The 57,671-nt window shown below is 39.3% G+C and carries 53 protein-coding genes and 2 pseudogenes (1 of these 55 running past the window's edge); 36 read left to right on the plus strand and 19 right to left on the minus strand.

Features of this window, described 5'->3' with window-relative positions; genetic code table 11:
- Nucleotides 1-263 precede the first annotated feature (263 nt).
- Together RT761_RS13295 and RT761_RS13300 are read left to right on the plus strand one after the other, a co-directional pair.
- On the plus strand, nt 264-1,811 hold the full coding sequence (locus tag RT761_RS13295; RefSeq protein ID WP_218111903.1) for a DUF5050 domain-containing protein: 1,548 nt from the start codon (nt 264-266) through the stop codon (nt 1,809-1,811).
- 1 nt (nt 1,812) lies between these two features.
- Nucleotides 1,813-2,994, plus strand: a complete 1,182-nt coding sequence (locus RT761_RS13300) for a hypothetical protein (RefSeq protein WP_218111904.1) — start codon at nt 1,813-1,815, stop codon at nt 2,992-2,994.
- A 281-nt stretch (nt 2,995-3,275) separates the two neighbouring features.
- Here RT761_RS13300 and RT761_RS13305 read toward each other — a convergent pair whose 3' ends face one another.
- Entirely contained in the window at nt 3,276-3,491 is a 216-nt protein-coding gene (locus RT761_RS13305) for a hypothetical protein (protein WP_218111905.1), read from the minus strand.
- Between the two features lie 364 nt (nt 3,492-3,855).
- On the opposite strand from RT761_RS13305, the gene RT761_RS13310 reads away from it, so the two are divergent.
- From RT761_RS13310 to RT761_RS13335, 6 genes are all read left to right on the plus strand, one after another.
- Nucleotides 3,856-4,095, plus strand: a complete 240-nt coding sequence (locus tag RT761_RS13310) for a DUF433 domain-containing protein (RefSeq protein ID WP_218111906.1) — start codon at nt 3,856-3,858, stop codon at nt 4,093-4,095.
- Nucleotides 4,092-4,448, plus strand: coding sequence for a DUF5615 family PIN-like protein (locus RT761_RS13315; protein WP_281387996.1), 357 nt, complete (start codon nt 4,092-4,094; stop codon nt 4,446-4,448). Before RT761_RS13310 ends, RT761_RS13315 begins: the two co-directional genes overlap by 4 nt.
- A 320-nt stretch (nt 4,449-4,768) precedes the next feature.
- Nucleotides 4,769-5,014, plus strand: coding sequence for a hypothetical protein (locus RT761_RS13320; protein ID WP_218111908.1), 246 nt, complete (start codon nt 4,769-4,771; stop codon nt 5,012-5,014).
- A gap of 430 nt (nt 5,015-5,444) precedes the next feature.
- Nucleotides 5,445-5,693: a hypothetical protein gene (locus RT761_RS13325; RefSeq protein WP_218111909.1), complete on the plus strand. Its 249-nt coding sequence runs from the start codon at nt 5,445-5,447 to the stop codon at nt 5,691-5,693.
- Complete coding sequence (locus tag RT761_RS13330) at nt 5,683-6,036, plus strand: type II toxin-antitoxin system PemK/MazF family toxin (RefSeq protein ID WP_218111910.1); 354 nt, start codon at nt 5,683-5,685, stop codon at nt 6,034-6,036. The genes RT761_RS13325 and RT761_RS13330 overlap by 11 nt, the downstream gene beginning before the upstream one ends.
- A gap of 356 nt (nt 6,037-6,392) precedes the next feature.
- Nucleotides 6,393-9,077, plus strand: a complete 2,685-nt coding sequence (locus RT761_RS13335) for an MSCRAMM family protein (protein ID WP_218111911.1) — start codon at nt 6,393-6,395, stop codon at nt 9,075-9,077.
- A gap of 1,359 nt (nt 9,078-10,436) precedes the next feature.
- Here the strand turns inward: RT761_RS13335 and RT761_RS13340 are convergent.
- Nucleotides 10,437-10,868: pseudogene (locus tag RT761_RS13340) on the minus strand (transposase); the annotation flags it as partial.
- A 689-nt stretch (nt 10,869-11,557) separates the two neighbouring features.
- On the opposite strand from RT761_RS13340, the gene RT761_RS13345 reads away from it, so the two are divergent.
- The 14 genes and pseudogenes from RT761_RS13345 to RT761_RS13410 all read left to right on the plus strand — a co-directional run bounded on the left by RT761_RS13345 (nt 11,558) and on the right by RT761_RS13410 (nt 20,323).
- Nucleotides 11,558-11,821, plus strand: a complete 264-nt coding sequence (locus RT761_RS13345; protein ID WP_218111913.1) for a DUF4372 domain-containing protein — start codon at nt 11,558-11,560, stop codon at nt 11,819-11,821.
- A 127-nt stretch (nt 11,822-11,948) separates the two neighbouring features.
- A complete protein-coding gene (locus tag RT761_RS13350) occupies nt 11,949-12,437 on the plus strand; it encodes an IS4 family transposase (RefSeq protein WP_218111914.1) in 489 nt (162 codons plus the stop codon).
- Between the two features lie 54 nt (nt 12,438-12,491).
- A complete protein-coding gene (locus RT761_RS13355) occupies nt 12,492-12,725 on the plus strand; it encodes a hypothetical protein (protein ID WP_218111915.1) in 234 nt (77 codons plus the stop codon).
- A gap of 720 nt (nt 12,726-13,445) precedes the next feature.
- Entirely contained in the window at nt 13,446-14,192 is a 747-nt protein-coding gene (gene istA, locus RT761_RS13360; protein WP_218111916.1) for an IS21 family transposase, read from the plus strand.
- Nucleotides 14,193-14,215: 23 nt separating this feature from the next.
- On the plus strand, nt 14,216-14,743 hold the full coding sequence (locus RT761_RS13365) for a Mu transposase domain-containing protein (protein ID WP_218111917.1): 528 nt from the start codon (nt 14,216-14,218) through the stop codon (nt 14,741-14,743).
- Nucleotides 14,744-15,093: 350 nt separating this feature from the next.
- The gene (locus RT761_RS14225) at nt 15,094-15,285 is read left to right on the plus strand and encodes an ATP-binding protein (RefSeq protein ID WP_218111918.1); all 192 of its coding nucleotides are present in this window, start codon (nt 15,094-15,096) and stop codon (nt 15,283-15,285) included.
- The gene (locus tag RT761_RS14230; protein WP_218111919.1) at nt 15,260-15,514 is read left to right on the plus strand and encodes an ATP-binding protein; all 255 of its coding nucleotides are present in this window, start codon (nt 15,260-15,262) and stop codon (nt 15,512-15,514) included. Before RT761_RS14225 ends, RT761_RS14230 begins: the two co-directional genes overlap by 26 nt.
- On the plus strand, nt 15,504-15,743 hold the full coding sequence (locus tag RT761_RS14235; RefSeq protein WP_218111920.1) for an ATP-binding protein: 240 nt from the start codon (nt 15,504-15,506) through the stop codon (nt 15,741-15,743). The genes RT761_RS14230 and RT761_RS14235 overlap by 11 nt, the downstream gene beginning before the upstream one ends.
- Before the next feature lie 652 nt (nt 15,744-16,395).
- Nucleotides 16,396-16,968: a hypothetical protein gene (locus RT761_RS13385; protein ID WP_218111921.1), complete on the plus strand. Its 573-nt coding sequence runs from the start codon at nt 16,396-16,398 to the stop codon at nt 16,966-16,968.
- Nucleotides 16,946-17,803 (plus strand): hypothetical protein, encoded by an 858-nt coding sequence (locus RT761_RS13390; RefSeq protein WP_218111922.1) that lies wholly within the window; start codon nt 16,946-16,948, stop codon nt 17,801-17,803. The genes RT761_RS13385 and RT761_RS13390 overlap by 23 nt, the downstream gene beginning before the upstream one ends.
- Nucleotides 17,804-18,127: 324 nt before the next feature.
- The gene (locus tag RT761_RS13395; protein WP_218111923.1) at nt 18,128-18,529 is read left to right on the plus strand and encodes a hypothetical protein; all 402 of its coding nucleotides are present in this window, start codon (nt 18,128-18,130) and stop codon (nt 18,527-18,529) included.
- Nucleotides 18,507-18,743, plus strand: a complete 237-nt coding sequence (locus tag RT761_RS13400; protein ID WP_218111924.1) for a hypothetical protein — start codon at nt 18,507-18,509, stop codon at nt 18,741-18,743. The genes RT761_RS13395 and RT761_RS13400 overlap by 23 nt, the downstream gene beginning before the upstream one ends.
- Complete coding sequence (locus tag RT761_RS13405; RefSeq protein ID WP_218111925.1) at nt 18,706-18,906, plus strand: hypothetical protein; 201 nt, start codon at nt 18,706-18,708, stop codon at nt 18,904-18,906. Before RT761_RS13400 ends, RT761_RS13405 begins: the two co-directional genes overlap by 38 nt.
- A gap of 222 nt (nt 18,907-19,128) precedes the next feature.
- Nucleotides 19,129-20,323, plus strand: a pseudogene (locus RT761_RS13410) (IS256 family transposase).
- Nucleotides 20,324-20,738: 415 nt separating this feature from the next.
- Here RT761_RS13410 and RT761_RS13415 read toward each other — a convergent pair.
- From RT761_RS13415 to RT761_RS13430, 4 genes are all read right to left on the minus strand, one after another.
- Entirely contained in the window at nt 20,739-22,418 is a 1,680-nt protein-coding gene (locus tag RT761_RS13415; protein WP_218111926.1) for a COG1470 family protein, read from the minus strand.
- Between the two features lie 620 nt (nt 22,419-23,038).
- Nucleotides 23,039-23,671 carry a hypothetical protein gene (locus RT761_RS13420; RefSeq protein WP_218111927.1) on the minus strand — a complete coding sequence of 211 codons (633 nt, stop codon included), beginning with the start codon at nt 23,669-23,671 and terminating at the stop codon, nt 23,039-23,041.
- Nucleotides 23,672-24,184: 513 nt separating this feature from the next.
- Nucleotides 24,185-24,871, minus strand: coding sequence for a response regulator (locus tag RT761_RS13425; RefSeq protein ID WP_218111928.1), 687 nt, complete (start codon nt 24,869-24,871; stop codon nt 24,185-24,187).
- On the minus strand, nt 24,864-26,441 hold the full coding sequence (locus tag RT761_RS13430) for a GAF domain-containing sensor histidine kinase (RefSeq protein ID WP_218111929.1): 1,578 nt from the start codon (nt 26,439-26,441) through the stop codon (nt 24,864-24,866). Before RT761_RS13430 ends, RT761_RS13425 begins: the two co-directional genes overlap by 8 nt.
- Nucleotides 26,442-26,588: 147 nt before the next feature.
- Between RT761_RS13430 and RT761_RS13435 the strand changes: the two genes are divergently transcribed.
- The 4 genes from RT761_RS13435 to RT761_RS13450 all read left to right on the plus strand — a co-directional run bounded on the left by RT761_RS13435 (nt 26,589) and on the right by RT761_RS13450 (nt 29,914).
- A complete protein-coding gene (locus tag RT761_RS13435; RefSeq protein WP_218111930.1) occupies nt 26,589-26,738 on the plus strand; it encodes a hypothetical protein in 150 nt (49 codons plus the stop codon).
- 1,316 nt (nt 26,739-28,054) lie between these two features.
- The gene (locus RT761_RS13440) at nt 28,055-28,468 is read left to right on the plus strand and encodes a response regulator (RefSeq protein WP_218111931.1); all 414 of its coding nucleotides are present in this window, start codon (nt 28,055-28,057) and stop codon (nt 28,466-28,468) included.
- A gap of 5 nt (nt 28,469-28,473) precedes the next feature.
- Nucleotides 28,474-29,457, plus strand: a complete 984-nt coding sequence (locus RT761_RS13445) for a hypothetical protein (RefSeq protein WP_218111932.1) — start codon at nt 28,474-28,476, stop codon at nt 29,455-29,457.
- Nucleotide 29,458: 1 nt separating this feature from the next.
- On the plus strand, nt 29,459-29,914 hold the full coding sequence (locus RT761_RS13450; RefSeq protein ID WP_218111933.1) for a hypothetical protein: 456 nt from the start codon (nt 29,459-29,461) through the stop codon (nt 29,912-29,914).
- A 393-nt stretch (nt 29,915-30,307) separates the two neighbouring features.
- Here RT761_RS13450 and RT761_RS13455 read toward each other — a convergent pair whose 3' ends face one another.
- Complete coding sequence (locus RT761_RS13455; protein ID WP_218110800.1) at nt 30,308-31,474, minus strand: IS481 family transposase; 1,167 nt, start codon at nt 31,472-31,474, stop codon at nt 30,308-30,310.
- Nucleotides 31,475-31,758: 284 nt separating this feature from the next.
- Between RT761_RS13455 and RT761_RS13460 the strand changes: the two genes are divergently transcribed.
- From RT761_RS13460 to RT761_RS13475, 4 genes are all read left to right on the plus strand, one after another.
- Nucleotides 31,759-33,573: a diguanylate cyclase gene (locus RT761_RS13460; RefSeq protein WP_218111934.1), complete on the plus strand. Its 1,815-nt coding sequence runs from the start codon at nt 31,759-31,761 to the stop codon at nt 33,571-33,573.
- Nucleotides 33,574-33,685: 112 nt separating this feature from the next.
- A complete protein-coding gene (locus RT761_RS13465; protein WP_218111935.1) occupies nt 33,686-34,903 on the plus strand; it encodes a type II secretion system protein GspD in 1,218 nt (405 codons plus the stop codon).
- A gap of 14 nt (nt 34,904-34,917) precedes the next feature.
- Nucleotides 34,918-36,753 (plus strand): hypothetical protein, encoded by a 1,836-nt coding sequence (locus RT761_RS13470; protein ID WP_218111936.1) that lies wholly within the window; start codon nt 34,918-34,920, stop codon nt 36,751-36,753.
- 807 nt (nt 36,754-37,560) lie between these two features.
- Nucleotides 37,561-38,472 carry a PKD domain-containing protein gene (locus tag RT761_RS13475; RefSeq protein ID WP_218111937.1) on the plus strand — a complete coding sequence of 304 codons (912 nt, stop codon included), beginning with the start codon at nt 37,561-37,563 and terminating at the stop codon, nt 38,470-38,472.
- Between the two features lie 426 nt (nt 38,473-38,898).
- Here RT761_RS13475 and RT761_RS13480 read toward each other — a convergent pair whose 3' ends face one another.
- Complete coding sequence (locus tag RT761_RS13480; protein ID WP_281387999.1) at nt 38,899-39,192, minus strand: GIY-YIG nuclease family protein; 294 nt, start codon at nt 39,190-39,192, stop codon at nt 38,899-38,901.
- Nucleotides 39,193-39,476: 284 nt separating this feature from the next.
- On the minus strand, nt 39,477-39,770 hold the full coding sequence (locus RT761_RS13485; RefSeq protein ID WP_281388000.1) for a GIY-YIG nuclease family protein: 294 nt from the start codon (nt 39,768-39,770) through the stop codon (nt 39,477-39,479).
- 62 nt (nt 39,771-39,832) lie between these two features.
- Between RT761_RS13485 and RT761_RS13490 the strand changes: the two genes are divergently transcribed.
- On the plus strand, nt 39,833-39,979 hold the full coding sequence (locus RT761_RS13490) for a hypothetical protein (RefSeq protein WP_218111940.1): 147 nt from the start codon (nt 39,833-39,835) through the stop codon (nt 39,977-39,979).
- 10 nt (nt 39,980-39,989) lie between these two features.
- On the opposite strand, the gene RT761_RS13495 is transcribed toward RT761_RS13490, so the two are convergent.
- From RT761_RS13495 to RT761_RS13510, 4 genes are all read right to left on the minus strand, one after another.
- The gene (locus tag RT761_RS13495; protein ID WP_218111941.1) at nt 39,990-40,757 is read right to left on the minus strand and encodes an ATP-binding cassette domain-containing protein; all 768 of its coding nucleotides are present in this window, start codon (nt 40,755-40,757) and stop codon (nt 39,990-39,992) included.
- 5 nt (nt 40,758-40,762) lie between these two features.
- The gene (locus tag RT761_RS13500) at nt 40,763-41,851 is read right to left on the minus strand and encodes an ABC transporter permease (protein ID WP_218111942.1); all 1,089 of its coding nucleotides are present in this window, start codon (nt 41,849-41,851) and stop codon (nt 40,763-40,765) included.
- Between the two features lie 13 nt (nt 41,852-41,864).
- Nucleotides 41,865-42,932: an ABC transporter permease gene (locus RT761_RS13505; RefSeq protein ID WP_218111943.1), complete on the minus strand. Its 1,068-nt coding sequence runs from the start codon at nt 42,930-42,932 to the stop codon at nt 41,865-41,867.
- Between the two features lie 76 nt (nt 42,933-43,008).
- Nucleotides 43,009-43,986 (minus strand): ABC transporter substrate-binding protein, encoded by a 978-nt coding sequence (locus tag RT761_RS13510; protein WP_218111944.1) that lies wholly within the window; start codon nt 43,984-43,986, stop codon nt 43,009-43,011.
- 675 nt (nt 43,987-44,661) lie between these two features.
- Between RT761_RS13510 and RT761_RS13515 the strand changes: the two genes are divergently transcribed.
- The 5 genes from RT761_RS13515 (at nt 44,662) to RT761_RS13535 (ending at nt 50,894) form a co-directional block, all read left to right on the plus strand.
- The gene (locus RT761_RS13515; RefSeq protein ID WP_218111945.1) at nt 44,662-46,260 is read left to right on the plus strand and encodes an ABC transporter substrate-binding protein; all 1,599 of its coding nucleotides are present in this window, start codon (nt 44,662-44,664) and stop codon (nt 46,258-46,260) included.
- 816 nt (nt 46,261-47,076) lie between these two features.
- The gene (locus RT761_RS13520; RefSeq protein WP_218111946.1) at nt 47,077-48,081 is read left to right on the plus strand and encodes an ABC transporter permease; all 1,005 of its coding nucleotides are present in this window, start codon (nt 47,077-47,079) and stop codon (nt 48,079-48,081) included.
- Nucleotides 48,047-48,958 carry an ABC transporter permease gene (locus tag RT761_RS13525; protein ID WP_218111947.1) on the plus strand — a complete coding sequence of 304 codons (912 nt, stop codon included), beginning with the start codon at nt 48,047-48,049 and terminating at the stop codon, nt 48,956-48,958. Before RT761_RS13520 ends, RT761_RS13525 begins: the two co-directional genes overlap by 35 nt.
- Nucleotides 48,959-48,963: 5 nt before the next feature.
- Entirely contained in the window at nt 48,964-49,929 is a 966-nt protein-coding gene (locus tag RT761_RS13530) for an ABC transporter ATP-binding protein (RefSeq protein ID WP_218111948.1), read from the plus strand.
- Nucleotides 49,914-50,894, plus strand: coding sequence for an ABC transporter ATP-binding protein (locus tag RT761_RS13535; protein ID WP_218111949.1), 981 nt, complete (start codon nt 49,914-49,916; stop codon nt 50,892-50,894). Before RT761_RS13530 ends, RT761_RS13535 begins: the two co-directional genes overlap by 16 nt.
- Before the next feature lie 1,003 nt (nt 50,895-51,897).
- On the opposite strand, the gene RT761_RS13540 is transcribed toward RT761_RS13535, so the two are convergent.
- The 6 genes from RT761_RS13540 to dnaB all read right to left on the minus strand — a co-directional run.
- Nucleotides 51,898-52,209: a hypothetical protein gene (locus RT761_RS13540; protein ID WP_218111950.1), complete on the minus strand. Its 312-nt coding sequence runs from the start codon at nt 52,207-52,209 to the stop codon at nt 51,898-51,900.
- A gap of 376 nt (nt 52,210-52,585) precedes the next feature.
- Complete coding sequence (locus RT761_RS13545) at nt 52,586-53,875, minus strand: homoserine dehydrogenase (protein ID WP_218111951.1); 1,290 nt, start codon at nt 53,873-53,875, stop codon at nt 52,586-52,588.
- 41 nt (nt 53,876-53,916) lie between these two features.
- Nucleotides 53,917-54,657: an amino acid ABC transporter ATP-binding protein gene (locus RT761_RS13550; RefSeq protein WP_218111952.1), complete on the minus strand. Its 741-nt coding sequence runs from the start codon at nt 54,655-54,657 to the stop codon at nt 53,917-53,919.
- Complete coding sequence (ehuC, locus tag RT761_RS13555) at nt 54,650-55,306, minus strand: ectoine/hydroxyectoine ABC transporter permease subunit EhuC (protein WP_218111953.1); 657 nt, start codon at nt 55,304-55,306, stop codon at nt 54,650-54,652. The genes RT761_RS13550 and ehuC overlap by 8 nt, the downstream gene beginning before the upstream one ends.
- Nucleotides 55,307-55,598: 292 nt before the next feature.
- Nucleotides 55,599-56,372, minus strand: a complete 774-nt coding sequence (locus tag RT761_RS13560) for a basic amino acid ABC transporter substrate-binding protein (RefSeq protein WP_218111954.1) — start codon at nt 56,370-56,372, stop codon at nt 55,599-55,601.
- A gap of 77 nt (nt 56,373-56,449) precedes the next feature.
- A protein-coding gene (dnaB, locus tag RT761_RS13565) for a replicative DNA helicase (RefSeq protein ID WP_218113427.1) crosses the window boundary here: on the minus strand, nt 56,450-57,671 show its 3' portion. The gene runs 131 nt beyond the window's last position; the window shows 1,222 of its 1,353 coding nt (coding positions 132-1,353); the start codon falls outside the window, past its right edge — the gene reads right to left on this strand; its stop codon occupies nt 56,450-56,452.

Genomic DNA, 57,671 nt, shown 5'->3' on the forward strand with positions numbered 1-57,671 from the left:
ACCTCATCATGCCGCTTAGTTCGTAAGACCAGATGAGGATAAAAAATAACTATCCAGAAAACAATCTCCCCCTTTAGAAAAGGGGGTAAGGGGGGATTTGATTTTATTGAAACAAATCGAATCCCGAACTGCATTTCCCTTTAGCCAAAGGAAGAGGGCTTTTTATTATTCTACTCACCACTCCCAATTCACGACTCACGGTATTCCCAAGATTGAATTTGTAATGATACAATACGATGGAAAAACAGGAGGGGGGAATTATTTTGTTCAAAACATTACTTTTTTTAATCAGTGTAATTCTGACATCCATCTCTTTTTGCCTTCCAGCTTATTGCTTTGAAGGAGCCCTGCTTCCACCGGCTCAGGAAGAACTCACTTCTTATCAAGACGAAATTCTCCAATTCACTCTGCAACATCCTCCCGATTGGAAGCCGGTGAGCCAGGATCATCAAAACCGTCATTTTTTAGTCTTTTTTTCTCCAATCGAGGAAAACGATGATCAACTCCAGGATAATTTAAGCTGTTCGGTTGAAAATTTAGATCAACCAGTCACTCCCAATGCCTATCTCAAAAAATCCCTGGATGCCTTCCAAAACCAAATCACCCAGCTGGCAATTGGAAATACTTTCGAGGTATCAATTGCTAACCAAAAAGCCATATCTGTTCCTTTCACTGGGATTTATCAAAACCAGCAACTTGCCTGGGTTTTAACTGTTCTGATAAAAGAGAATCAGGCTTACAGTTTTCTTTTAACTTCTGAACCACAAAAAATTGAAACCTATTGGACTCAAGCTAACCAAATCATTTCTTCCATTCGTTTTCAAGAGAAAACCACCATTCCTATTTTTCTTGCCCCTTCTACCCCACCAAAACCACCGGAAAAATCTCTCCAAATGCCGACTTTTTCAGAACTCCAGGAAAAAATACTGGTCGAGAAACCACCGATCAAACCACCGTCAGGGAAAATCCTCTACGCAAGTGAAGAACGAGGGGGAAACTTTACCATCTGTACTATGAATGCTGATGGGAGCAATCGCACTCGTCTGAGCGGTAATCATCATACCCTGGCTTGGCAGCCATCCTGGTCGCCGAATGGACAAAAGATTGTCTTCGCTTCCTATGTTGATTTTCATTTCGAAATATACCTGATGAATGCCGATGGGAGCGGAGAAATCATGATTACCGGAGACACCGAGGAAAAAAGCTATCCGGCTTGGTCACCGGATGGGACCCGAATCATTTTTTCATCCAAACCCAGTGGCTCATCCAGCTCCGGCTTCGATCTTTTTGGTTCAACCCAGGCTCCTCTGGATAGCGAAATCTACATCATGAATGCTGATGGGAGCAATCGGACCAATATCAGTAATGATCCGAGCAACGATGTTGAACCCTCCTGGTCGCCGGATGGGAGTAAAATCGCTTTTGCCACCGACCGAGATGGGAATTATGAAATTTACGTAATGAATGCTGATGGAACCAATCCAATTCGGATAACGGAAAACTTTTCTGATGACCACCGCCCCATGTGGTCACCGGATGGGACCAAAATTGCTTTCTCTTCCAACCGAGATGGAAACTATGAGATTTACGTGATGAATGCCGATGGAAAACAAGCTGTCAATCTAACCAAAAATGGATTTACCGATTCTGAACCGGCTTGGTCGTCGGATGGGAACTACATCCTTTTTGTCTCCAACCGGGACCGCAACGATGAAATTTACCGGATGAAAGCCGATGGAACCGAGGTCGTACGATTAACAAATAATTCCTTTGACGACTGGTGCCCTTGCTGGCAACCTCAGGTGGAATAAAATGAAAATATTCTTCCTGGCAATAAGTATAATAATCATGGTGCTCTTTTTTTCATCAGTTCAAAGCCAATCATTAGGTCAGCTCACCCTGCCTCCTCTATCAACTCCCCCTCCACCGGTTCAACTTGCTTTGCCTCCTCTTTCACCACCTCCGGCTGAGATGGCTGAACCTATTCCCGAAACTCAACCAAATGCAGTTCCAACCGAGAAAATCGTCTTCTCTCAAGAAGTCGACTCCAACGTTTTTCTCATTCGAGCTGTTAATATAAATACCTTTGAATCGGAAAAACTCCCTATATCTGCTCATCAATACGCCACCACCATGTGGGAACCCTGTTGGTCACCAGATGGGAAGAAATTGGCATATGTACTCTGGTATATAACTGGTGAAATTTATTTAATAAACATCGATGATCAAACCTCTATTCGTGTCACCGAAAACGATTTTGATGATAAAAATCCGGCTTGGTCACCGGATGGAGAACGAATTGCGTTTTCTACTAATCGAGATGGAAATTATGAAATATATCTCATGGACACAGAAGGCGGGAACCCGGTACGCCTGACTCAGAACGATACCGATGATGGTGAACCCTGTTGGTCACCCGATGGAACCAAAATCGCCTTTGCTTCCCATCGAGATGGCAACAACGATATTTTCACTATGAACGTTGATGGTTCCAATTGTAGAAATCTCACCCGAAATCCTGCCGATGATACTGACCCTGCTTGGTCGCCAGATGGAGAACGAATCGCTTTCTCTTCAAACCGGAACGGGAATTATGAAATATATCTCATGGACATCAAAGGAAACAATCAACAAAATCTCACTCATAATCCCGGTGACGATTCCGAGCCTTGTTGGTCTCCGGATGGGAAACATATCCTCTTTACTTCCAATCGAAGTGGGACTCATAACCTGTTCCTTTTAAAACTCGGACAGGAATATGCCGAACCATTTTTCCCAAAGGGATACATGGCACAAGTAGAGTATTTTCTTAAGTATTTATCAGATACAGCTCAACCAGATGATACTGTTCCTAATGTTATTCTTACTTTTCAACAAATTCTTACCTCCGCCACCAACTTAATAACTCAATTAACAACCTACCAACTCGAATTCATCGAAAAACCCAAATACCTTATCACTTGGCAAGCCGATTGGGTAAGAGTGAAAGAGTAAAAGAAAGCTCAATGCCAATGGAAACGAGGGGGATATTGACAAAAGGCACCGAGGGGGCGAAGGATAGGAAGAAATCATAAAGGATTAGATCCTCACGCCCTCACAAAGTGAGGGCTCAGGATGACGGATTAAAGGCACCCTCCTTACCGCGAAAGCGGCACCCCTCCAAGGAGGGGAATTGTTGAATATATTCCCCCATTGAGGGGGGATTTAAGGGGGGTGTGCCTTTTCTTTTTTGTTTGATCTCTTTTTGCTAGTTTTTGGATTTTTAAGATAGACATTCATGCCACGTTGTGGCACCAGATGAGGATGAAAGTACTTACCCAAGAATCGTTTCCCCCTTTAGCAAAGGGGGTTGGGGGGATTTGAATATTTTCCTGCTCCGACATTGCGAGAAGCCCAACCGTTCTTTGGTTGGGCGACGTGGCAATCTCATTTATCCATTCTTTTATTCTGAGCAGGGTGGCGTTTTTTACCAGACATGATAAGCATCTCATTTATTCCAATTCCACACAAAATAAAAGACGACTCAAGAGATTGCCACGACCTCAAAAAACCAGGTCTCGCAATGACGACTCAAAGTTCCTTCTCCATTGATGGGAGAAGGTGAGGATGAGGGTGAAAACCAAGATTCGACATGCCATGGCATGTCGCTACATTAATTAAAGAATGGGCGCAATTCATTATGCCCCAACAATTTTATATTCTTTTGTAGGTGCTTAATTTATCATGCCCGTATTTTTTCAGAATAGCTTTCTTCAAGGTAATATATTGCGATCTATAATATATGTTTTTGCTTGATTTTATAAAAAATGTACTATTTACTATAATATTGAATAGAACTTTTCAGGAGGTAACCTAGTGAAAAGACATGAAAGGATTGAGATTAATCCGGAAATAATGTTTGGAAAGCCAGTTATCAAAGGAACCCGAATCACCGTAGAACTTATCTTGAGGAAATTAGCCGGAGGTATGTCACCTGAAGAAATCCTTCAAGATCATCCTCATTTAAAACTTGAGAATATATTCGATGCACAAGAGTTTGCTGCTGACTATCTCAGCCAGGAAGATATTATCTTTGCCTCAGGTAACCATCTGTGAAATTTTGTGTTGATGAGTGCTGCAACATAGAATTGGTGCGACATTTACGGTTAGAAGGACATGATGTCCTTTATATTGCGCAATATAAGCCTGGCACCATTGATAATGAGATACTTCTCAAGGCTTTTAACGAAAAAAGGATCTTAATCACTGAAGATAAAGATTTTGGAGAGTTAGTACACCGGTTAAAGAAACCTGCCTATGGTATTGTTTTTTTACGCTTCGAAGTTCATGAGCGTCATTTGAAGTGGCCACGTTTGAAACAATTAATAGATCGATATGAAGCTAAATTGGAAGGTCATTTTGTAGTAGTAGACAATCAAAAATTTCGTTTTCGACCTTTAAAAACTTAATAATGCTTGGTACTGAATTATTTAGGTATGAATTTGATCTCCGTCTCTTGGTATTTTGGTTTATCAAAACATTAAGGGGGTTTTTTAAAAATTTACGAAAACAATCCTTCGTGCAGTTATTTAAGTCCTGACTTTTAGATACTTTTAATCTTAAGTTGAAGGTTGCTATCCTGTTGATCTCCTAAGATAGACGTTCCTGTAATGTCAAAACACCAGATAAGAATGAAAATATTTGTACGATAATCAATCTCCTCTCCTCCCTTTGAAAAAAAATCGAATCCCGAATCATTTCTCACAATCCAAAGGAAGAGATCTTGTTTATGGTTTTCTTATTTCCAGGTTTTACAATTCTAAATTTTTACTTCATTGACAATTCACAACTCACTTCTCACTATATTTATAGAATAGACTCTCATGCTGCTTTCGCAACAACATATAAGTATGAATATACTTATAAAAACCGTCATTGCGAGAAGCCCAACAGTTCTTTGGTTGGTCGACGTGGCAATCTCATCCACCATCTTCGTTATTCTGAGGATTCTGGTTTCTTTTGCCGGACGACGTGAGAATCTCATCTTTTAAAATTTTATTGAAAAATATTCAAAACACGACATGCCATGGCATGTCGCTACATTAATTAAAGAATGGGCGCAATTCATTATGCCCCAACAATTTTATATTCTTTTGTAGGGGCTTAATTTATCATGCCAGTATTTTTTCAGAATAGACCCTCATTCTGCTTTGAGACAACAGAAAAAAAAGATTAATCAACATAAACTGGTAAAATAATGCAATAAATTGAACATAAACAGATTTGAAGGGATTTTTTATACTAAAGCTGGATATTTAGAGGTTCAGGAAAGATGAAAACCTCACGGCTTTAAATGCCGAGAAAAACGAGGGAAAATTGGCAAAAAACACCGAGCGGGAATGTGGTAGATTCAAAAATTTTTCAATTGTGCTAATATAAAGAAAAAAGAAAGGAAATTTATGTTTATGCAATTTATACGAAAAGTAATTGAATCAAAGGAACTCGAAGGAATCCTTGATATCCCAGAAGAATTAAAAGGGAAAAAGATAGAACTCATTATCCTGCCAATTAATGACGAATTGGTTTGTTCTTCTGAATACGATAAAGAAAATTGGTTTGACTCATTTTCATTGATTGGAGAAGATGAAAATGAGTCAAACCTGGATTTTGCCTTTAAACCCCAAAGCGATGTGGTCCTCAGGGATGAAAGCTGAGTTATTAAAAAGAGGGAGCATTTGGTTAGTAGATTGGTCACCAGGAAGAGGGTCAGAACAAGAAGGTATTCGCCCTGCCCTTGTTGTACAAACAGATTTAGCCAATCAAAATCCAAAATATCCCAATGTGATTATTGTCACAATTAGTACCAAAGGGAGACCTTTGCCTTTTCACATCTCCGTAACTCCAACAGCTTTAAATGGTCTCAACCAGATATCATATATAAAATGTGAACAGATATTAACAATTTCAAAAGATCGTTTATTTAGATATTGTGGTTTTTTAGAAGCAGATATTTTAAAAAAGGTCGATGTTGCATTAAAAGGGGTATTGAACATTTAGTAAATTAATTGAGAATCCATCTATCCCTTCAAAGCTTTTCCAAACTTAGACTATTCTAATTAATTATTCAGAAAGTTACAACAAAGCATGAAAACCTCATCCTTATAAAAAATTGTGAACTTAGAAAAGTCCCCTCCCCTTGCCCCCTCGGCGTTTTTCGCCAATTCCCCGGCATACCCTTTACAAGGTTTTTAATTTCTTTTAATACTTTAATGCTTAATCGGGACTTTTTTTACTAAAAATTTGTGACATTTAGAACTTGAATTAGTGCTAGTTTCCCATGGTTAGCCCGTTATCTAATTGTTAATCTATACATAATTATAATTTTATATTTTTCCCGAGAGGAGGGATTATTCGTGAATAGAAAAAAACTATGGTTTTTCGTCTTAACAACAGTCATTCTTACATCCTTTATCAGTGGCTGTATCGGTGGTGGCCAATTTGGAGCTCCATCAGCTGATAGCTCAGTCACCATTAAGGGAGTGGTGGTGGCCCCTGATAATAACTGCTTCACTGATACCTGTGCTAACCCATCGATCATTGAAGGAGACCCTCTCCCCAATGCCGATATCATCTTAAAAGGAGATACTCATACCCTCACCGGGAAAACTGACTGTGCTGGCAACTACCAGATCTCAGGTCTTGCTGATGATGGGTATATCTTGTATGCCAATCGAGGTGAAGTCTGGGTTAAAAAAGCCATCTCCCCAGTCACTGGTGATGGAGGAGAAGCCAATTACCTTACCACTGCCCAGGTGATTCTCTGGGAAGTGATTGAAAGTTCATCTCCTGGTTCGATTCCGATCAAAGACATTCCAGATGTCATCCCTTTTGAAAATATCCCTGACGAATTCTATGAGGCTGTTAAAAACGCTTTGGCTGATTGCCGGGATGCTCAACAAGATAAAACGGTCATTGGTCTTGCCAAAACTTATGCCCTGGCAAATTTTGGTGCTCCCTGTGCACCTTGCGTTGAGGGAAATCCAGATTCTACTCCCTGTGTATGTCCAACTCCAACACCAACCCCAACACCTACACCGACTCCTACACCCACCCCGACTCCAACTCCGGATTGTCCGATTGGTTTATTAAAAGCTGTGATATCGGTTACAGATCTTGGAAATAATAAGTATAAATTTGATGCCTCGAATTCAACCCCACAAAACGGAGAATTTGCTATCACCAGCTATGCCTGGAAAATTACCAATGGCAATGGAACAATAGTTAAAAAATCTTCTAAAAAATCAACAATTTATAATTCTTCTGAAAAAACCTTTGAATATACGATTCAACGACCCTTTTCAGTTGCTCTCGCTATTAAGAATAAATGTGAAGAAATTAGCATTATTCAAGATTTTCAACTTCAAAATGCCAAGCTCACCGTAACAAAAGCTTTTGAATCTGGAACGACTCCAGATCCCAACACAAAATGGTCATTTACCCTTACCGGTCCCAACAACCACTCCTTTGATCTTCCCAATAATGGAAACTGGAGCAAGGTTCTTGAGAATCTCACTCCCGGCAACTACACCCTTACCGAAACTCAGCAGTCCGGCTTTGAATGTACCTCAATCGTCGTTAACGGAACTGGAGTTTCAAATATAAATGTTGACCTTGCCAACAATAAAGCAACTTTCACCTTAGCTAGCGAAGCCAATGTCACCGCAGCTTTTACCAACAAAAAACAGGAAGAAAAACCAGCCAAGCTCACCGTTAAGAAAGTCTTAGAACCAGGAAGTGAAACAGGTGGTCCTTGGGGCTTTACTCTGACCGGTCCGGGAACCAATGAACCCTTTGACTTGGCAGCCGATGGTCAGAAAGAATTTAATTCCCTGACTCCAGGACAGTACACCCTCACCGAGACCCCTGGCGCTTTCCAGTGTGTCTCGATCAACGTCAATGGCAATCCCGATCCGACTCCTGGTGATGGCTCAGTTACCTTTAATTTAGCCAACAAAGCCGAGATCACCGTGATCTATACCAATAATAAGACGACTGAATCGGCCAAGCTCACCGTTAAGAAAGTCTTAGAACCAGGAAGTGAAACAGGTGGTCCTTGGGGCTTTACTCTGACCGGTCCGGGAACCAATGAACCCTTTGACTTGGCAGCCGATGGTCAGAAAGAATTTAATTCCCTGACTCCAGGACAGTACACCCTCACCGAGACTCAGGAGCCCGGCTTTGTGTGTACCTCAATCAAGGTCGATGGCCAAGAATATCCAACGGGTGATGGCTCAGTTACCTTTAATTTAGCCAACAAAGCCGAGATCACCGTGATCTATACCAATAATAAGACGACTGAATCGGCCAAGCTCACCGTTAAGAAAGAATTGTTACCAGGAAGCGATTCGGCTGGTCCGTGGGGTAATTCTTGGAACTTTACTCTGACCGGTCCGGGGACCAACCAGACCTTTAAAGTAGCAACTGGTGGACAGGAAGTCTTTGATTCCCTGACTCCCGGACAATACACCCTCACCGAGAATCCTGGCGCTTTCCAGTGTGTCTCGATCAGCGTTGATGGCAATCCCGATCTGTCGCCGGGGGATGGCTCAGTCACCTTCCCTTTAACGAGTGGAACCGAGGTCACGGTGATCTATTCTAACTATAAGAAGACAGAAAATATCCAAGATATATTAATTGTTGGACCATCATCTCCTGCCTCAGGAACTCTGGGCTATATTAAAGAAATCAGTAAAAGTAATGATTCATATTTTCAAGTACAGTATAAATTACTAGGTGGCAGTTATGGTTCAACTTATGAAGCTTGGTGTATCGATCGTTATGGAGAGATATCTATTTTTAAAGAATATCTGGTAAGGTTTTATCCTGCCGATAATTATTCAAATCCGTTAAATTTTATAAATGGTAATATAGAAGATATTTGGGGTTTTATTGATTTAGGTAATCAGGAAACTTACAGTATAACGAAAATTCAAAATCAAATTTGGTGGATTACAAATGGTTGGGGATCCAACGATTCATCGTTTGATGATGCCATACCGATGATTAAACAAGGTATTATTTGCGTTCCAATTCAATAATTATAAATAGAATCCTCCCGCCCAAATTTATCTTAAATATGGGCGGGAGGATAATTTAAGGTACTTGATAAATATCTTTTGTATATCACCCATAATCACTGCTGTCTAAAAATTATCCAAATTCATAAAACTACCTCTTATTTAATAATTATTTAAGACAGATACATAAGTCTTTTTAAAACCGATTTCCTCTTTTTTCCCCATTTGATGTTGTCCAATTTATGAAACTAAAAAGGAATTGCCGCCGATTTGGGAACAATCTCTAGAACCTCAAATAAGTGGTTGATCCAGGTCCAAAGATTCCAATATATAAAGAAATTAAAACGAAGGGAAGTTTCCAGAATAAAAGAGACTAGATAAGCGCTGATTGTAACTGGAAATACTTTAAAAGTTAGGATGGTGTTCATTGCTGTCCAAATCTGAATCAAAAGGGCAATACAACTGGTTCCTACCAAAGTCTTTATCTGAAAGATCTAGAAGAAGGTTTCAATCTGCCATCGGCCATTATAAATATTGGCAATGATAGTAGACGCAAGCTCCAGGTAGTTGGTAAAAAGAACTATGATTCGATTATTGTTGCGATCAACGACTTCATTACGCCCAGTCGGATTGATGGTAAAACAGTTTGTCATAATAAAAAAGAAAGGGAATGATTTTATTATAAAGGACGTTGCGATTATGTGGGGGTGGTTCGTTCTTCAATAATTCGAAATTTAGCATTGTCTTTTTATCTGATAACGAAATAAACACCAGTCTCGGTCTATAAGGCAAAGAGTTTATAGTCAAAATAACCCCGATCTATAGTTAAATTGAGCCTTTGGGAAAGGGAAGACCCCAAGAGACATTACACTCATGGACGAATCCTTCGATGATTAAAACAAAAACCGGAATATCCCCTTTATGGTCGAGGAAAAAGATGGAGCTTTATTGATCCCTTGATTTGGTTGGGTCAAGCCCAGTTATAGGAAGCGATATACAGGTCAATTATTGGGACATCCAGATTTAAGAGAATGATTCTTGAAGAAGAACTTTTTCTCCCCTTTCAGAGGGTGTGGCACTTTTCTAAAAGAGTACAGAAAATTTTTTAATAAAGCTCCCCCCCATGATCAATGTTCTTTAGAATAGACTTGAGTTGACCGGGGTAGATCGCTTCTTAGACTCTTAAGTGTTTTATTTCCCCCAGATAGGTCGTTAGTTCCGCACAGATTTCTCGTAAGGAGAGAGTTCGAAAGAATTGATAGAAAAATATAGGTAATAAACTGATCTCAGGAGCTAAGCCCTCTGGTTCTTTTTCAGATTTGGATTCTCTGATTATTCTTTCAAATTCATATTAATTAAAATTTTTTGTTTTTCCCCATTTTAATTACTCCTTACAAAGGAGTCTTTAATGATTGAGGAAAAGTACTCAAGATCATGATAGTCAAATGCTTCTCGTTTGATCACCTTAAACTTACTATTAATCCCCTCCAGCAAACTGGTATGAAGAGAATAGCTACAATGACTGTAAATGCATAAGTATAATCTTTGAACATTATAGCAAAGGCGATCACAGGTTTTGAGATGGCTCACATAAGCCATTGCACACCATTCTTCCAAGTTTTTCGAACCTGAGTAAGATTTTCCTTCCCAGAGTTCTTTGAAAGAATCTTTGAGAATATAAGCCAGGGACAGGTTTTGATTTAGTTCCATCTCTCTCTGGAGCCGGAGTATTTCTTGGGGAAGAAGATGCTCTTGGTTCTTCAAGAGCAGGTATTTACTTCCATTAACCACATTCTTTCCTACTTGTGTGCCTCCCTTGAATTCCTGCCGTTATACCCGATTGATGACTTTTCCAAAGGCCTTAACCAGATGAAACTGATTACAGGCTGTCTCAAGGACAATACTTTTTGATAGCCTTAATATAGGGGTCCCAGCTATCAATGGCGACCGGGCAACCCAAGTTTTTTTTGCTTTTCACTCAAAGAATCGAAAAAGGTTTTCAGAGTTGTCTATTTTCTCCCTTTTCCGATTTAGAGAACCTGGCTTGTTTCCGAATTGATAACGATGATTAAGTAATAATATCGTTTCTTGGCGGCCACTTCATCCACCTTTTGCGAAAACTTGTCTTGAAGATGTGCCTTTTGAATAGCTTAAACGATTTCCAATCTAGGTGAAGGTACCGGACTCTTTCTTTTATGGTTATGGCTGAAAAGAAAAACAATGTATTGAGCCAACCTTGTGGTGACTCGTTTCCCAGGGTTGAAACCATCAACCTTTTCAACGTTATTACTGCAGTTTGGGCATCAAGACCATTGAGATCTCTTACCAACCTTTCATGATAGGCATGAATCTTTTTCACTATTTACGGAAAGTGATAAAAGACTAAATCATACCGTTTATTACATCTGTCCAAAATAGCTTTTTTCTCATTGAAAGGGGAGTCCCAATCGGGTAGATTGGTAATTACGGATTAACAAAAAACTCGAAAGGTGGTCTCCCCCATGAATAAGTGTAGCAGTGTTTTTGGTCAAATTCTTCAGATATTTAATCGGTATGAATTTGAAAGAATGGTTAGTGAAACCCAATCTGAAAAAGGAAGCAAGGGTTTTAGTTCCTGGGATCAATTCGTTGCCATGCTTTTCTGTCAATTAGGCCAAGCCCATTCCCTCCGAGAGATCTGTGGAGGACTGGCGACTTGCCTGGGAAAAATAAAACACTTAGGAGTGAAAGGAGCTCCCCACCGGTCAACGCTGGCTTATTCATGAGAACATCGACCCTGGGAGCTCTACCAAAACATGTTTTATGCTTTGTTAGAAAAATGCCAATCTCTTACCAAGGGAAAGAAAAAATTCAGATTCAAGAACAAGCTTTTAAGTCTCGATGCTTCAACCATTGAACTTGAGTAGTACTCTCTTTGACTGGGCTCGGTTTCGGCAAACCAAAGGAGCGGTGAAGCTCCATCTCCTCCTTGATCACGAAGGCTACCTTCCCGTCTTTTCTACGATCAGTGAAGGCTGTGTTCATGAGGTCAATATAGCCCGAGAACTTTCCTTTCCCAAGGGTTCGATTTTAGCCATTGACCGAGGCTATACTGATTATTCCCTCTTTTCCCACTGGACCGACACTGGGGTTTACTTCGTTACCAGACAAAAAGACAATGCTAGCTACCGGGTGGTTGAAAAAAGACCGGTCCCTCAAAACCGTAACATCCTCAAAGATGAGATCATTCTCTTTACTGGTTATTATGCCAAGCAATACTATCCTAACCCTGTACGACGGATCGAAGTAGATGACCGCGACAACAACCGAGTGATTGTTTGTCTGACTAACCACTTCGATTTTGGAGTGACTCCCATTGCTCGAATCTATCAAGAACGCTAGCAGATTGAAACCTTCTTTAAAACCATCAAACAGAACTTAAAGATCAAGACCTTTGTGGGGACCAGCCAGAATGCTCTCTTCATTCAGATTTGGACAGCTCTCATCACCATCTTACTTTTAAAGTACCTCCAGTTCCAATCAACTCGGGCCTGGTCGCTTTCAACGCTGGTCGCTTTGCTTCGTTATAATCTCTTTACCTATCGGGGTTTGTGGGCTTGGATCAATCATCCCTTTGAGGTTCCAGTGCTCGTTCCAAATGTAACGGCAATCCCTATTCCTTTTCAATAATTTGGACAGCATCCAAAAAGGAGGAACCTGGTTTTGAAAAGGTGCATTAACCTGTCTTAAAGGCTGGTGTGATAAGGGGTGATTTTATGAATTTGGATTATTTTGGACAGCAGTGACCATTTATCTAAATGAAGAGTCAGGATTACTATCTTTTTTTCTTGATCATAAGGCTGTTTTGTTATCTTCACTCGACAAAAAACCAAAGAATGGATTTAAACTGTATTTGGAGCATCGCTTCGTCTTCCATGGATTGGCTTTGTTGATAATAATACTGTAGCCAGAAAAGCAAGTGGTATCCATTTTTGTTTCGCTTTTCTATCAATTATTTAGGATAAAAGAAGTAGAATTTTAAATCTAAAGAAAAAATACTACTCCACGCTTATTCATTGTGGAGCCCACCTTTTTTAATTTTTTGTTAATTTGTTATTATGAATCTTACCGATTTGAACTCCTAATTCAATAAGAAAAAAGCTATTTTGGACAAATATGTTCCATAATAAAAATTAAACTAATAACCTCGTGCGTATTCCGGATGAATCCGACTACCTTTTCCGTTTCATGCCGACCAGTGATTCCGGATGAATCCGACCATGAGTTCCAATTGATGCCGACCATTTTTAAGGAGAAAACGGAATCACACTCTCTCACATGATGAGCGCTGGATAACCACCAAGCGGTAAGGTATCCTCCCTTTAAGCAACAAACAAGGAGGAAAACAAAGTGCCGCAGAAAGGATTATCCATGCGAAAGATACGAGAAATTTTGAAATATCGGTATGAATACGATCACGGAATTCGAGCCATAGCTCGGCTTCTTCACCTCTCTCATAGTACGGTGCTCGAATATCTCCGTCGGGCCAGAGCCTGTGGTATCACTTGGCCGCTTCCCGAAGGAATGGATGATGAAACTCTGGAACGGATGTTGTTTCCAAAGAGACGCCGTTCAATCCCACAGCGCACTATGCCCGATATCACTTTCCTCTGTACTGAACTTGCGAAAAAGGGAATGACCTTGAGTTTACTCTGGGAAGAGTACAAAGCAACCCATCCTGACGGCTACCAGTATTCCCAGTTCTGTCATTGGTTCCATGAAAAAAGAAAAACCCTTGACTGTTCCTTCCGTCAGATACACCGTTTTGGAGAGAAGCTCTTCACCGATTTTGCCGGTCAAACTGTCCCCATTCAAGATCGTGTGACCGGGAGCACCCATCCTGTCCATATCTTTGTTGCGGTTCTCGGAGCGAGTAACTACACTTATGTAGAAGCTTTCGAACTAGAGGATCTCGCAAACTGGATTCACGCGCATCGCCATACTCTGGAATTTCTCCAGGGGGTTCCCGAGCTCATCGTTCCCGATAACACCCGCTGTGCAGTGAAGAAAGCCTCCCGCTATGATCCAGATCTAAAATCCCATTTTTTAGTGATTTTGCCGATCACTATGGGTGTACCATCTATCCCGCCCGAGTGAGAAAACCCAAAGACAAAGCGAAAGTGGAAAATGGGGTCCTCCTCGTTGAACGATGGATTTTAGCCCGTTTCCGTCATCACTCCTTTTTCCATCTGGCGGAACTCAACCAAAAAGTGAGCGAACTTCGCGATCAGCTCAATAGCCGACCGTTCCAGAAGATCAGTGGGAATCGCAAAGAACGATTCCTCCAGTTTGAACAAAGAACCCTTCATCCTCTTCCACCCACTCCCTATGAATTTCTCCAGATGGTGGTCGCGACCGTTCCTTCTGATTACCACGTCAGAGTTGATGGTCATTATTACAGCGTCCCCCACTCTCTAGTAGGGAGACGAGTCGATATCCGAGTGAGTCCTCAAACATGCGAAATCCTCGCTGGTGGAAGTCGGGTGGCTTCCCATGAACGCCGATTTGACGAAGGAGGGATGTCTACCATATCTACTCATCGCCCTCATGCTCACCAAGCCTATGTCTCCTGGACTTTAAAAAGCCCTCTGGGAATTTGCCGAATATATTGGCCCGGCAACAGTCTCCTTTTTACAGGCTATTGCTGAAACCCGCCACCCCCAGGAACTATTGCGGATTGGCTTGGGACTTGAAAAAGCTCGCCACCCAATATTCGCCAGAACGACTTACAAAAAGGATGTGAGCGGGCAACCCATATTCAAGTCACTTCTTATGCCAGTCTGGCCTCGATCTTAAAACGGGGTTGAGATCAGCAACCTTATCCCCGAAAGGAACATCGCTCCGATGCGGTGACATTTCATGAGAACCTCCGGGGGAAACACTATTATTCAATGAAAGGAGAATGAATCATGCTCTTAGTAAGCGACACTTGAAAAACTCACTGTTTTGAAACTCTTCGGAATGGTCACTGCCCTACAAGAGAGATGCCTCACCCAATGTGTCCCAACTCTCTTTTAAGGAACGACTCAGCCTTGCCGTCGATCGGGAATGGAATGAACGGGAAGGAAAGAAAATTAAAATTCGGCTTCGGGAAGCAAAACTCAAAATGAATGCTGCCATTGAAGATATTGATTTTCTCACTCCTATAGGGATTGGATCGAGGAATGGTTCTATCTCTGGCCACCTGTGAATGGATCACCGCTCATCATCATCTCCTCATCACTGGTCCCACTGGAGTGGGGAAAAGCTATCTGGCCAATGCCTTTGGGTATCAGGCCTGCCGGCTTGGGTATTCGGTGGTGAATTACCGGACCTCACGATTTCTCGATCTCGTGAGGGGAAGTCGCCTAGATGGTCGTTATCCCACCTTGGTACGGAAGATCCAAAAAATGAGACTCCTCATTCTCGATGAGTTCTGAATGGTCGATTTCACCCCCGATGATGCCCGGAATCTCTTTGATATCTTTTAAAGATCGGAATGGAACTGGTTCAATTTGCTTAGTGAGCCAAATCCCAATAGAGAATTGGTACGATACCATTCCCCTACCCACTATTGCCGATGCCATCATGGATCGGTTGATTCATAACTCATATCGAATTGAAATGCGAGGTGAATCGATGAGAAAAAAGAACACACATCTTGATTGATGCCGACCAGTTGTTTATGATTTTCTCATCCAGTGATTCTTTATTTTGAGGGATGGTCGACATCAGCGGAATGAGTGGTCGACATCGCCGGAATCTGCATCGTGCAATATATACTAAATAGTATGCAATTTTGTACCTTAAAAAAGCCATTTGAGACCTCAAACTGATTATTGAATATAATTATAATTTTATCAAGGCTGAATATCACAAGACCCAATATAATCATATATCATTTCTCAAAAATACTCCTTGAATTAACCTTTCAAGCTTGGTCTACTATACATCATGCTGGAAATGCTAACTTATTAACTTATAACATCGAAAACTGATTATAAAGTCGTCACTTTAAAAAGAGAATCTTTATAAAATCGAATAAACCATTTCTCCTGAATCTGGGTGTTACCAAATGGAAAAGATGCGAGCAAGCTTTCTTTCCTTTCGTTCAGGAAGCTTTCATTATTTTAGATTCCACTCGAAAGATCGAATACCTCACTCGAGGTCTAAGAATTAAATCGATTAGTCTGATTGGTAGAATTTAAAAAGTGAAACAATATTTGGGACTTTTTGAACCATTTTGGGTCTTTTGGTTGATTATTTTTCAATCATTACCACTCATAATATAGTCATAATATTTTAGAAAGGAGGAATTGAATTGTTCCCCCAAAAAGTAGTATCAACCCTACTAATTATAGCTTTAATTATTGGATTGATTATAAATTACTTAATTTTTTCACCAGCAGCTTTTGCTGAGATATACTCCGGACCAACGATCAGAGTTAGGGCAATAATCAAACCCTATATTAATATAACCATCAACTCACCAGTAACATTTCAATCGAATTTTCCTGATAATATACCTGTTGTTTTATTTGACTGTAATCAGGGACCTGGCACCTACTTGGCACTCTATCCATTAACCTTTAATATCGTTTCAAATCAAGGATTTCAATTGCAATTCGAAGCTTCTGAATTAAAAAATGTACAAAATCCCAATTATTCAATACCACTTGAACAGTTGTCTGTTTCTTTTAAAGATCAAAGTTCATCAATTAACACAAATACCAACACATTTTCATCATTTGAAAAGGGGAAGAAAATGGTTGTATTTGAAACTCCAATTGGAAAAATTTTCACCGCCGAATGTAATTTCCAATTAAATATAACACCTGAAAACAAAGCTGGGATTTATGATGGATCAATTTTTGTCGAAGTATTTACCTATTAATTACAAGTTTATTTGGCTTACTATTTTTTTCATTATAATTTTTCTGGGGGGAGAAGCTTCCCCGCAGATATCTTTTTATGTTTCTCCCCCACTTTTAGAAATCGATCAAGTTGGTGGTGGTCTAAGAAATTTTATCGTTGAAATTTCCAACACCGGACAGGAGAAAATCCAGGTAAAAACCATCTTTTCAGATCTTTTTTTTGACTCCGAAGGAAAAGTTCAGCTCATGCTAGAAGGGACCACTTCCTATTCTCTCACCTCGTGGATAACAACAAATATTGAAGAATTCACAGAATTAAATCCAGGAGAAATAAAGAAAATACCTCTTCAACTGAGAGTTCCCCGAGGAGAAAGAGGAGGACGCTATGGAGTTATTGTTTTTGAAGCCCTTCCCTCCACCATTCCTCAAGGTAAGGTTTCTCTTGGAATTCGCTCAGGAACTCTAGTTTTCCTTACCATTTCCCGCACCGAAGAAGTCAAAGGAACCATTGAAGATGTTATCTCCTCAACGGACGGTAAAGAATTCAAGGTCATTTTTAAAAATACAGGAAATGTTCACTACGAAACCGAAGGTAGTTTGATTATAAAAAGTGAAGACGGAAAAGTCCTTCATCGTATCCGCTTCCCTGAAGATAAACCTTCTATGATTCTTCCCCAGGGGAAAAGGGAGTTCATCGTTCTATGGGATAAAAGAGATCCTCTTTCAGAAGGAAAATATCTCCTTGAAGCTAGAGTATCTGCTTGGGTAGGAGATAGGATATTGAATTTGGATCGGAAAGAATTTACGGTTGAGTTAATTACATCATTAAATGAACAAAAAAATATTAATCTTTAATGTTTTCAGTTAGTTACAAGAAATAAATCTGCAAGCTTCCTTGCTTTCATACCTCATATCTCTCAAAATTTAAATTTAATTTTTTATAGTTTAATCCAGTATTTATAAATTTGTACACTCAAAAATATATCTTCAAATTAAATCCGATATAACCAACAAAATGCAATATAACTCGAATTGATCATTTATAAGAGATTTTTTATCATCCTAATTGGAAAAACTTTACTTACAAGGATCGCTTTGATGATGAGTGTCAATTGCTGGGGAGAAATAATCAGCCCTCATCCCCGCTGCTATCAAAAGTACGAGACACGGTACTAACTTGTGAAAACTGCCCCGATTCGATTTTCCTTTGCTTTCTCACTGTTAAGTTTTCACAAAAAAGAAAACCGGCTCTATCCAATGGATGCCTCCGTTGATGGACGAAGCAAAAGAGCTCGTCTTCGGAACGAATCACAAGAAAAAGCCCCTGATGTCTTCTTGAACCTCCTGGATGGAGCCTTGAAATACTGTCTGTTAGTTCATGCCATACTCTTTGATAGCTGGTTTAGTTTTCCAGCCCTCATCCGGAAATGTACTCATCGAGGATTATCAGTGGTGTGTATGCTCAAAAACACACCCAAGATTTACTACTCATTCGGTGGGAGGACCCTTTCGCTTTCCTCTCTTTTCACTAGAATTCCGAAAAGACCACAGGGGTCCGATGCTTGGATCTTGTGTGATTAATCTCAATTTGACTGGTAACCCCCTGTATGCCCGCATCGTCTTGGTCAGAAGTGAAAAACAAAAATCTCAATGGTTAGCACTTCTTTCAACTGATCTGTCTCTTTCTGAAGACGAGATCGTCACCCTCTATGGAAAGCGCTGGGATAAATGCCTTCTTCAAGATGGTGGAATCCTTCTTGAAACTCACTCGGGAATTCCAGGTTCGATCCTATGATGCCCTCGTATCTCATACCAGTATCGTCTTTATCCGCTCTATCATGCTCGAAGTCGTTGCCCGAAGGAACGCCGATCCCCGAACTTTTGGCGAGCTTTTCTATACTATTTATTATGAAATTCAGGAGATAACTCTTTTAGAAGCTTTGTCTTTACTTCTTTAACTTTCCAAACCAACCATGAAAGAGGTTTTCGTCCTTTCAGAAGAAAAAGTCAAAGAGCTACTCTTCTATTTTGTAAATAGTCTTCCAGCTTGGTTGAAAGGAAAAATGCTATTATTGGATAACGTATACTAAAGTTCGCAATTTCGCACCTTGAAAAAAGCCACCGGAGACTCCAAAATGAAGGTTGTACGAAACAAAAACTTCATCGAGGAGGAATATCCGATGGCTCAAAATAATCATACACCATTTCTCAAAAAAATGCTCCTTGAATTCATGACTGAACCTGATCCGCTTTATGCAATGCTCGAGTGGTTGACCAATGAACTCATGAAACTGGAAGCTCAAAAACAAAGTAGGAGCTCACAAGGGAGAACATTGCCCAACCCGAACCACCCATTTCTCTGGAACCCGAGTCAGACGATTTGATACGAGGTTAGGAACCATCTACCTTCTGGTTCCAAAACTAAGGAAAGGAGGCTATATTCCTTTTTTTGTGACCGAAAGGAAACGCTCGGAGCAAGCCCTCCTCCAGGTGGTTCAAGAAGCCTTCATCAATGGTGTCTCCACCCGAAAGATGGAGCGCCTTGCTCAAAGCTTAGGGATTGAGTCCCTCTCTGCTGGTCAAGTATCAGAAATCACCAAAGACCTCAATGAACAAGTGGAATGGTTCCGTACCCGTCCTTTAGAAAAAGAATATCCAGTCATTTGGGTTGATGCCCTCTACGAAAAGGTTCGCTGTGAAAGACACATCATCAGCATGGCCATTGCTGTCGTTCAGGGTCTGACAAGTGAGGGAAACCGAGAGATCCTGGCGGTCGAACCCATGTTTGCTGAATCAGAAGACACCTACACTCATCTCTTTGAACAGCTTAAAAGACGAGGAGTGGAAACAGTCTGGCTGTGCATCTCCGATGCTCATACTGGACTGAAAAATGCCATTCAGAAATGTTTCCTAGGATCAAGTTGGCAACGGTGTAAAGTACACTTTATGCGAAATATATTAGTCCATATCCCTCATAAAGAAAAAGAATCTTTTGCCGCGAAACTGAAACAAATATGGTACCAGCCTGACCAAGAGTGTGCCAAGCAATATGCCCATTTAATCATCCAGGAATACCGAGATCGCTTTCCTCAAGCCATTGCTCTTTTAGAGGAAGGACTGGAAGACTCGTTACAATTCCTGGCTTTCCCTCACCTTGACCAACGAAAGATCTCCTCGACCAATTCACTCGAGCGGATTCACAAAGAGATCCGTCGTCGAACCCGAGTGGTAGGGATCTTTCCTACCACCGATTCCTATCTCCGGCTGGTCACCAGTTATCTCATTGAGTATACTGAAGATTGGATGAGTAGTAAAAAATATATCAGTTCTGAGGCGATTACCGAGCAACAAGCAGAGCTTCTAAAGATAGCCTAAGAAAAAAAAGAAAGTCAAAAGAAAAAAAGAGGCTGTGGATAGATGGACAACCCTGTGGGTTGACCACAGATCCACAGCCCGACGACTCATGAATAGTTATTCACTAAAATACCAGAAAGAATTGACCAAATAGAAAGATTGTATTCTTCTCTTTGTTTATTTTCCATATTCATAAAAAGGAGGTGAATCAATCGAGTTATTACTCAAAGAGAGATGACTTTTCATTCAAGTAAGGTCATCTCTGTGTTTAAAAAGAGTCTCCGGTGTTTGCTAAGAGTAAATTGCGAACATTATTTGACACATACGTTAAGAAAATTACTTTTTATATTTATGATAATTGAAGCATAGACAAATTCCTTAAAATCATAATTCATTTTATTCAATCAAGATCTAAAAACTATAAGTCCTTTTATTATTAGAACTTTATAGTAAAAGTAACATCATCATTATATATTTCTTTGTCATTATTTTTAAAAAATAACTTCATAAAATACTTTTTTATGTTTCCTTTCTCTATAGGTTGGGTTGAATCTACGTATATCTGTCCTTCCATCCCTGGTAAAATTATGCCACTTGATTCCGAAGAAACAAGATTTGTTGACTCTATATTATCAGTTATTAATTCAGCAGTTTTTTCTTGATTTTTATCCTCAAGTGGTAATTCTAAGAGATTTAAATACACTACTGGGTCAATATGAACGTTTCCTTGGTTCTCATAAGTAAAAATATATCTTGGAAAATAAAACCCCTTCTCTTTTTCAATTACCTGTATATCCATATTTTTAATTTTTATTTTTTCTATTTTATTGCCTTTAACATTTTCGAGAATAAGAAAAACAGTTGTAGATGACATTTTTTGCTTTTCATCCTCAAGAGTTTTTTCACCAAATTTTATGGGAGTGAAGTTGATTCTTATATATTTATTTCCATCTTCAATATTTTTTGGTGATATAACAGTAATCTTAAAATTATTTCTTCCGCTAGGCTTAATTTCTGCATTTTCAGGACTTATATTTACATTCTCAGAAAATTTTGTAGATATAATATCGGATACATTCTCTGACCAACTTTTTAAAACGATATCTTTTGAAGAACCATTGATGATTTGAACATTAAATGTTCTTGTGTTTCCAGGAAAAATTTTTGCTTCAATCGTATCATCACTAGGTATCAGGTTTATAAAATCTTCGATAGTTTCAGTAATTTTAATTTCTTCAGCAATGCTGGAAATTAGTTGATCCTTAGACAATTTGAAAGTAGCTGTTACTGTAGCATCTCGGATTCCTCCATAGTTAAAGGATGCAATTGCTTTATAATCTCCTGGGATAAAAGGTGGTGTAAAAGTGGATTTAAAATTTAACTTTTGACCAGGTAAAATCGTTCCCCTACCGAAGGGTTTAAAATTTACTTCTTGCCCTTCTTGTAAAATTGCTATTTTCCCCTCTGCAGTAACATAATTTTTTCCCATATTTACCAATTTTGCTGAAAAACTAATTCCATCATTGACCTGATTAACTTCAAATTTTTCTATTTCAACAAATTTATTTCTTTTAACATCCCTAACTCCCCTTGGATTGACTTGTAAAAGTATAACTGTACCCCAATAAACATCTACAGAAAACTCTCCTGAAGTTTTAGTAGTATCCTCATTTTTATTAGTAGTTTCTTCAAGTTCTGGTTTAAAAAGAACAATTGTCGAATATGTTCCGGGTGCTATTCCCCTTGGAACTACTATTGTTCCCCCAAAAGAGTATCTCTTTTTAGGTGGAATGACTATTTTTGTTGTTTCCATTCTAATCCATTGAGTACATGAATTAATGATTTTCATAGTATTATCTATATTGGGTAAGAACTGACCATTACTTTCTTTTTGATAAACATCAATTGGGTTGGGTTGCAAAATAATTTCTTTATCCATTTCGTTGATTACACTTATTGCAAAATCCTTTTTAGAACCAGGATTTAGGTTGAATTCTAACTTTAATGGACTAAGAGTAACCTCTATTTGTGCATAACCTATATTAGAAAAAAACAACAAAAAAAGACACATAATATTAATAAAAAATAGTGATTTTTTTATTATTTGAAATAACATTATTTCACACAACCTTTCTAATAATAATAACCAATTTATTTAAAAGTTTTTATAAAAGTATTCACATAAACATCACATTTCCCTCTTAAACGTATTTATTATTGTATCATTACGCTTTATCCAAATTGAATTGTTATTACAAAAAAAATAAAAATTTTTTCTACTAAATAGATACAAAAAACAAACCGCTTTTAACATGAAGGTATTGTTAATCCAAAATACCCCCCCATATTTGCAATTTAGAAATATTCTTAAAACTACTTGATATATTTATGTTTTTTTCTATAGCTACTCAAGGCATTATGCCTCTCTTAAAAGGTTTATTTTTAGGAACTTTTTAAAAAAAAAATTAAAAAAAGGTTTGGTATTTAAATAATACTTCTAAAATGATTTTCTTAAATCAAACTTCATTTTAGATTTTAAAAGATATTAAGAGAAGTTTTTTATTCTTACCTAATGTTCCTTGGATTTTCTACTATTTCAATACCTAAAACGAAACAATAGTTTTAAAAACAATACCCACATCTTTTTTGATGTGGGTATTGTTGATCTTAATCACAAATCGGTTTTAAATTTCCAATCTTATTTCACTCTATCCAGGTTGTACATCATCTATTCACTTATATCCATGGATTATTCAAATTAATATTACAATCAGTATAGGTAAAACATATTTCATTTTTGGCATGCACTATACCTTGGGATACTCCATCTTCCGGATCGAAATATAAACCTGGTGTTTGATCATTCTCAACATCAAACTTCATATAAATATTGAATAAACCTAACCCATATTCTAGAGTAATAACTGGAGCCGTGTCATTAAACTGAAAACCTGGGACAAAATTTACATTGTCCCAGCTGTACCAACAACCCATCATATCTATTTCTACACCATTTTCTCTCAATCTTAGACCATCAAATCCTTTAACATCGATAGCTAATTGTCCATTAGAAACTACGCAACCTTCGATAACAAGTTCTGGACCTACAGGACCTGGTTTATTAATTTTGAAAAATACATCTGTATTCTTTAATTTCATATAAGCCCATTGATCAACTGCAGCTGCAACTCTAATTTCAGCACAATCAATATGAGTACAGTTTTTTTCGTATCCTCCCGATAATGTTAATTCATAAAATAATTCTCCATCACCAACTGTCCATTCCGGATCACACCAATCACATGCATAAGCTACTCCAAAGCTCGCAACAATCACACTAACTAACAATAACATTAAAACTTTCTTCATTATAATTACCCCCTTATACTTAATTTTGTTAATTTTTGTAAACCTAATACTTAGATACCACAAACACCAAATGTTACTTTTTAAAAACTGCTACTTTACTTTTACTGAATTAAAGCTTTGTCTTCCACTCTCCTCCTTTTGCTTTTCCAAATTGTGACCTTATTATCATGTTATTAAAGGAAAAATAAATCATCCAAAATGACTAATAAAAATAAATACGGTCACAAAATTTTGAATGTAGAAGATAGCTAAAAGTCCCAAGCTAATCGATGAAATAATAGGACAATTATTAACAAGCCTTGGAAAAAAGCAGAAAAAAACTAGTCACTTTGCGGGTAGACTTATAATCTTTTCGAATTCAACCAATTTAGATAAATTACTATCAGAAATATGATTATCAAATTTCTGATATTTTTTTGGTATTATTCCGTCTATAAAAATAAACTAATTTTCTAATATTTTAAAAAATTACTTATGTGGCCTTAGAGGATGACATGGGGAATGAAATTCTACTTACTCTTCTAAAAACCCTTCCTTGATTGCAAAAACAATCAGTTTCATACGATCTTCAATTTCGAGCTTTCCGAGGATGTTGGTGATGTGGTTTTTGACAGTTTTCTCACTGATAAAAAGGGCCTCGGCAATGGTATTGTTATTTTTGCCCTGGGCGACTTCTTTGAGGACTTCCAATTCGCGGTTGCTGAGGACTTTGAGTTGGGAAGAGGTGGTTTTTTTCCCTTTGGTATAAAGTGTTTTTAATTCATTCATGATAAGAGGGGCAACTTCCATGCCAATGACAATATCTCCTTGGAGGGCGGCATTGATGTCTCGGAGGATGCTCATGAAGGGGGCATTTTTGAGAAGATAGCCACAAGCACCGGAGGTGATGGCCCGGAAGACGGTTTCCCGGGTATCGTCAATGGTGAGCATGATGATTTTTAATGAAGGCTCTTTGGAGAGCAGCTTTTTGGTGAGCTCAACTCCATCATAATCGGGAAGATTGATATCGATGATGGAAAGATGGGGTTTTTCCTGGGGGATTTTTTGCATTGCATCGTTGGAGTTATTATAAACCAGGCAATTACGAAAACCACCTTTCAGTTCTAAAAGGTTTTTTAAACCATCGGCAAAAAGTTGGTGATCATCGACAATCGCTAACTTGACATTCTCGGGATGTTCAAAAATATCCTTATTATCCATGAATCGGAAACACCGCCTTTACTATGGTTCCTTTGCCAACTGCTGATTGAATACGGAGCGCTCCTCCGATTAACTTGACTCGTTCATACAAATCTTTAAGACCAAAGGAATTTTTCTTATTCAAAGCTTTTTCCAATAAAAATCCTTTTCCGTTATCACGAACAATAAAATACACTCCTCTTCGAAAGTGACCAACTTTTACCTGAATCTTTTTAGCAGACGAATGTTTACAAGCATTTATTATACTTTCATGAATTAATTTAATCAGAAATCTTTTCTGGTTATTCGATAGGTTTTTTTCACATAAATTATATCTAAAATCGATTTGCTGATTGGTATCCCAGGAAAGTTTTTTTATTTTATTTTCAATTAATTCTCGAATGGATTTTTCATTCTTTGTCCCCCGACGCAGCCGAGAAAGAATAGCTCTTGAATCTTTTACACACTCATCCAGGGTATCGTGCATTCGGTCGAGAAATTGTTGGTCTTGGGTTTTTTCAAGAGACAAAAAATATTCTAATTGCATACGAAGGGCAATTAAGCTTTGGGTAAGTCCGTCGTGGAGCTCTCGGGCTAGGTGGAGTCGCTCTTGTTGAACAGTAAGATGTTGGTTATGCTGCAGAAGATGAATATTCTGATAGGTGGTTTCGGCCAGTTTTAAGACTATTTCTAAAGCCAAAGAAGATATGTGATGAAGTTTTTCCTCTAAAACTAATATCAAAAATCCCCAAGGCTTTCCTTCGGGCTGAATGGGACAAATGAATATCGGAAAATCCTGATTGGAATCAAGATTAAAATGTTTCCCAAAATAAAGTTTAGCAAGATTATCATAATCAATAAAAAACTGATTTTTCGATATGGGAGTTTGTCGTAAAATCTTTAAGAGATATTTCTGGTTTTTACGGACAAACTCAGCTGCCTCTTCCCATTGGTAGGTAGCTGAAATGTTTATCGTATAAAGCATAGGACGGATTATCATGCCCTTTTTGGCTCGAGTGACTGTAACAGCTGCTTGAAGAATTGCTTCAGATGCTCCTTCATAATTGGTCGTACAGTGAATTCCCTGAAAAATTGAAGAAACCATATTTAGCATTTGGATGGTGGCTTCTCGCTCATTTTTAAGTCGGATTTCTTCTAAAATAATGGCAATTTCTTTGGTCATTAGTTGAAGATAGGGGATGCTCTCTTCTTGGAAAAATCCGGTTTGTTTGTTGAGGCTTATGGTTCCAATAACAGATTTTTTATTATCTATCAACGGTGCGCAAATTGAACAGGTATCTCGAAATCTCTGGTATTTTAAATCAAAGGGGGGGTCATGTTTCTCATCGATAATCACCATCTGGCGGTTCTCAAGCACATAACCTGATACGCCTACCTTTGGGTCTATAAATGGGGAATCGTTCCAACGTTCTGATATTCCAGTGGCAGCAACAATTCGAAGTAAATTAAGACTCGTATCCAAAACCGCAATAGTTCCTGTTTGGCATTGAAAAAGCGATAGCGCAGATTGAAGTAGATCATCCATTAAATCAAATTCTATTGTTTTTTTATGAATGGCATTGGTTAACACATTATCCCCCAACCTTTTCAATTGAATTATAACATAAATAATAAAGGGATAAAAAAAGTGAAAAGGTTTAGTGAATAGTTTTTATATGAAAAATATTTAAGGTGTCTTCTATAATATAAGAAAGTTAAAATGTATGAGAGGGCTTTGGTGGAAGACGCCGAGGGGGCAAATTTTTTGGTCATTCTGAGGAATCCGGTGTTTTTTACCGGACGATGTGAGATTGCCATTAATTTAATCCGTCATTGCGAGAAGACCAACCGTTCTTTGGTTGGGCAACGTGGCAATCTCATTTATTAGAATCAGTAAGTCGTGAGAAGTGAGACGTGAGTCGAAAAAAATTAAAAATTGATGAACTTTAATGGAGAGAAATCCATGGAGAAAGTCTCTAACTTTAGTCAAAGTAAGAAATTTTTTGACAATCCAGATCCACTGTCCCACAATTCCTCAATCCTATAAATAATAAAAGATATCATCATGAGATTGCCACGACCTCAAAAAACGAGGTCTCGCAATGACGGATTAAGTGGATGAGATCATCACGGCTTCTGAATATGAAGCCTCAGGGATGACAAATTAAGGGTACGCCCCCTAATGCATTTGTTGATATTTACAGAATAGAAAATAATTTAAGGCATCTTCTATAATAGAAGAAGGCTAAAATAAATGAGAGTATTTTAACTGAAGACGCTTAGGAGAGAGGAAGAGATGGGGTAAGTGGGAGCGCAACAATGTGAGAATTCAATCATCCTATATCCGTCATTGCGAGAAGACCAACCGTTCTTTGGTTGGGCGACGTGGCAATCTCATTTAGACATTCTTTCATTTTAAGGAGTTAGGTGTCTTTTACCGGACGACGTGAGAATCCCATCCTTTTCAATTTCTCAATTCTATAAATAACAAAAGATGACTCATGAGATTGCCACGACCTCAAAAAACGAGGTCTCGCAATGACGAGTCAAAGTTCCTTCTCCCTTGATGGGAGAAGGTAAGAATGAAGGAGGAATTATTAATTCTCTCTGCTCACTACTGACGACTCACTGCTCACGGCTTTTAGGAATGAGATTGCCACGACCTCAAAAAACGAGGTCTCGCAATGACGGATTGGATTGATGGGAGAAATTCAGGATGAGGGTGAAAGCCCATGATTCGACATGCCATGGCATGTCGCTACATTATATGAAGATCGGGCGCAATTTATTGAGCCCATCCATTTTATACATTTTATAATTTTTTGTAGGGGCTTGATTAATTATGTTCGCGGGTTTTTCTAAAATAGACCCTCATGCTGCTTTCACAGCACCTATTGAGGATGAAAAGATTTGCCCCCTCACCTTTTTCCTCTCCCACCAGGGGCGAGGAAAAAAAATTAAGATAAATCTCCAAAATATAGAAATAAGAGATGTGTGGATAAGGGTGAAATTTTGCTTGCCATTGACTATATAGGAAAAATAATATCAGAAAGAATATTTATGAAAAAAAATGTTCCCTTTCATGAAAGAAAAGTCCCGATTTGAAACCAATGAATAGGACTAAAGTCACAATGAATTGTGACCGATAGGGGTTACTAGTATTAAAGCGATGAAATAGAATATTAAACAAGAGAGGGGTAGTTGATGGTGTCGACCACGAATAAAACCATTAAAGTATTTTTAGTAGATGACAATCGTTTTTTTTTAGAGGGTCTTGCCTATATTATAGCCACCAATCAACAGCTACAGGTGGTCGGCACTGCCAACAATGGAAAAGAAGCTCTCAAAAAAATTGGTGAAGCCAATCCCAATGTTGTAGTTACTGACCTCGTGTTACCCGATATCAACGGCATCCGGTTGGCAAAAGAAATACTCAATAAGAAAAATGACGTCAGAGTTATAGTTCTATCTATTTATAAAGACCCAGAATTTATCAAAGCAGCAAAAAAAGTCGGTGTCTTTGCCTATCTATATAAAGATGAATCGGTTGACCAGCTCAATCGTACCATCATCGAGGCATATCGTTCGCTTTCAATTCAACCGACAAAAAAGGTGTGATTTAAATGCACTTTAAAAAACCAGTCCATTTGGTGGTGTTTATAGAAGAATTTATTAATTTAAATAAGAGTCAGAAGATGATTATTAACTTTTTAAAATTTATTATTATCTTGATCATCTTTCTTTTGGCTTATCAATCTCCAGCAGTATCAAATAACCAACAACCAGGGTTATCTTTCTTTACCTCATTCCCTTCAGAATTCATTCTTAAAAACTGTCAGCCGGATAACAGTTACGATTTTCCATTTTCCATTGATATTGAAAACAATGACTCTCAATGGGTTGTTTATGCTTTTCTGAACCAAACTGATAAAAAAATCGATCTATCCAAATATTTCTTTTTATTGGCTTCATCAGCGGGAAAAGAAGAGATAGTAACCAACCAAGAAAAACCAGTCGTTTTGATAGAAGGGTTACAACCGGTTCCCACTCAGTCCTTAATTGGAGAATTTATTCTTCGTTTCAAACCGGATTGGGATATTCCAGCCGGTCAATATCAATTCGAGCTTCTATTTGCTTACCAAAGTAATACTTTATCCCCTCCCATCTCTCTCCCTTATAAAATTCCCGTTACAATTATCATCGATCCAACAGTTTTATTAAATGTTGATATCCAACCTCAAGATGGATTGCAGTTTGACATTCAAGGCCAACCCGGGCTCTATGCCGCTGAAAACCGTATTTTATTGAATGGAAAAGCCAATGTTGAAAAACTCACTATTCTTTGTTGGGCGGAAGATTTAAAAGGGAAAAATGGCCATTTGATCCCAAACAGCCGCATTTTCCTTACTCGTTCCCTGGGAACAAAAAAAACTGAGATGATTTCTTTGGAAAAACCTTTAGAAATACAAAGTTTTCAAATTGGCGAGCCAATTTCACTGGTAATCGAGGGATTCTATATTAAAACACTTTTAGAAGATTTACCTGATGAGTATGAAGGACTCATTCATTTCGATTATTTTATTCCAGTTAATGAGAAAGAAAAATGAAATGAAAAAATTTTTCTTTTTTTTTATTTTTTTTCTTTTATTTAGCAACATCGGATGGTGTCACATTTCGGTTTCAGTATCGCCGGTCTATTATCATACTTCAACCATAATCGATTCATTTGAAATGAAAATTTTCAACCACGGCGACGAGCCAATTCGAATTTCCTTTTTGTTGAATGAACAAACTTTAGAAAGCACAGTCAAGTATGTTCATTTTATCCGCGGTAATACCTTTTTTCTGAATATCGGTGAAAGCCTCACCGTGCCTGTCAAGTTTTCATTTGTTGAAAATACCTCAAATACTGATAGTGTTTTTCCCATAATATGCGAAATTACTTCTCTCAAAAAATTCAATAGCAGCTTCGAACCAAAATTTCGAATGGTTTTTTATGTTTCTAAGATAGGCACCCATACCAATTGTGTGTCATCAGGTGAAGATGATGATAGCTTATTCTGAAATGTCTCTCCTTTTTAGCAAAGTGGGTAAGGGGATTTGATTTTTTTAGTAACTAATTGAATCTCTCTTAATTTCCCTTTATACAAAGAGAGAAAATAATAAAGATTGAGAATGAGAGATTGCCACGTCACTTCGTTCCTCGCAATGACGAGTCAGAGTTCCTTCTCCCTTGATGGGAGAAGGTGAGGATGAGGGTGAAAGCCCTGGATGAGATTCTGGTTAGTTACTTAATATGAGTTACCTATAAAAAATCATTCCTGGATTTTCAGGATAGACCTTCATGCTGCTTTGCAGTACCGGATGAGGATGAAAATAAGTTGCCCCCTCACCCTGACCCTCTGTACGAACGGGGACATAGGTTACACTTTAGTCTAAGGACATAGGTAACACTTTTTAATCATCTTGAATCTCCGTTGATTCAAAAGTAAGGGTCTTTTTATCAATTATACCAATATCATAGGTAGAGAAACTAACTAACCAGGAATGAGTATAGTCTTTGAATCCGAGAAGTTCACCAGCAAAGACTTTACTGATTCTGATCAGACGGTTGCCATAAAGAGAAATCCGTCCTGAGGAATCGACTTTACGAGTGAGCGTATGATGAGGATATTCACAATCACTTAAGGTTTTTGGATAGGGCCGGTCACTTTTGTGGTACCAGGAAGCTGGGGTTTCTTGGTTGATTGCTTCATGGGGTCGTACGGTGTTATAGATGGTTTTAAAGGTTTCAAAGCGGTCTTGTTGGGTGAAAAGATTGGTGGCTGGTTTTTGACAGGCCTCTTCTTTTAAGGTGCGGTGCATCCGTTCATGACGGCTATTTTGTTCTGGATGTCCCGGATCAATGCGCTCTAAGATGATGCCGAGTTTCACTAACCACACCGAGAGTTGAGTGAGTCCAAAGGGAGAGTGAAGAGAAGCAAAGGGACTCCCGTTATCACTGCGGATCACCTGGGGAAGACCATATGTGGAAAAGCACTCTTTGAAGACCGGAAGGGATTCTTGAATGCTGGGAGAGGAAAGAGCTTCACAGGCAAGGAGATACCGGCTATAGTGATCGGTGATGGTTAAAGGATAACAGTATTTCCGATCTTGGGTTCGAAATTGTCCTTTAAAGTCGACACACCAGATCTCATTGGGTTCATGGCTGGTTCGAAGTTGACTGGTTGGCACACTTCTTCTCAATCGACGAGGGTGTGATCTCACCAGTCCATGGCGAGATAAGATGGCACTGATGGTACTGATTGCTGGAAAGACAATATCGGGATACTGTCTTTCCAAGGCGGGCTTGAGCTTTTTAGCTCCCCAACTGGGATGCTTGAATTTGGTATCCAGAATCATTTGCTCGGTCAGGGCATCAGTTTGACCCGCCAGGTGATGAGGACGTCGGGATTGATCTTTAAGTCCATCCAAACCAAAGGCTTGAAAACGATGAATAAACTTATAGGCGGTTTTTCGAGAGATTCCATATTCTCGACACAAATCTGTCACCTTTTCCTTGTTGAGATAACGATAAATCAATTCTTGTCTGAGATCCACTTTGTGTACCTCCGTCCATGGCATAAGGCATTCCTCCTTATGCCAGTAGTATACAAAGTGTTACCTATGTGTCAGGAACTTTCTGTTACCTATGTGTCCGGATCATACCCTCTCCCACGGAGGGGCGAGGGAAAAAAGAACAAAAAGAATTCAGAGTTCCTTCTCCCTTGATAGGAGAAGGTGAGGATGAGGGTGAAAGCCCTGGATGAGATTCTGGTTAGTTACTTAATATGAGTTACCTATAAAAAATCATTCCTGGATTTTCAGGATTGAATAATGAAATTCGTGAAGTTCCATAGAGGTTTGACATGAGAAGAAAAATTGTCATTATTGTTTCATCGATTATGATCGCAGCTTCCTTCTTTATATTCATGAATACCAGTAAACGGTATTTTAATGAATCCATTGCTATCATTCAAGAAAAAGTCCAAATCATGTATCAAACTTTTTCTCTAACTAATCAAACCAATGATGATACAGCTTTTCATGACGGCCAATTAGTTTATATTTTTTCTTATGAACCTTATGAACCAACCCAGCAAAATCGATTATCACTTCAAACCATCGAAGAGTCTGAAAACCAAATTCTAAGCAGCACTTTGGCTCCAATTGACTCTCAGGATATAATGAGCATCTATTGGGTAAAGGAAGGAAACAATGGATACTATACATCTACCGTTTCTCCTTGGAAAAAACAAGACATCTATCTGGAAACTCTCAAACCCATTTTGTCGGAACAACAAACCCCATTAGGGAATCTAAAATTTACTATCCCCTTAACCCAGGAATTTGAACGGTTTCGACATAAATCTCTTTCTCTTCTATTATTAATCTTGTTTTTCGATACCTTGCTCATAACTATCCTGTATCTTTCTACCACCTTATTTATCGTAAAACCTTTAGAAATAATTGAGAAAAAAATCGAAACCATTGTTGAAAGTGATCCACTTTCCCTGATTAAAAAACCTCTGCTCTCTCAAATCGATATCTCATTATCTGCTCTTGAAAACCGAATTCAGCAAACCGAGGAAAAAGCACGTTGTGATGCTCTCACCGGGCTTTTTAACCGTTCAACCTTAGATGAACAGATCAATCGTTTTATTGATTCTGGGTTAAGATACAATAACTCCTTCAGTTTGGTCTTTATTGATTTTGACTATTTTAAAAATATCAATGACCAACATGGACATTTGACTGGGGATTACGTGCTTCAAATCTTTTCATCAATTTTGCTCAAAGAAAAAAGAACTGATGATTGCGCCTTCCGATTCGGGGGCGATGAATTCTGTGTTCTTATAAGCGGTGATCATAAAACCGCCGGCCAAGTCTTTGCTCATCGGATAAAAAATTCCTTAAAAAGCATTTATCCATCAGTTAACATTCCCCCCTCCCTTTTAAGTATCAGCATTGGATTGGCTGATTTTCCTTATTGCGCCCTTGACCGTGAGGGTTTATTCTCCGCTGCCGATGCCAGCCTATTAGTTGCCAAACAACTGGGACGTGGCAGAATTATCTATTTTCGTGACCTTTTCAATCATCATTCTTCAACGAACCGACAATTTTCCAATTTGAATTTTGAGGTTTTATCTATGTTAGCCGAAGCTGTCGATGCCCGTGACCGCTATGATCGGAACCACTCTCAGGAAGTTGCTCAGCTTTCCTTGAAATTTTCCCAGTACTTAGGTTTAAAAGAATCAGAGATAATTACTCTTTACCAAGCTGCTCGCCTTCATGACTTAGGAAAAGTGGGAATCGACCCTCAAATTCTAAACAAACCGGAAAGTTTGACAGCCAAAGAAAGACGAAGCATATTCTATCACCCTGAAATTGGTTCTAAAATGACCAGGACGGTGGATGAAGCCAAGCCGCTCTCCGAAATTATTCTTTCCCATCACGAGCGCTACGATGGGCAGGGATACCCTCACCGGATTTCAAAGGTTAATATTCCTTATCTCACCAGAATCCTAAGCTTGTGTGATGTCTATCAAGCGATGACTTCTCCCCGACCATACCATCAAGCGATGTCTTCTTCAGAAGCCATTGAAGAAATTGAAAAGCTTTCGGGCTCCTTTTTTGATCCGGATTTAACATCGTCATTTATCTCCATGGTTGGAAACCGCTAAAAATAATCTGATTTACCTATACAAATTAAAAAAAATAATGCTTTAGAACTATGTTTTTTATAATAAATTTTTATTATAATAAGTCCAGGAAATATTTAAGGAGGGTTAATTTATGAAAAATTCGAATAGGTTTTTAGCGGTTTTTATGGCAGTTATTATTGCCCTCTGCTTCATCCCTCTTTCTTCATTCGCTCAAGAACTCACTGAACCAGAGGAAGAAGTGCTTGATGAGGAAATTCTCGAGGAACCAATCCTTATTTCAAACGTTTTTTATGATACCGATATTCGCGAAGCCTTAATGGATATCGCTAGCCAGGCAATGGTCACCATCTTGGTCGACGATTCGGTTGGTGGCTTCATTACTTTGGAAGTCATGGATGTTTCTCTGGAAAAAGCCTTGGAAATGGTCCTTGCCCCAGGGGGATTTGTTTATAAAAAGATGGATGGGTATTATTTGGTGAGCTCTGGTTCTTTGGATAGCCCCGCTTTTAAAAACATTACCAGCACGGTTCGTGTTGACCTTGCTGATTTAACTGCCGAAGAACTTATTTCTATTCTTCCTGAATATTATTCCCAATATGTCAAAGCCATATCGGGGAAAGGTTTCGTCACCATAACTGCACCCGATGAAATCATTGAAAAGATTAAAGAAATTATAGAAATTACTGATACACCACGAAAACAAGTAATGCTCGATACCGTGGTTACCGAAATCTCCGGGGAAGAAGCGGAAAATATTGGAATTGAGTGGGGAGGAGCAAATACCGGTTCCTATGGATTGCAGTTTGGTGAGTTAGCCAGCATCGGTGGGATTTTTGAACGTTTAGAGAGAATAACTGCAACTTTGAATTTGCTCAAAAAAGAGGGAAAGGCTCGCATTCGTTCCAATCCACGTTTGGTGGTGCTCGATGGTGAGCAAGGAGAAATCCGGGTATTGCGAGATGAATATTTCGCCATAACCACTGGTTCGGCCGCTTTCCCTACCACCAGCCTGGAAACTATCTCCGCAGGTGTTATAATGACCGTTTCCCCTCGAATCCATCCCGATGGGAGTATCACTTTAATTCTTTCTCCCGAAGTGAGCAATGTGGTGGGAGCCGGCATTCAGGATTTACCGGTGATTAGCCGCCGTATTGCCTCCACTACCGTTCGAGTTAAAGATGGTGAAACCATTGTTATTGGAGGATTAAGGCAACTTATCGAGGTCACAACTAAAACCAAAGTCCCAATTTTGGGCGATATCCCACTCATTGGAGGCTTGTTTCGGAATAAAAAACAAACCGTCGATGATAAAGACATCGTGATTCTGATTACACCAAAAATCATTTAGAAAAGAGAGGAATTATGAGTAGAAGATGGTGCAAAAAATATTTCATCGTTCACCTCCTTCTTATTTATTTCTTGCTCTCCTTATGGCCAATTTCTGTATTTGCAATTTCTACCTCCGACCAACCGAAAATTGATCTTTTTTGCCCAGACATTTCAATTAAAGAAGCCCTACTCACTGCCGCTTTTCAAGCTGATGTCGAAATTGTATTTTTTGAAGACCTATCAGGGAAAGTCAATATACGGAAAGATGGAGTGACCTTTGAAAAAGCACTCGATCTCATACTGAAAAACACTGATGTCAGCTGGTATTTGATAGATGGAGTATATTATATCGGTACTCCACCAGTTGGAAGTTCGGCCTATATCAAAATCAGTTCACCGGAAAAGTATCCTTTAAATTACATCAACAGTAAAGAACTCTATAAACTTCTTCCTCAATATGCTGGTAACTTGATCCTTGATGCACCTTATTCAGTAATCCTTTCCGGACCAGAAAACTTAAGAGAAGAAATTAAAAAAGAAATTGAAAAATTAGATCACCCTAAAGAACATATTCAAGTCAAGACTATTGTTGCCGAAATTAAAAATGACACCTTGAAAGATATCGGTGTAAACCTCAGTGCGGGCGACGATGAAAACCTACTAATCGGTTCAACGGCTTCGATAGGAGGAAGTTTTGAAAGACTGGAAAAAATAGATGCGGTTTTGCGTGCTTTACAGGAAAGTGGCGAAGCGGTTATTCATAGCGAATCGGAAATTTTAGTTTTAGAGGGAGAAGAAGGACGTGTTTGGTCAGGAAAAGATGTCTATTATTCAGTAGAGACTGAAGGGACTGCTGGAACAACCAGTAATCTTGAAATCATCGAATTAGGAGCTGGAATCAAAGTCATTCCACAATATATTGGCGAGGGAAAGATCAAGGTTGATTTAGAAGCTCAGCTTAAAAACCTCGAAGACGATAATGAAACACTTCCGGTTGTTATCAGCCGGGATACCAATTCATCGGTTACGTTAAAAGAAAAAGAACCACTTTTTATTGCTGGGGTTAATACTACAAAAACCAGTGAAATTCGAAATAAATTGCTGGAAAAAAATCAAGACTCTGCAACAGTGAAATTAGATGAGGAGAGTCAACTGGTAATCTTTTTGGAAGCCGAAAGAAAGAGCCCTCAAGAATCTCCTCTAGTAGTTAAATTAAAAAGTGGAGATATAAAAGTAAGTCCCTCGACTATTCGTAAAACGACAACCGAGTACCAGTTCGGGTTGGGCGCTTGGTACGGAACTCTTATCATCCCAGAATATCAGACCACTCCACAATTCTGGTATGGCCTTGAAGTGAAAGTTCTTTCAGGTGAAAATTTTGGGCTTTATGGACAGTTGTTAAAAGCTTCAGATAAAAATCTCTGGTTAGGAAAAGTGAACTTAGAGTATGCCATTCATACTGATGAAGATACTCCCGAAACCATCAATTTAGGAATTGGTCTAAAAGGTTTTTGGGGAGACGTTCAAGAATCAGCTTTTGTTGCCTATGTAAAAGATATTCGCCAAGTTGAAGAAAATCTTCTTACTTTCTTTTCAATAGGTTTACAATTCTCTGAAAATGAAAGTCTCTATTTTGCTTCTCTTGGGGTATCTTATATAGAAAATGAATGGGTCCTTGAAGCAGAAGCGAAATATCAATGGAATAACCGAGCTTCGAATTGGACACTTGGTATCGAGGGGAAATATCGATTAGCCGATAAGACCTATCTTGTTGCTGGTTATCGGGATAATATCAGTGGTTCACCAATAGAACCTTTTGATGATTTCGATTTTCGAGGGTTGTATGCCGGAGTAACTTTTATGTTTTAAATAAAATATAACATTGCTTATCCCCTCACCCTGACCCTCTCCCACGGAGGTGCGAGGGAAAAACTGATCTTATCCTTTTAGCAAAAGGGGGTAAGGGGGATTTGATTTTTTCTGCTCCGTCATTGCAAGGAGCGTCTGGTGCGACGTGGCAGTCTCATTTGCCCAGTCTGTCATTCTGAGGAGTCCGGTGACTTCTTACCGGACGACGTGAGAATCTCAACCCTTAGATTATTTAGTAAGAATAAAAAAAATTAAAAGATGAGATCCTTACGGCTTCAAAAAACGAAGCCTCAGGATGACGCGGGTGGTGTCAGATGAGATCCTCACGGCTTCAAAAGACGAACCCTCAGGATGACGCGGGTGGTGTCAGATGAGATCCTCACGGCTTCTAAATACGAAGCCTCAGGATGACACACATCACTATAGTTCCTTCTCCCTTGATGGGAGAAGGTTAGGATGAGGGTGATAGAAAAGATACGACATGCCATGGCATGTCGCTACATTATATGAAGATCGGGCGCAATAAATTTGCGTCCCTACGGAAAAATCTTTATAGAGGCTTGATTTATCAAGCTTACAAATTTTTATTATAGGTTCTTACTATCATGAAAAACCAAGGGGAAGATGGGGTGAGAGATCGAAAAAATAAGAATAACTATAAAAGCTAAAAAGGCGCTAATATTTTTTAATGACTTAAATATAACGTTTTATTATTACCAAGTTTAATTAGGCTTTTTAATAAATATTACTCATTATCGAAATTTAAAATTAACCTTATGCGGGCTTTATTTAAGGAGGAGGAACTTTATGAAAAAAAAGAAAGCAATTGAAGGGATCTTGTTTACCCTTCTCATTATAATGATTACTTTTTCCGGATGTGATTGGTTTGGCAAGGGTCTATTTAATATATTAGATCCCGAAGCTGAGGTAAAAATGTATTATTCGATGAATGATTCAAGCGATGTGGGTGAGGGAGAAGAGTTTAGCTTATTAAGCAGTATGACCTTTGATCTCATTGTTTATCCTCTCAACGAAATTGGTTTTACCATCAACAGCTTGGAATACCGTTATTATTCCGATGGTGTATTAATTCCTGAACTTTCTAAAGATTTTTCAACCAGCTATTACGTTCCTCCCAATAATCCCTATAATCCCTATCCAGATCCTGGTACCTCGGATATTATTATTCCTTCACCTGGAAATAGCCCCTATGCTTTCACAGGAATCCCACTTATGTTTCAAGACGGCATTGATTACCTCTGGAAAAATTACGAACTAAAAAACATCACTCTTACTCTCACTGCAATTATCGAGGATGATGCCCGCCATGCTATCACCAAACCGGTGATCCAGAACTTCCCAGTCTTACAGATGGGAGAGGATTTCATACCTCCAACAGTAGTAATTCTACCAAAGGATGATGAAGAATTATCATTTCCAGCTGGTTCTACCGTGATTTTAATAGCCGAGGCATCTGACAATTATATGATTAAGAGTTATAAATGGATGGTGAGTGGAGGTGGTGGTGGATGCAGTTTAGGAGGTTCAGGATGCGGCGGTACCAGCGTTAGCTCGGGCTCTGGTTTCAGTAGTGAGGGACAGGTCTTCACTCGAACCTTTACCGAAGCCGGAACATATTCGGTGGTGGTTGAAGTCTGTGATTATGCTGGAAACTGTTCCTATGCATCAAAAACGGTTGAAATAACCGGTGAGATATAAATTATATTGACCAATACGTAAAATATTAAAACCATTTGAGGAATTGTAACTTTAAAATAAAGGGGCGCAAACTTATTGCGTCCCTTTATTTTTTAAGATATTTATTTTGTTTACATCAACTCTGAGAAGCATATTATGCAATGCGAGAATCTTATCCATCTGCTCCGTCATTGCGAGGAGCGTCTGGTGCGACGTGGCAATCTCATTTAGTAAGTTATTTAAATAATTAAAAGATGACTCAAGAGATTGCCACGACCTCAAAAAACGAGGTCTCGCAATGACGACTAGAAGTTCCCTCTCCCACTGAGGGGCGAGGAAAAAACTGGTCTTCCCCCTTTAGCAAAGGGGGTTAGGGGGATTTGATTTTTTACTGTTTCGTCATTGCGAGGAGACTAAGCGTTCTTTGGTTAGTCGACGTGGCAATCTCTAATTGGATAATTTTTCATATAAATCATCCCAATGTGGATTCAAAGAATGAATGAGTTCTATTTTCTTTTTTCTCGGCCACGACTTGATTTGTTTTTCTCGATTGATAGCAGTTTCAATATCATCATATATTTCGTAATAGACTAATTTATTCAGGTTGTATCTCTTGGTAAAGCCATCAACGACTTTATTTTTATGTTCCCAGACTCTTTTTATCAAATTACTGGTGATGCCAACGTACAAAACTTTGTTGTAACGATTACTCATGAAATAAATATATGCCTGCTTTTCCATAGTCTATTTGTTTCAAGAATTCATCAAGAGATTGCCACGACCTCAAAAAACGAGGTCTCGCAATGACGAGTAAACAATTCTCCTCCTGCGGAGTGGCTTCACGTAGTAACGAGATGTGTTAAGGTTTATTTTTAGGATAGAACTTCATGCTGCCTAGCAGCACCAGTTAAGGATGAAAATAGGTATACAGGAATCGTTTCCCCCTTTAGCAAAGGGGGTTAGGGGGATTTGAATTTTTTCCTGCTCAGTCATTGCGAGGAGCGTCTGGTGCGACGTGGCAATCTCTAATTGGATAATTTTTCATATAAATCATCCCAATGTGGATTCAAAGAATGAATGAGTTCTATCTTCTTTTTTCTCGGCCACGACTTGATTTGTTTTTCTCGATTGATAGCAGTTTCAATATCATCATATATTTCGTAATAGACTAATTTATTCAGGTTGTATCTCTTGGTAAAGCCATCAACGACTTTATTTTTATGTTCCCAGACTCTTTTCATCAAATTACTGGTGATGCCAACGTACAAAACTTTGTTGTAACGATTGCTCATGAAATAAATATATGCCTGCTTTTCCATAGTCTATTTGTTTCAAGAATTCATCAAGAGATTGCCACGACCTCAAAAAACGAGGTCTCGCAATGACGAAAAAGGTATGGTTTTTGGTAGATAACTTTGAAACCGATCGAATCCCTCTCCCCCTCAGTCTTTATCGATTGGAGAAAGTGAGGATGAGGGAGAAATTATTACTCCTCTCTGTTTACGGTTCACGGCTCACTGATCACTGATCACGGTTTTTTATTCATGTTGGACCAGTTCGGCGCCGACCATCAAGCTGACGACTTCATCGGGATTGGTTTCCTTGACCATCAACTCTCCCACTTTTTCCCCTCGACGCAAAACCACCAATCGATGGGCTACTTGGAAAACATCGTATAGCTGATGGCTGATGATGATAATCCCTACTCCCTGGGCACTTAATGTCCTCACCAAATCAAGCACCTTCCTCTGTTCGGCAACACCCAGAGCAGCGGTCGGTTCATCCATAATCAAAAGTTTGGCATTCCAGTAAATGGATCGTGAAATTGCCACTGATTGACGCTGACCACCAGAGAGCATTTTAATTTTATTTTTCAGTGACGGGATTTCGATCCCTAATTGATCAAGAACTTTTTTCGATTCTTGGTACATATAATCATGATCTAAAACGTCAATCAAACCTAAAGCTTTTTTGAGTTTTTCTCGTCCTAAAAAAATGTTGGAATAAACATTAAGATTTTCCGCTAAAGCCAAGTCTTGATAGATAGTCTCAATCCCCAAACGGATAGCATCCATGGGATTTCCAATTTTTACTTCTTTCCCTTGAAATATTACCTGCCCTTCATCCTGATGATAAACTCCGGAAACAACCTTAATTAAAGTTGATTTCCCTGCTCCATTATCTCCGAGGAGTCCAACAACCTCACCTGGGGCAACCTCCATGGAAACCTTGTTAACTGCCACTAATCCGCCAAAACGCTTCACAATATCTTTTACTTCCAAAACCGGTATCTTTTGATCGTCCATAGTGTTTAATCTCCCTTTCTGACCAGTTCAGGAAAAAATTGATCGATGAGTACCGCAAAGATGAGAATCACTCCAACATAAATATATTTATTAAAGGTTGGTATTCCCAAATTGACCATTCCCGTCTCCAGCACTCCTATGATGAATGTTCCAATAATCGTTCCAATCATCCCTCCCGTTCCACCATAAAGGCTGGCACCACCAATGACCACCGCAGCAACCGAATCGAGCATCCGGACGGAACCAGCATCAGCTCGACCATTGACAAACCGAAGGACATACATGATCCCCCCGAGAGAAGCGAAAAACGATGAAATCATGTAGATTTTCATTAAATGCCAATCGACATTGATTCCGGCTCTCTGGGCGGCATCAACATTCCCTCCAATAGCGAAGGTATGCTGTCCAAATTGAGTTCGGTTGAGAACAAACCAAAAAACCAGAATAATCAATAGCGAGATGATGAAGATATTTGGTACCAGGGGAACCAACTCACGAATCTCAGCTCGAGCCAGACCGGCTGGCTGCCGGAACCAGCTCAGAAATTTTCCGGGAAGATAATAGAGAAGATAGCCATTCCCAAAGTCTCCTACCCCTGGAGGAAGGTTGGTAATCGGAACATTATAACTAATGATTTCCGAAAAACCATAAGCAATACCATACATCCCAAAGGTAGCGATAAAGGGAGGGACTTTCATTTTGGTTACTAAAAAACCATTAAGAAGCCCGGGGAGAAGCCCGATGAGTAAGGTTATTAAAACACCAAATATTATGGCAAGACCCGGTGGAAATCCTATGGCATAAAAGCTCACCATCATCTTGGCGGAAACCACCGAGGCAAATCCCATTACAAACCCAACCGACAAGTCGATTCCACCAGTAATAATAACAAAGGTTTGTCCAGCTGCCAAAAGCAGAATGGTCATGGAATTAACCATTATATTCTGAAAATTCTTGGCACTGAAAAAGCCGGTCCCCAAAAGACTAAAAATGATGATTTCCCCGATTAAAAAAAGGTAAACCCAGCTTCGGCCTATTAATACCGCCCATTCTCGCTTGTTTCCTGATAATTTACGAATATCTTCAGCACTCATGGCATTCTCTCCTTTAATCGTAAATGAATTCAGGAAATGTTTGATCAATAATTACTGCTAACACCAATATACTTCCTACAGCTATATAACGATAGAAAGGAAAAACTCCAGACATGAGAAAACCAATCTCGAGAACCGCGAGAACCATCACTCCTAAGAAAGAACCCCAGATACTTCCCTTCCCTCCTTTTAAACTGGCACCTCCTATAACCACCGCCGCCACCGCAAAGAGCTCCAAACTAGCCGAAAATTGAGTATGGGAACCGATGGAATAAACCAGGACCGACAACACACCAGCAAGAGCACCAAAGAAGGACGAAATTGTATAAATTTTAATCAAGTGGCTGTCTACATTGATTCCTGCTCTTCGGGCAGCATCGATATTTCCGCCGATAGCGTAAGTGTGTTGGCCAAATTGGGTTCTGGTTAAAATATACCCAAAAATGGCAATGATAATACCAGAAATAAGAATTGAATTGGGTAAAATCCGAACCAAATCCCGTAGTTGAGAATCAAGAATACCCTCAGGAGGTTTGAAAAAGGAAAACCCGAGACCAGAAAAATGATAGAGGATATAACCATTTCCTATTCTTCCGGCTTGTTGGGGAAGATCAATAATGGGAAATCCATCACATAATCCAAAGGCAATTCCATTGGCTATGCCATACATTCCGAGGGTGGCAATAAAAGGAGGAACTCGAAATTTGGCGACCAATACTCCATTGAGCAATCCGGGTAAGAGGCCAATCAATAAACCCACAATGATCCCCAATGATATGCTGAAAAAGGGAGAATATCCCATAGTAAATAAATTCCGCATAACAATTGCGGCAATAACCGATACCATGCCTTTCACAAAACCAATGGAAAGGTCAATCCCACCAGTGATGATAACAAAAGTTTCACCGGCTGCTAAGAGTAACGAAGGAGATGAACTCATTAAAACATTGTTCAGGGTGTTATTGGCAAAAAAACCTTTTCCAGCAAAGCTAAAAATAATACACAAAAGGAACAGAAATAAGATAACCCAATTCTTTCCTAATTTAACATACAAACCTTGTGTTGTTTTAACATTATCCATTTTTCACCCTGGAGTACAGCATACTGGAGGAAAATAATGTCTTTCCCCCAGTATGCTGTAGATAATTGAAGATTATTTATTGATAGATATATCTCTGAGATTCCGGTAAATTAACGTTCTCTTTGGTAAAGAAGAAAAATTCAGGATTGAGTTTCTTGGGGACTTCAGCATCTTCAGTGAAGAATTTGTAACCCCACTCAACAGCCAATTGGCCCATAGCATATGGATTTTGAGCTAAGACCAGGTCAACTTGGCCTTCTTTTAAAGCATTGATCAGGTCTACAGTAGCATCCCAAGAAGCAATTTTGACCGCTCCAGTCAAACCAGCATTCACAACCGCTTGGTAGGCACCACGAGCACTAAAGAGGTTGGTACCAAACACACCAACGATATCGGGGTTGGCCTGGAGAGCGGCGGCAGTTTGTTGCTGGGCTTTTTCCTGATTATCCAGGTTGTATTCTACTCCAACCAATTCAATATCCGGATAATCAGAAATACCTTTTTTAAAGCCCTCTACTCGTTCCACAACGCTGGATACATCAGGATTGGTGGTTGAAACAAATACCTTTCCCTTACCTCCGATCATATCAGCAAGGCGTTTTCCGACTTCAACTCCACCTTGGAAATTATCGGTTCCAATGAAAGAAAGTGGGAAGGAATAATCGCTCTCTTTGGAATAATCTCCATCACCAAGATAGGTATCAACGGTGAGGACCTCTATACCACTGTCATAAATTTTCTTTAATGGAGCAATTAATGAGTCTTGAGCAGCAGGACCGGTAATGAGTAGGTCAATATCTCCTCGGGCGGCAGTAGCTTCCAAAACTGGAACCTGGATTTCAGCGCCCCAAGATTTTAAATATTCAGTAACAAAGAGATCAATACCTAATTCTTCACATTTGTCGGCAATTCCTTTGCCAATCATTCTGTAAAAAGGATCTTCAATAGTAGGGCACCAGGCAAATTTCAACTTCTTTTCTTGTGCTCCTGCTCCAGCGACTAAAGTAAATACTAGTATCCCCACCAATAGAATAAAAATGAATGACTTTTTCATAAATTTTCCTCCTCCAATTTTTTGCTTACGATTGGTTTATAAAAAGAATATTGGCTTTCTTGACTGGGAAAGCCTTATCACCTCCTCGTATTTTTTTATTTCGTTTCAGTTTATTCTATCATAATTTAACATCAAATTTCATCATCTTAAGAATAAAAAAGAATTCTTACTTCTCTTCATATATTCAGAATCTTTTATTTTGTAAATCCATCTGCGAACTTGATAAACCAAACCCTACAAAGGATTTTAAATGGTAGGATGCAATTTATTGTGCCCGGTCTTTATTTAATGTAGCGACATGCCATGGCATGTCGAATCTTGGATTTTCATCCTTATATCTGGTGCTGCCATGCAGAATGAGGGTCTATCTTGAGAAAATACTGGAATGATTAAAAAATGCTGTCATCTTGTGTCTAATTTTCTTCTCCTATTGCTCCCCCTCACCCCCTCGCGCCCTCTCCCCCTCAGCATTTTTCATTCTCCTTATCATATTACTGCCTCTAATTGTTATGCTATAATTTTTTTACCTGTTAATCGAAAGGAGGGAAAGTGAAATCTTTATTGGGAATGGATCAGCCTCAATTTTGGTTTCACAGTTTAAAAAGTAGAAAATATCAAAGATATAAAAGATGTTTCAATCGCTTTTTAATTTTGTTTAAAGGAGGTTTTATTATTATGAAAAAATGGATGATGTGGGGAACAATATTTATTTTAGTCATTGGATTAGTTGGTTTTGCCTCAGCGCAGGGAAGATGTGTACAAGTGGGGGGAACACTCGTTCATGGTAGTTCCGGCGATGCCTATCGTTTAGATCCTGCCGATGTTACCGATGGTATCTCCATATCGATGACCGATAATATTTTTGAAGGTTTAGTCCGTTATAAACCCGGGACTTCCGAAGTCGAACCTGCCTTAGCCGAATCATGGGAGATTTCTCCTGATGGATTAACTTTCACATTCCATCTTCGCCAAGGTGTTAAATTTCATGATGGAACCGACTTTAACGCCGACGCAGTAGTCTATTCTCTAAAGAGACAGTTTGATCCAGAACACCCCTTCTACCAAAACGGAGAATGGGCTTATTGGCAATGGATGTTTACCGATGTCCAAGACGTGGTAAAAGTCGATGACTATACAGTTAAAATTATTCTTAGTCAACCCAATTCCACCATCATGACCAGCCTCGCTATGTTTACTGCTTCTGTAGTGAGCCCGGCTGCCTGTGAAAAATATGGTGCTGATTTCTTTAAGAATCCGGTTGGAACTGGACCTTTTAAATTCGTCGAATGGGTAAAAGATGACCACCTCACTTTGGAAGTCAATCTCGACTACTGGGGTGGACGGGCATATGTTGACAAACTGATCTTCCGGGTCATACCCGATCCTTCAGTTCGACTTATTGAATTAGAAAAAGGATCCATTGATAGTATGGAATACCCAAATGCCGATGATTTGGAGCGGATTAAAAACAATCCTAACCTCTATATACAAGAAGCCCCTGGGTTAAACGTTGGGTATTTAGCCATGAATATGGGTGAAGATACACCAGGTTTTGAAAAACCTTTTGGTGATGTTCGAGTCAGAAAAGCTATTGCCCATGCAATAAATAAACCGGAAATTGTTGAATACCTTTACCAAGGTACTGCAGTTCCAGCGAAGAACCCTATTCCACCGATTATGTGGAGTTACAACGATGCCATTGAAGATTATGAATACAATCCCGAAAAAGCTATCGAGCTCCTGAAAGAAGCCGGCTATCCTAATGGTTTTGAAACGACCTTCTGGGTCATGCCAGTTTCTCGCCCCTACATGTTCGATCCTCCCAAAATTGCTGAAGCTATCCAAGCTGACTTGGAAGCAGTTGGAATTAAAGCTAACATCTACTCAGTTGAATGGGGAACCTATCTCCAGGAAACCGAAGCTGGAAAGCATCCTATGTGTATGTTAGGGTGGACCGGAGATAACGGTGATCCAGATAACTTCATCTATGTGCTGCTCGATAAGGATGCCGCTATTGTAGGCAGTGCTGGAAACGTTGCTTTTTATCGCAATGATGAATTACACGACATCTTGATCAAGGCTCAGCGAACCTATGATATGGCTGAACGTACTGCATTTTATGAAAAAGCGCAGGAAATCATTCACGCTGATGTTCCTTGGGTACCAATCGCTCATGCTAAAGTGTTCATGGTTTTCAAGAAAAACGTTCAAGGATTTGTAATGTATCCAACCGAACGAAAATTCTTTAATACGGTTTGGATTGATCAAGAGTAAAAAAACCAATCGCAAATTTTTTAAAAAAGGGTCCGGAAAGAACTTCTTTCCGGACCCTTTTTTTATTCTGTAAATACCATTAAATGAATTCTTTAATCTTTCATCCAGAGGCTTCGCTTTATGAAGCCGTGAGGATCTCATCAACCCAATCCGTCATTGCGAAACCTGGTTTTTTGAGGTCGTGGAAATCTCATGAGTCATCTTTTATTATTTGTAGGATTGAGAAATTATGGAATTGGAATGTATGAGATTCTTATAATTTCCGGTAAAAAAACCGGACTCCTTATCATCACAGAAGAACTAAAAGAGATTGCCACGTCGCATAGGTCGCTCCTCGCAATGACGGAGTAGAAAAAAACTCAAATCCCCCTTACCCCCTTTTCTAAAGGGGGAGATTGATCGGTATAAAGTCATTTTCATCATCTACCGGGTCTATAAATTGTCATTGCGAGACCTGGTTTTTTGAGGTCGTGGCAATCTTATGAGTTTAATCTTTTATTTGCTCTCTTGTAAACCTACGGGCATGATAAATCAAACCCCTATACAAAAGAATTAAAAAAATGCTGTCATCCTGAGCGGTGCTTTCCCGCGTGAGGATCTCATCATTTATATTTTTTTTATCCTTAAATCTTTTTCTCCCTTTCGCCCCCTCGCGCCCTCTCCCCCTCGGTCTTAACCGTGCCCGTTTAATGTAGCGACATACCATGGCATGTCGAATCTTGGGTTTTCATTCATATCTGATGCCATTGTTCGACATATAGATCTATCCTTTTTAGATATTTACACCCTTCCTATAAATCCGTATAATAAAGCAACATGAAAAAATACATCTTAAAACGTCTGCTTTTACTTATACCCGTTTTAATTGGTGTTTCGATTTTGGTGTTTGTTATCGTCCGCCTCACCCCTGGAGATCCAGCACGGATTTTAGCCGGCGAACACGCTACCGAAGAATACGTTCAAGCTACCCGGGAACGGTGGGGACTTGATAAGCCAATGTACGTGCAATACTATATCTGGTTCAAAAGTCTGCTTCGAGGAGATTTAGGCCGTTCTATTACCACTCACTCTCCAGTCGTTGAAGAAATTTTTAGCCGTTTTCCTGCTACCCTTGAACTTTCCCTCTTCGCTATGCTATTGGCAATTGTTATTGGTATCTTAGCTGGAATCATTTCGGCTATCCGCCAGTATCACTTTTTTGATTATTTTTCAATGACCGTTGCTCTTTTTGGCATTTCTATGCCAGTCTTCTGGTTAGGGTTGATGTTAATGTTTGTTTTTGGGCTTTGGTTGGACATATTACCCATTTCTGGTCGGATCAATGTCATGATTCCCCTTCTAAATATCACCGGCCTCTATGTGTTGGATTCAATTCTGACCTTGAATTTTCGAGCCCTGGGAAGCTCGCTTCTCCATCTCATTCTTCCCAGCATTGCTCTTGGAACCATTCCAATGGCGATGATCGCCCGGATCACCCGATCTTCTATGCTTGAAATTATTCGCCAAGACTTTATTCGAACTGAACGGGCTAAGGGTCTCCCAGAAAGAATGGTTATTTTCAAACATGCTTTGAAAAATGCGCTGATTCCAATCATTACTGTTATTGGCATGGAATTTGGTCTCCTTTTGGGAGGGGCTATCTTAACCGAAACGGTTTTTGCTTGGCCAGGATTAGGTCGATACACAGTTGATGCGGTATATGCTCGTGATTATCCGGCCATTCAGGGATCGGTTCTTTTTATTGCTTTCATATTCGTCGTAGTCAATTTGATTACTGACGTATTGTATGCCTATATTAATCCACGGATCAGGTATCGTTGAAATGATGAAGATTACCAGCGGAGTTTTTTCTGACTTTTTTTATATGATTCGCAAGAACAAATCCGCCTTAATTGGGTTGATTGTGATTTTGGTTATGGTCATCGTTGCTTTATTGGCACCGATCCTTTCTCCCAATAATCCACTGCAGAGAAGCCTTGCCAATCGGCTGAAACCCGGATTCTGGGCAGGCGAAGAATATAATCAGTTCCCCTTGGGGACCGATTACTTAGGACGTTGTTTGCTGTCACGAATCATCTGGGGCGCTCGAACCTCTCTATCAGTTGGTTTTATCGCTGTTCTTATCTCCACCGTTTTTGGTCTTATTTTAGGTATAGCTGGTGGGTATTATGGAGGGTGGGTAGACACATTTTTAATGCGTATTGTCGATGTTTTATTTGCCTTTCCAAGCATTCTTTTATCAATTACAATTATGGCTGCCTTAGGAGCAGGATTAGAAAAAGCTATGATCGCTATTGGAATTGTTTATATTCCCCAGATGGCTCGAGTGGTTCGAAGTGCCATTTTAGTGATCAAAGAAATGGATTATATTGAAGCTGAAAAGGCTTTGGGGGCATCCCACTTCCGGATTATTTGGCATCATATCCTTCCTAATGCCCTGGCTCCGGTTATTGTATATTCCACCCTGAGTGTTGCTGGAGCTATTCTTGATGCAGCAGCTTTAGGTTTCTTAGGGTTGGGGGCTCTTCCCCCTACGCCTGAGTGGGGATCAATGCTATCTAATAGTCGACAATTTCTAACTTCAGGAGCATGGTGGGCAGCAACCTTCCCGGGTTTAGCGATCATGTTAGCGGTTTTAGGGTTGAACCTTTTAGGAGATGGTTTACGCGATGCCCTTGATCCGCGTTTACGAGTGTGAAAACCATGAATGATATTATTCTTCAAATTAAAAACTTAAAAACGTACCTGACCACTCCATCAGGAATTGTTCAGGCTGTTGATGGGGTTGACCTCAATATTGCTGCCAACCAAACTCTTGGGTTGGTTGGTGAATCAGGTTGTGGGAAAAGCATGACTGCTCTCTCCATTTTGAAGCTCTACCCAAAGCCACAGGGCAAGATTGTTGACGGGCAAATCATCTTTTTAGGTGATGATCTGGCAAAAAAAACCGAAGAGGAAATGTATGCCATTCGAGGGAAAAAAATCTCTATGATTTTTCAAGAACCGATGACCTCCCTGGATCCAGTTTTTCCTATCGGAAAAGAGATTGTTGAAGTGCTGACTATCCATCAAAAACTGAGTATACCAGAAGCGGAGAAACAAACCATTGAGCTTCTAAAAAGAGTGCGCATACCAGAACCAAAAAGACGGTTCAGAGAATACCCTCATCAAATGAGTGGTGGGATGCGACAAAGAGTAATGATTGCTATGGCTTTAGCTTGCCGCCCTGCTCTTTTAATCGCTGATGAACCAACAACTGCTCTCGATGTGACAATTCAAGCTCAAATCCTCTCGCTCATTAATGACCTCAAAAGTGAATTTCAAACCGCAGTCCTTCTCATCACTCACGATTTAGGTGTTGTGGCTGAAACCTGTCAGCAAGTTGCAGTAATGTATGCTGGAAAAATCGTTGAAAAAGCCGATGTTTATTCCATCTTTTCAAATACCCTTCACCCCTACACCGTTTCTTTGTTAAACGCTATTCCCCGAATTCAAAGAGATCGGAAACGTTTGGAATCAATCCCCGGGAGAGTCCCCAATCTATGTTTTCCACCCGGTGGATGTCGTTTCCACCCCCGTTGTTCTAAAAAGATGGCGGTTTGTTCAACCACTGAACCACTATTAAAAGAAATTGAAAAGGATCACTGGGTCGCATGTCACCTTTATTGATATCATTGCAACAGCTGAGTAAACAATTTTATTTATATGACCAAACCACCAATGAAAAAGGAGTGGTAGATGCGGTCAATGATGTTGATCTCGATATATTGAGCGGAGAAACCCTTGGCTTGGTAGGAGAATCTGGTTGCGGTAAAAGTACTTTAGGGAGATGTATCCTTCGCTTAATTGAACCAACTGCGGGCAAAATTATCTATGAGGACCAAAACTTACTAGAAATTCCAGAAAAAGCTTTTAAGCCCTATCGCAAAAAGATGCAAATTGTTTTTCAAGACCCCTTTGCCTCCCTGAATCCTCGCAAGTCGATTCGGTTTATTCTTGAAGAACCTTTAATTATCCATGGAATGTCCAATTCTCAAGACCGAAAGAATCGTTTAGATGAAACTATCGACAAGGTGGGTTTGACTCAGGATGACCTCAATCGATATCCCCATGAATTTTCCGGAGGACAACGTCAAAGAATTGGAATAGCCCGGGCACTGATTTTAAAACCAGATTTTATAGTATGCGACGAACCGGTTTCGGCTCTTGATGTTTCTATTCAAGCTCAAATTTTAAATTTACTTATTGACCTTCAGCAGGAAATGAGGCTCACTTATCTCTTTATCTCTCATGACCTCAGTGTGGTAAAGCATATTAGCAACCGAATTGCTGTCATGTATTTGGGAAGAATTGTAGAAATTGCTCCAACTGAGGAAATTTTCGAAAATCCACTTCATCCTTACACTACGGCACTCCTCTCTTCGATACCTGCCCCCGATCCGACTATGAAAAAGGACCGCTTAATTCTTGAAGGAGACCCACCCAGTCCTCTTAACCCACCAACTGGATGTCGATTCCATACTCGTTGTCCTCAACAGATGGATATCTGTTCCAAAAAAGTACCCGAAAGAAAAGCCATTACCTCTGAACATCATGTTTATTGTCATTTGTATAATGATTTGGGCAATTCGTAATAAAGAGTGTGAAACGGGAGAGCCATTTCCCTTTTTTTCCTCGCCCCCTCACTCCCTTAGTATTTAAAGCCGTGAGGATCTCTCTTTTATCTTTCCGCCTCTCCCTTTGACTCAAGAGGATTACTGCAATTCCTCCTCAATGAGGGAATGAATTCAACAATTCTCCTCCTTGGAGGGGTGCCGCTTCGCGCGGGGGGGTGTGCCTTTAATTTGTCATCCCGAGCGGTTCTTTCCCGCGTGAGGATCTCATCTGACACCACCAGTGTCATCCTGAGGCTTCGTTTTTCGAAGCCGTGAGGATCTCATCTTTTATATTTTTTTAAAAATACTTTATAGGATGAAATTCTTATAATGTCCGGCAAAAAACACCGGACTCCTCAGAATAACCAAATTATTTAAATAGAGATTGCCACGTCGCACAAGACGCTCCTCGCAATCAGGCTGTGTCATAATTATTCTATAAATTTTTTACCACCACTTAGGTTAATATTTTACAGGAATATTGGGAATAGATAACCAAAAAATTGAAGATAAATAGAACGATTCCTCCACTTTCAAGCTCTTCTTGGTGTATGAAAGGGATTGTGACACAGTCTGAATGACGGAACAGTAAAAAACTCAAATCCCCCTATCCCCCTTTTCTAAAGGGGGAATTTGATCGGTATAAAGTTATTTTCATCATCTACTGGGGCTTTTCAATATAAAATAAGTTGTCATTGCGAGACCTGGTTTTCTGAGGTCGTGGCAATCTCATGATTCATCTTTTATTATTCATAGGATTGAGAAATTATGGAATTGTGGAATCGAAGTGAATGAGATTCATAAAATGACCGGCAAAAAACACCAGATTCCTCATAATGACGAATTGGCTAAATGAGATTGCATCATCACTGCTTTCTACATAATAACAATTTAAATTATGTGTTTTTTCCGAATCAATTTTTAATACAAAGTGGTATAGTGGTTTACAAATCAATATTGAGGTGTGGGGAGAACCGAATTTTTAATTCTTAAAAGGGTCGATTTCTTTGATCAAACGATAGGGTTTGGTAATGATACGGAAAGGAATGTCTTTCATAAACTTTATAAGGTCTTTTTCATATTCTTCAGTAATTCGGCGCGGTTTAGTTAACACTCGATTGACTAAGTCTTCTCCATAACAAGCCATAAGCTTATTTTGGTCAAATCCAATTTCAATGCCACACTCTTGACAAACAATTGATGAAATCATTCCTCTGTGGTAATGTACAACGTGTTCACAATCTTTTTGACAGCGAACACAATGTAAGATAGTTTTCATTTCTTCTGGTTCCACCTTAACACCTCCCCTCTCCTGGGTAGTATCCTGATCAGTGCTTTCCCGCGTGAGGATCTGATCTTTTGTTTCTTTCTAAATAAACATTTGAAATGATGAGATTCTCACGTCGTCCGATAAAAGACACCGGACTCCTCAAAATGACGAATTGGCTAAATGAGATTGCCACGTCGTCTAACCAAAAGGCGGTTGGACTTCTCTTAATGACGGTTTGAGAAATGGATTTTCACCCTCATCCCAACCTTCTCCCATCAAGGGAGAAGGAGTTAAAAAACCAAAATGAGAGCTGATTGTAGTCATAAATCCTACAGAATCCTTAGATAGTAACCTCTCACTGCGCTCTTTGGGATAAACTTTGAAGAAAACACTTTGTTGCTTAGGATTCTCCGTCTTCCACACGGATAGCATAGACGTCTTTGACTACATCGAGATTTTGAATACTTTGAATGGCTTTTTGTATATTTCTTTCTTGAATTCGATGGGTTAAAAAATAAATATTAGTTAGTTTGCCCGGAGTGCTAACCGGTTGTTTGACTGCTGAGAGACTGACCCCTGAATTCCCAAACTCGCTGGCAATTTTTCCCAATACTCCAGGAACATCCAAAGCTAAAACTCGAACACAATTTTGAGAAATCAAGCTCTCCATAGGAAGAACAGTTAAATCTCTCATACATGTACATCCCACCCTTCCTCTGGCTTCATATTTAATATTCCGGATTGCATCGATAATATCCCCAACCATGGCACTTCCGGTTGCATCACCACCAGCACCAGGGCCCCGAAATGTCAAATCGCGAGTCCGGGAACGGACATAAATGGCATTCTCTACTCCAAACACCGTTGAGAGAGGATGAGAAAGCGGGAGGAGAACTGGTTGAACCCGAAGTTCGATGTCTTCTCCAATTCGCCGGGCAATTGCCAATAACTTAATTGTATATCCTAACTCTCGGGCGTATTCGATATCATCAGTCAAAATACGGGTGATTCCTTCCCGATATACCTTTTCAACATCTACCCGCCCATGAAAACATAAAGTTGCCAAGATGGCAATTTTGTAAGTTGAATCGTATCCTTCTACATCATTGGTTGGTATTGGCTCAGCAAATCCTTTTCTTTTTGCATCTTCCAAGGCTTTTTCAAATGAAGTCTTTCTGAGAGACATTTCAGATAGAATATAGTTCGTTGTTCCATTGACTATCCCGATAACCTCCAAGATGTCGTCACCGAGCAGTTGTTCTTTAAGGGTATGGATTATGGGTATCCCGCCTCCGACCGCGCCCTCGAAATAAACATCGGTTTCATTCTCTGCAGACAGCTGAAATAACTCTCGACCTTTTTTCGCAATAAGCTCCTTATTGGGAGTGATAACTGTCTTTCCCCGGGCTAAAGCTTGCGAAACATAATCAAAGGCAGGATCTATTCCACCCATTGCTTCGACGACGATTTCTATTTCAGGGTCATCAATCACTTCTGATGGATCGCTGCTTTTAATATCCGGTGGAACCACCATAGGTCGACCAATCATCCACTCTTTATCAACAATTTTAACGACTTTTACCCCAACTCCCAGTTCTTTTTCGATTTCTTCTTTTTGATTCCAAAGGGCTTTTACGGTACCCATTCCCACCGTTCCAAATCCAATGACTCCAACTTTTATCTGTCTCATGTCTCTCCCTCTAATTTTTTTAGTTAGAAAGAATATCTCCTCTAAACATTAATAATTTTACCCAAGAAATCCCGTAATCGAGGATTCTTCGGATTATAAAAAATATCTTCCGGTTTCCCATCCTCAATAATTCTCCCCTCATCAATATATACCACCCGATCAGCAACTTCTCGTGCAAATCCCATTTCATGAGTTACAACCACCATAGTCATTCCCTCTAATGCCAATTCTTTCATGACATCTAAAACATCATTGACAGTTTCCGGGTCTAAAGCTGAAGTTGGCTCATCAAACATCATTACTCGGGGATTCATTGCCAACGCCCGAGCAATTGCAACTCTTTGTTGTTGACCACCGGAAAGCTGTATGGGAAAAGATTCTGCTTTTTCTTCTAAACCAACTTTTTCCAATAAACGAAAAGATGCTTTTTCAGATTCTGCTTTGGACATTCTCTTCACTTTCTGGAGAGCCAGAGTAATATTACTTAAAACTGTCATGTGAGGGAAAAGATTAAAATTCTGGAATATCATTCCAATAGATTGCCGAACAATATTTATATTAACTTTATTATCGGTAATTGCCACTCCGTTGATAATTATTTCACCACTATGTATCGTTTCGATACCATTTAAACAACGCAGAAAGGTACTTTTTCCCGAACCGGATGCACCAATTATGGAAACTACTTCACCAAAAGGAACTCGGATATCAATATTCTTTAACACATGATTGGTATTAAAAAATTTATTTAATCCATTTACCTCAATAGCCCACCTACTCACCGTAACGCAACCTCTTCTCAGAATATTTCACAATTCTTGATATGGTGTAAGTCATGACAAAGTAAAAAAGAGCGACTCCCGACCAGATTTCAAAAGATTTAAAGGTTCGAGTGATAATAATCTGCCCCGAACGGGTTAATTCAGCAATCGCAATGGTTGAAACCAAAGATGAATCCTTCAATAATGCGATGAATTCATTTCCCAACGCTGGCAAAATCCGAACTAATGATTGAGGAAGAATAACATATCTCATAGCCTGCCAGTAAGTGAGACCCAAAGACCGAGCTGCTTCCATTTGGCCTTTGGCAATCGATTCGATACCACCCCGAACAATTTCACCGATATAGGCACCGCTGTTAATTCCCATTGCTATCATACCTGCGATAAAAGGATCTAAATTTAAACCTAAGGCGGGCAAGCCAAAATAAACAATAAAAATCTGAACTAATAAAGGAGTTCCTCGAATAAGTTCGATATATAAACTCGAAATAGTACGGAACACAACATTTGGCCAAACCCGTGCCAAGCCGGTTACAAACCCAATTACCAAACCCATAGCGATTGATAAAACTGTAATCCTTAAAGTAACCGATGCTCCATAAAGTAAGGCAGGAATAGCTCTAACAAGTGCTGATAGGTCAAATTGCAACCATGGTGCCTCCTTTCGCTCCGAACATTTCTGATCGTGGTTTGAACCCCACTTGGGAAACGTTTTTTATGCTCATTATTGATAATACTTAATTTATAAATTTAAGCTTAAACTTCATCCATTTTCTGGCAACAACATTAAAAAAACCTACTCTCTTTTTTCTTTATTCACATCAAAATGCCAAAAGGCTTCCAGACCATTTTTTTAATCTATACATTTCAAAACACGGAAAAAATGGGCGCTATGAATTAGCGCCCATTCATTATTTTTTATGAAAACTATTTAAACTCCCCTAATTTCCCGTAGTAACAAACCACTTGTCATGAATTACCTGATATTTGCCTGATTCTTTTAATTTAGCCAATGCCTCATTGATGGCTGCTAATAATTCGGTTTCACCTTTACGCATCGTTATCCCGTAAATATCTTCTCCTTCTTTGAAAGTCGCAGCAACTTTCATATTAGGAAGAAGCGTCATCCGGAATGATACCTCAGAATAATCATTAACGACGGCATCGGCTCTTTTATTCATAACTTCCATGTAGGCTTTATCGGTGGTATCAAAACGTTTAATTTCTTTTACACCTTCAATTTCGCTTACTGCAAAATCTCCAGTTGTACCAATTTGAACAGCGATTACTTTCCCAACTAAATCTTCCGGCCCTTTTATTGAGTCATCATCTTTTCGAACTGCAATCGCTTGAGATGTTTGATAATAAGGATCGCTCATGTCTTTGGATTTTAATCGTTCTTCGGTAATTGAAGTCGAAGACATGATGATATCAAACTTTTTCGAATCCAAAGCTGGAAAAATCCCATCCCATGCTGTATCAATAAACTCCGCTTTGACTCCCAACTCTTCGGCAATTGCATTACCAAGGTCAATATCAAAACCAATCATATTTCCTTCTTCATCGTGAAATTCCATCGGTGGATAAGTCGCATCAGTCCCAATAATGATCGTCCCCCGTTCTTTTATCTCATCCAGGGTCGATGCCGAAGCCAACGAACTCAGACCTATCATTCCAACCATAATGACTAAAAATATTACTAAGTGTTTTTTCAAATGAATCCCTCCCAATTTTTGAAAATAATATCATTGATAAGAATTTTATGTCAATGAAAAGATAACTGCCAAATACTTTATTCTTCTCCCCCCGAATTATAGGTTCGGCGTGATAGGCTTTCAAATTTCGTAAAAGCACTTCTGAAAAGAAGCTCTACAGCGCCAACCGGACCGTTTCTTTGTTTGGCCACAATAACTTCAGCAATATTTTTTTTACTCTGGGTGTTGGGATTATAATACTCCTCCCGATAAATAAACATAACCAAGTCGGCATCCTGTTCAATTGCACCACTTTCACGCAGGTCGGAAAGCTGAGGTCGTTTGGGGTTTCTCTGCTCCACTGCCCTGCTTAATTGAGAAACCGCAACAACTGGTACATCAAGTTCCCGAGCCATAGCTTTTAATGACCGGGAAATTTCCGAAATTTCTTGTTGGCGATTCTCGGTTCGGATATGACCACTCATCAACTGTAAATAGTCAACGAAGACCAAACCCAAGTTTTTTTCTACTTTTAGCCTCCTTGCTTTTGCTCGCAACTCAAGAACGGTAATCCCCGGAGTATCGTCAATATATATCGAAGCGTTTGCCAACCGTCCAGCAGCTGAAGCTAAAACCGGCCAGTCTTTCTCGTTAATCTGCCCTCTTCTTACTCGAGATGCATCAATTCCAGCCTCTCCACAAAGCATTCTTTGGGCTATGTGATCTCGTGACATTTCAAGGCTGAAGAATGCTACTGGTATTTTTTTATTAATACCCACATGTTGAGCTATGTTCAGACAAAAACTGGTTTTACCCATTCCAGGTCTAGCTGCAATAACTATGAGTTCGGAAGGATGAAACCCGGCTGTCATGTTATCCAAATCAACAAAACCGGTTGAAATACCAGTTATATGTTCATCGCGGTGATAAAGGTCCTCAATACGATCAAAAGCCTCGTTGATAACCGTTTTTAGAGCAACAAAATCGCTTTTTATCCGGCTTTGCGATAACTGCAAAATCATATGCTGCGAACGATCGAGTAATTCGGTGGCGTCGATTTGACTTTCATAACTTTCTTTAATTATCTGGGTACAAATTTGAATTATAAGACGAACAATAGCTTTTTCTTCAACGATGTGTGCATAATATTCAACATTTGCTGCAGTTGGAACCAAATTGGTTAAAAGTGATAAATACTCAAGACCTCCAACCGTTTCCAGTTGATTTTTTGCTCTGAGCTTTTCAGCCAGGGTAACAATATCACAGGCTTTATCATCTTCAAACAGCTCAGTTATTGCAGAAAAAATGATCCGATGATTA

The sequence above is a fragment of the Atribacter laminatus genome, from assembly GCF_015775515.1.
Lineage (GTDB): Bacteria > Atribacterota > Atribacteria > Atribacterales > Atribacteraceae > Atribacter > Atribacter laminatus.

Bases quoted from the DNA above. Each gene is read 5' to 3' on its own strand.
- RT761_RS13305 (WP_218111905.1), bottom strand. From the start codon at position 3,491: ATGAGATGCTTATCATGTCTGGTAAAAAACGCCACCCTGCTCAGAATA.
- RT761_RS13345 (WP_218111913.1), top strand. From the start codon at position 11,558: ATGAATAAGTGTAGCAGTGTTTTTGGTCAAATTCTTCAGATATTTAAT.
- RT761_RS13450 (WP_218111933.1), top strand. From the start codon at position 29,459: ATGAAAAAATTTTTCTTTTTTTTTATTTTTTTTCTTTTATTTAGCAAC.
- RT761_RS13465 (WP_218111935.1), top strand. From the start codon at position 33,686: ATGAAAAATTCGAATAGGTTTTTAGCGGTTTTTATGGCAGTTATTATT.
- RT761_RS13500 (WP_218111942.1), bottom strand. From the start codon at position 41,851: ATGAGTGCTGAAGATATTCGTAAATTATCAGGAAACAAGCGAGAATGG.
- RT761_RS14235 (WP_218111920.1), top strand. From the start codon at position 15,504: ATGAGTTCTGAATGGTCGATTTCACCCCCGATGATGCCCGGAATCTCT.
- RT761_RS13455 (WP_218110800.1), bottom strand. From the start codon at position 31,474: ATGCCATGGACGGAGGTACACAAAGTGGATCTCAGACAAGAATTGATT.
- RT761_RS13325 (WP_218111909.1), top strand. From the start codon at position 5,445: ATGCAATTTATACGAAAAGTAATTGAATCAAAGGAACTCGAAGGAATC.
- RT761_RS13545 (WP_218111951.1), bottom strand. From the start codon at position 53,875: ATGAGACAGATAAAAGTTGGAGTCATTGGATTTGGAACGGTGGGAATG.
- RT761_RS13445 (WP_218111932.1), top strand. From the start codon at position 28,474: ATGCACTTTAAAAAACCAGTCCATTTGGTGGTGTTTATAGAAGAATTT.
- RT761_RS13475 (WP_218111937.1), top strand. From the start codon at position 37,561: ATGAAAAAAAAGAAAGCAATTGAAGGGATCTTGTTTACCCTTCTCATT.
- RT761_RS13485 (WP_281388000.1), bottom strand. From the start codon at position 39,770: ATGGAAAAGCAGGCATATATTTATTTCATGAGCAATCGTTACAACAAA.
- RT761_RS13425 (WP_218111928.1), bottom strand. From the start codon at position 24,871: ATGGATAATAAGGATATTTTTGAACATCCCGAGAATGTCAAGTTAGCG.
- RT761_RS13495 (WP_218111941.1), bottom strand. From the start codon at position 40,757: ATGGACGATCAAAAGATACCGGTTTTGGAAGTAAAAGATATTGTGAAG.
- RT761_RS13535 (WP_218111949.1), top strand. From the start codon at position 49,914: ATGTCACCTTTATTGATATCATTGCAACAGCTGAGTAAACAATTTTAT.
- RT761_RS13525 (WP_218111947.1), top strand. From the start codon at position 48,047: ATGCCTATATTAATCCACGGATCAGGTATCGTTGAAATGATGAAGATT.
- RT761_RS13330 (WP_218111910.1), top strand. From the start codon at position 5,683: ATGAAAGCTGAGTTATTAAAAAGAGGGAGCATTTGGTTAGTAGATTGG.
- RT761_RS13440 (WP_218111931.1), top strand. From the start codon at position 28,055: ATGGTGTCGACCACGAATAAAACCATTAAAGTATTTTTAGTAGATGAC.
- RT761_RS13505 (WP_218111943.1), bottom strand. From the start codon at position 42,932: ATGGATAATGTTAAAACAACACAAGGTTTGTATGTTAAATTAGGAAAG.
- RT761_RS13320 (WP_218111908.1), top strand. From the start codon at position 4,769: ATGGTTTTCTTATTTCCAGGTTTTACAATTCTAAATTTTTACTTCATT.
- RT761_RS13460 (WP_218111934.1), top strand. From the start codon at position 31,759: ATGAGAAGAAAAATTGTCATTATTGTTTCATCGATTATGATCGCAGCT.
- RT761_RS13530 (WP_218111948.1), top strand. From the start codon at position 48,964: ATGAATGATATTATTCTTCAAATTAAAAACTTAAAAACGTACCTGACC.
- RT761_RS13480 (WP_281387999.1), bottom strand. From the start codon at position 39,192: ATGGAAAAGCAGGCATATATTTATTTCATGAGTAATCGTTACAACAAA.
- RT761_RS13520 (WP_218111946.1), top strand. From the start codon at position 47,077: ATGAAAAAATACATCTTAAAACGTCTGCTTTTACTTATACCCGTTTTA.
- RT761_RS13510 (WP_218111944.1), bottom strand. From the start codon at position 43,986: ATGAAAAAGTCATTCATTTTTATTCTATTGGTGGGGATACTAGTATTT.
- RT761_RS13400 (WP_218111924.1), top strand. From the start codon at position 18,507: ATGCTTGGATCTTGTGTGATTAATCTCAATTTGACTGGTAACCCCCTG.
- RT761_RS14230 (WP_218111919.1), top strand. From the start codon at position 15,260: ATGGTTCTATCTCTGGCCACCTGTGAATGGATCACCGCTCATCATCAT.
- RT761_RS13415 (WP_218111926.1), bottom strand. From the start codon at position 22,418: ATGTTATTTCAAATAATAAAAAAATCACTATTTTTTATTAATATTATG.
- RT761_RS13490 (WP_218111940.1), top strand. From the start codon at position 39,833: ATGACGAAAAAGGTATGGTTTTTGGTAGATAACTTTGAAACCGATCGA.
- RT761_RS13515 (WP_218111945.1), top strand. From the start codon at position 44,662: ATGAAAAAATGGATGATGTGGGGAACAATATTTATTTTAGTCATTGGA.
- RT761_RS13300 (WP_218111904.1), top strand. From the start codon at position 1,813: ATGAAAATATTCTTCCTGGCAATAAGTATAATAATCATGGTGCTCTTT.
- RT761_RS13470 (WP_218111936.1), top strand. From the start codon at position 34,918: ATGAGTAGAAGATGGTGCAAAAAATATTTCATCGTTCACCTCCTTCTT.
- RT761_RS13420 (WP_218111927.1), bottom strand. From the start codon at position 23,671: ATGAAGAAAGTTTTAATGTTATTGTTAGTTAGTGTGATTGTTGCGAGC.